Raw genomic sequence first — 57,310 nt, 5'->3', positions numbered from 1 at the left:
GCAACGCTTCCGTGGCGTCGTCGAGCAGCCGGAAGGCATCCCTGGATTCGCGGTCGTGGCGGCGAAACAGCAGCGACAGGATCAGCCGCGCCGACGAAGAGCCGACGGCGCTGGCCAAAAGCTGCTCGGAAAAGCGGATGACGTCCATGCTGGCTTGCTCATTGCCATGCAGGATGACGTTGGTGGTCTTTTCGAAGGACTGGAACGACCGCTCGGTGCGCTGCACGCCGAGATAGCGCGCGATGGTGTCCTTCAGGTCGTTGACGGTGACGGCGGTACGGAAACGGCGCAGGCTGGGCATCGGCCCGGCTTCGCGCGGCACGAAGATCGACGCCTGGATGCGCTCCAGCGGCACCGCGGCGCGCGACAGCGAGCCCAGCACGAAAAACAGTGCGTTGATCGACAGGCTCCACAGCACGCCGTGGTTCAACGGCTCCGCAACGGTGCCGAACAGCGCCTGCGGCCGCAGCGCTTCGAAGCCGAACAGACCATGCACCAATATGCCGGTTTCGGGCGCGACGAGCGATGGCAACAGCAGCGTGTAGCCCCAGATCAGGATGCCGGCGACCATGCCGAGGGCCGCGCCCCTGCCATTGGCGCCGCGCCAGATCAGCCCGCCGATCAGCGCCGGCGCGAATTGCGCGATCGCCGCGAACGACATCAGGCCGATCGACGACAGCCGCGCGCTGTCGGTGCTCTCGCGGTAGTAGAGGAAGGCGATGAAAAGCATGATGAAGATCGATGCCCGCCGCACGTTGAGGATGAGCGTAGACCAGTCCTCGTTTTCGGAAGACGTCGTCCTCAGCAGCCGCCGCACGAACAGCGGGATGATGAGGTCGTTGGAGATCATGATCGACAGCGCCACGCTCTCGACGATGACCATGGCGGTAGCCGCCGACAGGCCGCCGATGAAGGCAGCCATGGCCAGGAAATCGTGACCGCCGAACAAGGGCAGCGACAGCACATATAGGTCGCTGCTCGTCTTCGTGCCGACCAGCGACAGTCCGGCGAAGGCGATCGGCAGCACGAACAGGTTGATCGCCACCAGATAGAGCGGAAACACCCATGTCGCGGTGCGCAGTTCCGCCTCGCTGCGGTTCTCGACGATGGTGACGTAGAACTGCCGGGGCAGAAGGATGATAGCGAAGCCACTCAGGCAGGTCAGCACCAGCCAGGTGGCGAGTGACGTCGAATAGCCCATCGCCTGCCGCACCTGGCCGTTTTCGGCCAGCTTGCCGAACATGTCGCCGGGCCCGCCGAAGATCAGGAAAGTGACCATCAGGCCGATCGCCAGGAAGGCGGCAAGCTTGACCACGGTTTCGACCGCCACCGCCAGCACCAGCCCGTCCTGGTGCTCGGTGGCGTCGGCGTGGCGCGTGCCGAACAGCACCGCGAACAGCGCCAGCAGCATGGCGACCACCAGCGAGATGTCGCTGACGAAAGGATCGAACGAGGGCGGCGAGCCGGTGTAATGCTCGACCATCAGGCTGACGGAACCGGAGATCGCCTTCAGCTGCAGCGCGATGTAGGGCACCGCGCCGATGGTCGCGATCAGCGTGGCGATGGCGGCCACGGTGAAGCTCTTGCCATAGCGCGCGCCGAGGAAGTCGGCGATCGAGGTGATCTTCTCGGTCTTGGCCAGCCGCACGAGACGGTTGAGCAAGGGAAAACCGAACACGAACACCAGCACCGGGCCGGTGTAGATGCCGAGGAACTCCAGGCCGCGCTCGGAAGACAGGCCGACAGAACCGAAAAACGTCCAGGAGGTGCAATAGATGGCCAGGCTGAGCGCGTAGATGAACGGACGTGCGCGACCGGGCCCGGAGCTGGCCGAGCGGCGGTCGCCAAGGCTGGCGATGGCGAATAGAAGCGTCACATAAGCGATCGCGATGACAACGATGAACAAGCCCTGCACGGCTCGCGCTTCCTCCCTGGCCGGCTCGACGCCCGCTCACCGCACGCAACCACAGCTTGGAAGCTGAGTCCATCGGCGCATGGACGTCTGATGATGCGGGTAAAAACAAACCGGTGCCTTGGCCCTTTTTCCGGTTTTGCAACCGGAGGTTTTTGCTATTGTGGGCTTGGCCGGCGCTGGAGAACGCGGCCGATCATGGCAAGGAGGGTCGAAATGCTGAAAGAATTCCAGGAATTCATTTCCAAGGGCAATGTGATGGACCTGGCCGTCGGCGTCATCATCGGCGCTGCTTTCGGCAGGATCGTCGATTCCCTTGTCAACGACATCATCATGCCGATCGTGGGCGCGATTTTCGGCGGGTTGGACTTCAACAACTACTTCTTCGGACTGTCCTCGAACGTCCACTCGGGCACGCTGGCGGAGGCAAAGAAAGAGGGCGCCGTCTTCGCCTATGGCAGCTTCATCACCGTCGTGCTGAACTTCCTCATCCTCGCATTCATCATCTTCTTGATGGTCAAGGCGGTGAACAACCTGCGCAGGCGCCTGGAGGCCGAAAAGCCCGCGCCTGCCGCCGCGCCGCCGCCTGCCGATGTGCAGCTTCTGACCGAAATCCGCGATCTGCTCGCCAGGAAGTAGAGGCATCAGGTTCTTCTGGACCAAAACCCCGGTCGTTCACGGCCGGGGTTTTTTGCTTTCGCCCGTAGTAGAACAGCCGGCATGCTGTCGCTATTCGAACGGACCTGCCCATGACCCTGATCCAGAACCTGCGCCCCGAGGCCCTGGCTGCGCCTGAAAGCGGTATCGTCGCCGTCGTCAACTATGGCAGGCTGCGCGACGGCTTGATCCCGCTCTGGGCCGGCGAGGGCGATCTGCCGACGCCGTCCTTCATCACCGATGCCGCGTCGAAGGCGCTGGCCGGTGGCGAGACGTTCTACACCTGGCAGAGGGGCATCCCCGATCTCAGGCAGGCGCTTGCCCGCTATTACCAGAGGCATTTCGGCAAACACTTCGCCGAGGACGAATTCATCGTCACCGGCTCGGGCATGCATGCGATCCAGCTTGCGCTCGACGCGCTCGCCGGTGCCGGCGACGAGGTGATCTATCTGTCGCCCGCCTGGCCGAATTTCGACGCCGCCGCCGCCATCGCCGGTGCCGTGCCGGTGCCGGTCACGCTCGATCAATCCGGCAATGGCTGGTCGTGCGACGTCGAGAAGATCGCGGCCGCCATCACGCCCAGGACCAGGGCGCTGTTCATCAACACGCCGTCCAATCCGACCGGCTGGACCGCCGACCATGAGACTTTGCGCGCCATTCTCGATCTCGCCCGGGCAAATGGCCTTTGGATCATCGCCGACGAGATCTATTCGCTGTTCCACTATGGCCAAGGCCGCGCGCCGTCCTTCCTCGACATCGCGACCGCAGAGGACCGCATCCTGTTCGTGAACAGCTTCTCCAAGAACTGGGCGATGACCGGCTGGCGCGTCGGCTGGATCAAGACCCATCCGAGCTTGCAGCAGGTGTTCGAGAACCTGATCCAGTATTCGAATTCAGGTGTCGCCCAGTTCATGCAGCGCGGCGCGGTCGCGGCGCTCGATGAAGGCGATGTCTTCGTCGCCGGACAGGTGGAGAGGGCAAGAAAGGCGCGCGATCTGGTCTGCGGCATTCTCGGCGCCACCGACCGCGCCCGGTTCACTGTGCCGCAAGGTGCTTTCTATCTGTTCTTCAGGGTGGACGGCATCACCGATTCGCGCAGCGCCGCCTTCGAGATCGTCGACAAGGCCAATGTCGGCCTGGCGCCGGGCACGGCCTTCGGCCCGGGCGGCGAAGCCTTCCTCAGGCTGTGCTTCCACCGCCGCCTCGACCAGCTCGAGGAGGCGGCGCACCGGCTGGCGAAGTGGATGACGGCTGTTTGAGAGGTTGACGAAGCCCGAATTGAAAGTCGCTCCGGCGCGCCAGACGGCCGCCGGAGTGGAGTTTCAAACGGCTTCAGCCGCCTGACTTGGGCACCAGCAGGGGAATGATCCGGTCGGTCTTGGCCACGGAAGGTCGTCCTGCTGAACCATAGGAAATGCCGAGCGCGTCCCAGGTCTCGACCAGGGCGTCCTGCAGCTCGGCGATCAGCGCATCCGAATGGAACGGCGTCGGCGTGATGCGCAGCCGCTCCGTGCCGCGCGGCACGGTCGGATAGTTGATCGGCTGGATGTAGATGCCGTGCACGCCGAGCAGCCGGTCGCTTGCCATCTTGCAAAGCTCGGGGTCGCCAACCAGCACTGGCACGATGTGGGTCGCCGATTCCATCACCGGGAGGCCGGCGGCGGAGAGGATCTGCTTGGTCCGCGTCGCCTGCTGCTGCTGGGCGTCACGCTCGGCCTGCGAGCGCTTGAGATGACGGATCGAGGTAGTGGCAGCGGCGGCGATCGCCGGCGGCAGCGCGGTGGTGAAGATGAAGCCCGGCGCATAGGAGCGCACGGCGTCGATGACAGCGCTCGTGCCGGTGATGTAGCCGCCCAGCGTGCCGAAAGCCTTGGCGAGCGTGCCCTCGATGATGTCGATGCGGTCGGCGAGGCCTTCCCGCTCGGTGATGCCGCCGCCGCGCGGACCATACATGCCCACGGCGTGGACCTCGTCGATATAGGTCATGGCGTTATAGCGCTCGGCGAGGTCGACGATCTCTCTGATCGGCGCGATATCGCCATCCATCGAATAGACGCTCTCGAACACGATCAGCTTGGCGCGTTCGCGGCCCGCCGCCTGCAGCAGGCTTTCCAGGTGCGCGACATCGTTGTGGCGAAAAATCTTCTTTTCCGCGCCCGAGCGCCGCACGCCTTCGATCATCGAGGCATGGTTCAACTCGTCCGAGATGATCAGGCAGTTGGGCAAAAGCCGCGCGATGGTCGAGATCGAGGCCTCGTTGGAGACAAAACCGGAGGTGAAGACCAGCGCGGCTTCCTTGTCGTGCAGGTCGGCGAGCTCATGCTCGAGTTCGACCAGCGGATTGCTGGTGCCGGAGATGTTGCGGGTGCCGCCGGCGCCCGAACCCATCCGGCCCGCCGCGTTCTGAAACGCTGCGATGACATCCGGGTGCTGGCCCATGCCGAGATAGTCGTTGGAGCACCAGACGGTGATTTCCTCTGCGCGGCCGTTGGCGCGCCAGATGGCACGCGGAAATTTGCCCGCTATGCGCTCGAGGTCGGCAAAGACGCGGTAGCGTCGTTCCGCATGGAGCTGGTCGATCGCGTCCTCGAAGAACCGCTGATAATTCATGTCGGCTTCCCAGTTTTGCGCTGGATCATAATCATTGCCCGATTGGCCGTCCACCGGCCCGTTTTGGTCAAAATGCCACGCCCCGCACCTGTTCCTAACGAGGGGCGGATCATGGCCTATTTCCTGGCGATAACGGCCTGTAGGGCGCTTTTGTTTCGACATGATGCCATATGCCGGCCAAGTCGGTTACGCAGGGTTTTATTGGTCATGGGGCGGGCTTTCCAGTAGAGCGGTATTGAGACAGTTTCCGATAGATCTTGAATGCGAGGACGCGGAATGACGGTTTTGGTGACGGGCGGCGCCGGTTATATCGGCAGCCATATGGTCTGGGAATTGCTGGATGCGGGCGAAAGCGTGGTCGTTCTCGACCGGCTTTCGACCGGTTTCGAATGGGCGGTGGCACCGGAGGCAAAGCTGGTCGTCGGCGATGTCGCCGACAAGGAATTGGTCGGCTCCATCATCCGCGACAACAATGTCGATGCGATCATCCATTTTGCCGGCTCGATCGTCGTTCCCGAATCCGTCGCCGATCCGCTCGGCTACTACGAGAACAACACCTGCAAGACGCGCACGCTGATCGAAACGGCGGTGCGCGAGGGCGTGCCGAACTTCATCTTCTCCTCGACAGCCGCCGTCTATGGCGGCGCTGGGCTGGAACCGGTGCGCGAGGATGCCCGCCTGGCGCCGGAATCGCCCTACGGCCTCTCCAAGCTGATGAGCGAATGGATGCTGCGCGATGCGGCGATCGCGCATGGCCTGCGCTATACGGCGCTGCGCTATTTCAACGTCGCGGGCGCCGATCCCAGGGGGCGCACCGGCCAGTCGACGCCGGGCGCCACGCATCTGATCAAGGTCGCTTGCGAGACGGCGCTCGGCAAGCGGCCGTTCATGCAGGTGTACGGCACCGATTATCCGACGCCCGACGGCACCTGCATGCGCGATTATATCCATGTCAGCGACCTGGCCGCGGCGCATCGCCTGGCCCTTGAGCGGCTGCGCGCCGGGGGCGCGAGCCTCGTCGCCAATTGCGGCTACAGCCACGGCTACTCGGTGCTGGAGGTGATCGAGAGCGTGCGCCGCGCCTTCGGCCATGATTTCGAGGTCAGGACGGGCGAGCGCCGCCCCGGTGACGCCGCCGCGGTGGTTGCCAATTCCGATCTCGCCCGGACGGAACTCGGCTGGACTCCGCAACGCGACGATCTCGACCAGATCGTTGCAGATGCGCTCGCCTGGGAGCGTATCCTGACGGGGAAGAATTCCGCACGCGGTTGAGCGGGTTTTCCCAAGGGCTCGCAAGCCGCTCCGCGAAGCGCTATGGAAGCGTTCGCGGAGGGTGCGGAAGCGCGCTGCCCGGTTCGACCTTTTTTGGGGGGACGACATGAAGATAACGGTGCTCGGGGCCGGCGTCGTCGGCACGGCGGCCGCCTACTATCTGGCGAGCGACGGCCATGAGGTCACCGTCATCGAGCGTCATCCGGCGCCGGCGCGGGGCACCAGCCAGTCGAATGCCGGGCTGGTGTCGCCGGGCGATGCCACCGCCTGGGCTTCCCCGGCGGCGCTGAAGACCTTCCTGCGCGGGCTCTACAACCACGATCTCGGCATCAAGGTGCGACTGCGCTTCGATCCCTATTTTCTCGCCTGGAGCCTGCGCTTCCTGCGCCAGTGCACGGTGGCGCGCCTGCGCGCCAACACCGACATCAAGCTGCGGCTCGCGCTCTATTCGCGCGACTGCATCAATGCGCTGTCGGAGGCGACCGGCATCCACTATGACGAGCGCAAGAAGGGCATCCTCTACTTCTTCCGCTCGCAGAAGAGTCTCGACACCGGGACCGACAATTATCGCTATCTTGCCGAGCATGGCTTGCCGATCGAGATCGTCGGGCGCGACCGGCTGGTCGAACTGGAGCCGGGGCTTGCCGGGGTGAAGGACAAGATAGCCGGCGGGGTTTATTCGCCCACTGACCAGACTGGCGATTCCAAACTGTTTGTCGACAGGCTCGCCGCCTATGCGACCGAGAGGCTTGGCGCCGAGTTCCGGTTCGGCACCACGGTCGAAGGTTTCGATATCGAAGGCGACAGGGTGCGGGCCGTCATCACCTCGTCAGGCCCGGTGGCCGGCGATGCGGTTGTCATCGCAATGGGCCCGGAAAGCGGCCTACTCGGCCGCCGCTACGGCATCGACCTGCCGGTTTATCCGGTGAAAGGCTATACCGCGACGATCCCCCTGGAGGACGAAAGCAAGGGGCCGACTATGGGTGGCGCCGACGAGGACCGGCTGATCGGCTATTCCAGGCTGGGCAACCGCTTGCGGATGTCCTCGACGGCCGAGTTCACCGGCTTTGACCGAAGCTTCAAGCCCGCTGACTTCAACACCATCATCAGCACCGGCAAGGATCTTTTCCCTGGCGCCTTCGACGAGAAGAAGGCCATGTTCTGGGCGGGCCTGCGGCCGATGATGCCCAATTCCGTGCCGGTCATCGGCCGGGCCCGCTACAAAAATCTCTATCTCGACACCGGCCACGGCCATGTCGGATGGACCATGGCCTGCGGCTCGGGCAAATTCCTCGCCGACCTCGTCGCCGGCCGAAAGCCCGAAATCGATCCACAGGGGCTGGTCTATGAAGATTAGGCAAGCGGATCCGTAGTTAGCCCCGCCCTTCGACCGCCGCACGCCAGGTGCTTGCATAATCCGTCAAGGCGGGGTCGACCGGCGGTTCTTGTCTCAAGCCCTTGCCATGCGCCTCAGCCTTGTCCGATGCCAGCAACGCGGCGCCGATGCTGGTGCCGGTCGCGGCTTCGGAGGCGACGACGCTTCTGGCGGTCGCCGCCGCCAGCATGCCGACAAAGAGCCGGTTGCGGGCGAAAGGGCCTTCGACAATGGTCGGGCCGTCGGCGCCGATCAGATCGAGGCAGGTCGCCGACATCAGCGCCAGATAGAAAGAGATGGCGGCAAAGCGCTGGCCGCTATTCATGCCGTCAGCGTTGAGCCACGCCGCCGCATGATGCGGGAACGGTCCCGACCCCTGTTGTGTCGATGGCAGCAGCAGCGTCCTTTTTGCCAGCACGGCCCCGACATCGTCTTCGGTCGAGTTCTCCGGCTGATCATCCGTCAGCACGGAAAATTCGCGGCCGCCCATGAAGCGCGCCGATGGCACGGGATCGCCCAGCGCGTTGACGTTGACCAGCGTATCACGCGCCGGGTCGAGCGCCACCGATCTGCCGCTGACCGACATCGACACCACCCAGGTGCCGGTCGAGACGACGCTGAAAGGCGGCGCGTCGGCGAGAAGATGCGGCAGCAGCGAGGCGTTGGAATCGTGCAGGCCGCAGAACACGGGCGTCTGCGGATCGAGCCCCGTTCGCTCGGCAAGCGCCGGCAGGAGCGGGCCGAGCCGGTCCCTTGCCGGCCGCACCGGCGCCATCAACGCGCGCCAACCGAGGCGGTCGATCATTGCCGAAAAATCCGCTTTCCACGGGTTCCACAGATCGGTGTGGCAGCCGAGCGAGGTCACCTCGTTGGCGGCGATGCCGGTCAGCCGCAGCGCCCAATATTGGGGATACATCAACATCGCCGTTGCCCTGGCGAATTCCGTCGGAAAGCGCTTCTGCTGCCAGAAGAATTGCGCGCCGAGATTGAGGCCGAGCGGCAGCCGCGGCGTGCCGGTTTCAGCGAAGGGCGGACGGATCGCGTCATACTCGGCCGCGAGTTCCTCGGGGCCGTCGAATTCGTAGTCGAGCACGGGCAACACCAGTTCGCCGGAGGCCTCAACCAGAGCGCCCGTCGCGCCATGGGTAGTGATCGAAACGGCGTCGATGGTCTGTTCGCGGTTGAGATCGGCAAGACTGTCGAGGATGAAGGCCCACAGCGCCTCGACGTCGTGATGCGGGTAGCGGGCTTGCCGCACCGGCGCGTTCGCCACTCGGCGCAGCGAGACCTCGCGCAGCGTGGCGAGGTCGACCAGCGCCACCTTGGCGTTGGTCTTGCCGATGTCGATGACGGCGATGTGGCGCGGGGCACTCATGCCATGTGGAACATGGTTTCCAGGGGCACGGCCACCGGCTCATTGTCAGGCCTGGTCTCCATGAGGTCGGCCATGTCTGCCCACCAGCGCTGCATCACCGGATGCTTCGGCAGGTCGGCCATGCCATGGTCGTCCCGCCGCCACAGCACGCCGAACAGGATGTTGGTCTCCTCGTCGAGATGGATGGAATAGTCGGAAACCCCGGCCTGCTTCAACAGCGCGACCAGCGATGGCCATATCTCGTCGTGACGCTTCTTGTATTCCGCCTTCATGCCGGGCTTGAGCATCATCTTGAACGCGTATTTTTCGGCCATCAGTGTCCCCCGCGCAGCCGCCGCCAGACGATCGGCAGCGCGATGACGATGATCAGGAGCAGGCCGATGAAGATCGACATGACGATGCCGGGCACGTTGAGCAGGCCGAGCCCGAAGGTCACCAGCCCCATGATGAAGGCGGCGAGCACGACGCCGACAATGCTGCCTGCGCCGCCAAGGATGCTGACGCCGCCAAGCACCACCATGGTGATGACTTCCAGCTCATAGCCCTGCGCGATCGAGGGACGGGTCGAACCGAGCCGGGAGGTGATCAGCACAGAGGCGATGCCGGACATCAGCCCGGTCAGGCAGAACAGGATGAACTTGATGCGGCCGACACGCACGCCGGAAAACTGTGCCGCGACCGGATTGTTGCCGATGGCGAAGACGCGGCGGCCGAAACTCGTGCGGTGCAGCACGAACCAGTAGACGACGGCGGCGATGAGAAAGAGCACCAATTCGAACGACACCACCCACCGGACGTAACCCTGGCCGAAGAAGGCGAAGCTCTCGGGATAACCCTTGTAGGCCTGGTCGCCGAGGATGATGAAGGCGATGCCTCGAAACAGGCTCATCGTGCCGATGGTGACGACGATCGAGGGCAGGCCAAGCCTCGTGACCAGCAGGCCGTTGAAGGCGCCGCAGCCGAGCCCGACGACGATGCCGATCGCCACCAGCACCGGCGTTCCGGCGCCGGCCTGCACCGCCATGCCCATCATGGTCGAGGCCAGCGCGATGATGGCGGCGACCGACAGGTCGATCTCGCCCGAAATGATCAGCAGCGCCATGGCGAAGGCGATCAGGCCCTTCTCGGTGAAGTTGAAGGTCAGGTCCGACAGCGAATAGGGGTCGAGGAAATAGGGCGAGGCGAAGCTGTTGATGGCGAAGATGGCGAGGGCCACCACGACCAGCAGCGCTTCCCAGGAAAAGATCGCCGAACGAAACGGCTTGTCGAGCCGGTCCGGAATGTGGCGCGGGGCAGGGACGTCGCTCATGCCGCCTCCATTTTTCTCAGGATGATGCGGCCCTGCTGGCGTTCGCCGCGCGCGTTGAGCACGACGGCGAGGATGATGGCGCTGCCCGAAATCGCCATCTGCCAGAAGGGCGAGATGTTGATGACCGGCAGTGCGTTGGAGATGATGCCCAGGAACAGCGCCCCCAACACCGCGCCCCCGACCGAACCGATGCCGCCGGCAATCGAGATGCCGCCGATGACGCAAGCGGCGATGATGTTGAGCTCGTAGCCATTGGCGACCTCGACCGAGGCGATCACGTAGCGTGAGATCCAGAGATAGCCGGCGAGCCCGCCGATCATGCCGGAGATGCAGAAGACGATGAATTTCGTCCGCCCGACATCGATGCCGGCATAAACCGACGCCGTAGGATTGACGCCGATGGCATAGATCGAGCGGCCGAGCGCGGTGCGCGTCATCAGGATGAAGAACAGCGCGATGACCAGAATGGCGATCCAGGACAGCACCGGAATGCCGAGTAAGGCCGCGCGTTGGAAGCCGATGAACTCGGGGCTCATCTTGTCGGCATTGACCCAGGCGCCGCCGGAGATGACGAAGGTGGCGCCGCGATAGATGGTCAGCGTGCCCAATGTCACCACGATCGAGGGGATGTTCAGCCGCCACACCAGAAGGCCGTTGATGGCGCCGAGCACCAGGCCGACGACCAGGGCAATGACGATCAGCAGCGGGATCGGGATCGCCGGGTGAGCGGCGTTCAGCATCGCCACCACCATGCCGGTGAAGCAGAGGTTCGATGCCATCGACAGGTCGATCGAACGGGTCAGGATGACCACCATCTGCCCGAGCGCCAGGATCATCAGGATCGAGGTGTCGTTGAACACCTGGCGCAAATTGCCGGGGTCGGCGAAGGCGGGAAAACGCGTCGAGATCAGCCCGATCAGCACGACGATGGCCGCCAGCAACCAGATTTCGCGATATTTCAGCAAAGTTTTCATGCCGCGATCCCCGCCGCCGTCCGGACCAGCGTCTCGGCGTCCAGTCCGTTGTTGTCGTAGACGGCCGCGACAAGGCCCTCGCGCATGACGACGACGCGGTCGGACATGCCGAGGATTTCGGGCAGCTCCGACGACACCATGATAACCGACAGGCCTTGCGCCACCAGCTCGGCCATGAAGCCGTGCACGGCGGCTTTGGAGCCGATGTCGATGCCCTTGGTCGGCTCGTCCAGGATGATGACTTTGGGGGCGGTCGCCAGCCATTTGGCAATCACGACCTTCTGCTGGTTGCCGCCCGACAGCGTGCCGACATCCTGGCTGAGCGAGGAGGCCCTGAGGTCGAGCCGCTCGGTGTAGGAGCGGGCGAGCGAAAACTCCTCCGCCAGCCGCAGCACGCCGGATTTGGAGGTGCGTGCCAGCGACGGGAGAGAAACATTCTGGAAGATGGGCAGGCCGATCACCACGCCTTGCTTGCCGCGCTCCTCGGGCACGTAGACGATGCCGGCCTCGATCGAATCCGCCGCCGATTTCGGCGCGATCGTCTTGCCGTCCAGCGTGATCGTGCCGCCGGAGGTGCGGGTGATCCCTGAAATCGCCTGCATCACCTCGCTGCGGCCGGCGCCGACAAGGCCGTAGAAGCCGAGAATCTCGCCCTTGTGCAGCTCGAAACCGATGTCGTTGAATTCGGTGGGGTGCGACAGGCCGGAGACCGACAGCACCGGCGCGCCGATCTCGGCCTTGCGCTGTGGAAAGATGTGATCGACCGCACGGCCCACCATCATGCGCACGATCTGGCTCTGGGCGGCATCCTTGATCAGCCCTTCGCCGACCATCTCGCCGTCGCGGAACACGGTGTAGCGGTCGGCGATGCGGTAGATCTCGTCGAACTTGTGGCTGATGAACAGGATCGCCTTGCCTTCGCTCTTGAGGAACTCGATCAGCAAAAAGAGCTCTTCGATCTCCTTCATCGAAAGGGCGGCCGTCGGTTCGTCCATGATGACGATCCGCGCGTCGATCGACATGGCCCGCGCCACGGCAACGAGATGCTTGTTGGCAATGCCGAGGTCCTTCAGCCTTGCATCGGCGTCGATATGGCGGGCATGCATGGTGTCGAGCACTTCGCGCGCATTTCTGCGCATGGTGCGCCAGTCGATGGTGCCAAAGCGGGTGCGCGGCGCATGGCCGAGAAAGATGTTTTCGGCGACCGTCAGATCGTCGAACAGCACGGTTTCCTGATGGATGGCGGTAACGCCGTGGCCGAAGGCGGCGTGCGCGCTGGGCAGGGTGACGTCCTGCCCGTCTATGCTGATCGTGCCCGCATCGGGCTGGTAGATGCCGGTCATGATCTTGACCAGCGTCGACTTGCCGGCGCCGTTCTCGCCGATCAGCGCCGTCACCTGGCCCGGATAGAGCGAGAGGCTGACATTGTGCAGCGCGCGCACGCCGGGAAAGCTCTTCGAGATGCCGGACAGCGTCAGGCGTGGCGTGGAGGCCTGGGGCCCATCCTTCACCGTGCCGTGTTGGGCTGTCGTGTCCATGGTCGTATCAAGCCCTGAAACAAGGTGCGTTTGAAGTTGCGGCGGGGCGTGAACCCCGCCGCGTCAGCTTGAAGCTCCGGATCAGTAGATCTTGGAGAACTTCTCGATGTTGGTCTTGTCGAACTGGAAGGGCGGAGCCATCGCAGCCGAATTGGTGTCGTCGAGCGTGACCTTGCCGACGCGGCCGATCGACAGCGTCGCACCGGGCTTGGCCTCTTCCTTCTTCACCGCCAGATCGTGGGCGAGGTAGACGGCGGAGTAACCGAGATCGATCGGGTTCCAAAGAGCCACGGCCTGTGAAGCGCCGTTGTCGATGAACTTCTTGAACTCCGACGGCAGCGCGAGGCCGGTGACGTTGACCTTGCCGATCAGCTTCTCATCGGTGACGACCTGGGCAGCGGCGACGACGCCGACGGTGGTCGGCGCGATGATCGCCTTCAGGTTCGGATAGGACTTCAAGAGGCCCTTGGCTTCGTCGGTGCTCTTGGCCGAATCGTCGTCGCCATAGACGGTGGCGACGAGCTTGATCTTCGGGAATTTCTCCGGCAGCACCTTCTTGGCCGCGTCGATCCAGGCATTCTGGTTGGTCGCGGTCGAGGAGGCCGACAGGATGGCGACGTCGCCGCCCTCCGGCAAATAGTCGGCGGCGAGCTTGATGATGGTCTCGCCGATCAGGCCGGTGTCGGACGGGTTCAGGTGAAGCTGGCGGCCTTCCTTGGCGACGCCCGAATCCCAGGAGATGACGGTGATGCCGCGCTCCATGGCCTTCTTCAGCACCGGCACCAGCGCGTCGGCGTCATTGGCCGAGATGGCGATGGCGTTGACCTTTTGCGCGATCAGTGAATTGACCACCTCGATTTGCGCTTCGGCGGTCGCCTTGGTCGGGCCGGTGTAGATGATGTCGACATCGCCCAGTTCCTTGGCCGCCTCTTCGGCGCCCTTGTTGGCGGCATCGAAGAAGCCGTTGCCGAGCGACTTCACCACCAGCGCGATCTTGACGTTCTCGGCATAGGCGGCATTCACGACCATGGCGGCGGAAAAGGCCGCCGTAACCATCAGTTTCTTCAGAAAGCTCATCGAATATTCCTCCCTTGAGCGTTGCATTCCATCGCCGCTGCGGGCGTGAGGGTGTCTCAGGCTTGCAGCGAAGATTCTTCCTTTGCCGACTTGCGGGCGACGATCAGCGTTACCCCCGCTGTTTCGAGCATCTTTGCCTCGCGGTCCTCGATGCCGTCGTCGGTGATGACGGTGGCGATGCGCGACAGGCCGCACAGGATCAGGCTGGAGCGTTTGCGGAATTTCGAGGAATCGACCAGCACCACCAGCTCGTCGGCCTGGTCGATCAACTTCTGCTCCGCCTGGATCAACAGCGGATCGCCTTCCATCAGGCCGAGCGGCCCGAGCCCCTGGGCGCCCATGAACATGCGGCGCGCGTAGAAATTGCGCGTCACGTCATTGTCGAAGGGCGACAGGATGATGTTCTGCTCGCGGTAGATGGTGCCGCCGGACAGCATCACCGTGTTCTTGGAGTGCTTGAGCAGGCTTTCGGCGATCGGGAAGGAATTGGTGAAGATCGGCATGCGGCGGCCGGTCAGGAAATGCACCATCTGGAAGGTGGTGGTGCCGCCGTTGATGATGATCGGCTCGCCGTCCTTGCAGAGCTCCACCGCTTCCCGCGCTATCGCCCGCTCCTGCGCGGCGTTGAGCGTCTCGTTGACGGAAAAAGGCCGGCCGGCAAGGCCGATGAACTGTGGCGGCGTGATCGCCTCGGCGCCGCCGCGCACCCGGCGCAGTCGCTTTTGCACGTGCAGGGCCGCGATATCGCGCCGGATCGTCGCCTCGGACGACTCCGTCAGGTCGACCATTTCCTGCACCGTCACCACAGGCTTTTCCTGGACGGCGGACAGAATGATCCTGTGGCGCTCTTTTTCGTGCATGGTTCCTCCCTGCATGGCCATCTGGCATTAGAAATCGCGCAGTGTCAATCATTTCCGATCATATAATTTCATTGTGCAGTGCAATATGATTGATGTTGATCGTTTGTGATTGACAAAGCCCCGCCTTGCGTAGACATTCCCGACGAAAAGAGGAGCGCACCGTCCGCGCTTCAAGGGAGGATTACCCATGCTCGACAAGCGCTCCGGCTCGCGCCTCGCCAATCTTTGGGATGATGCGAAGGTAAGGGGGATGAGCGATCCCGAGCTTCTGGTCTATCGTTCGAACACGCTCGGCTCCGACAAGCGTGTCACCAATTACGGCGGCGGCAACACATCGTCGAAAATCCGGCAACAGGATCCGCTCACCGGACAGGACGTGGAAGTGCTGTGGGTGAAGGGCTCCGGCGGCGACAGCGCTTCGATCAAGCTTGATGGTTTTGCCACGCTCTACATGGACAAATTGCGAGCCCTCAAAGGCCTTTATCGCGGCGTCGAGCATGAAGACGAGATGGTGGGTTATCTGCCCCACTGCACCTTCAATCTCAATCCGCGCGCGGCCTCGATCGACACGCCGCTGCATGCCTACGTGCCGAAGCCCTATGTCGATCACATGCATCCCGACGCCATCATCGCCATCGCTGCCGCCAAAGATTCCAAGGCCCTGACGAAGGAAATCTTCGGCGACGCCATAGGCTGGCTGCCGTGGAAGCGGCCGGGCTTCGAACTTGGCCTGTGGCTGGAGAAATTCTGCCTCGACCATCCAGCCGCCAAGGGCGTCATCCTGGAAAGCCACGGCCTGTTCACATGGGGCGACAGCCCGAAGGAATGCTACGAAACGACGATCTCGGTGATCAACCAGGCGATCGAGTGGTTCGAGCGGCGTTCCGAGGGTGTCGCCATTTTCGGTGGCGAAGCGGTCAAGTCGCTCGACCCCGCCGAACGCCGCGCCATCGCCGCGAAGCTGATGCCGAGGATCCGCGGCCTGATCTCGGAAAAGAGCCATAAGCTCGGCCATTTCGACGATTCCGCCGCCGTGCTCGAATTCGTCAATTCCAGGGATCTGCGCCCGCTGGCGGCACTCGGCACCTCATGCCCGGACCATTTCCTGCGCACCAAGATCCGGCCGCTGGTCATCGAGTTCGATCCGGCCAAGCCCGATGTCGATGCCGTCATCGCGCGGCTGGCCGACGACATTGCCGAATACCGCGTAGGCTACCAGGCCTATTATGACAGCTGCAAGCATGCGGACTCGCCCGCCATCCGCGATCCCAATGCCGTGGTCTATCTGATGCCCGGCGTCGGCATGTTCACCTTCGCCGGCGACAAGGCCACGGCGCGCATTTCGGGGGAGTTCTACGTCAACGCCATCAACGTCATGCGTGGCGCCTCGACCGTCTCCTCCTATGTCGGCCTGCCTGCGCAGGAAGCCTTCGACATCGAATACTGGCTGCTCGAGGATCTGAAGCTGCAGCGCATGCCGAAGCCCAAGGCTCTTGCCGGCAAGATCGCGCTCGTCACTGGCGGCGCGGGCGGCATCGGCCGCGCGACGGCGAGCCGGCTGCTGCGCGAAGGCACCTGCGTGGTGCTCGCCGACATCGACGAGACAGCACTTGCCAGCGCCAACGACGAACTGGCCAAGGCCTATGGCAAGGATTTTGTCCGCCCCGTGGTCATCAACGTCACGTCGGAGGATCAGGTCGTCGCCGGCTTTGCCGAAACGGCGGTCGAGTTCGGCGGCATTGATATTCTGGTCTCCAACGCGGGCCTCGCCTCCTCGGCGCCGATCGAGGACACGACGCTGGCGCTGTGGAACAAGAACATGGACATCCTGTCGACGGGATATTTCCTGGTCTCGCGGGAAGCGTTCCGGCTGTTCAGGGTGCAGAAGATCGGCGGCAACGTCGTTTTCGTCGCCTCCAAGAACGGCCTTGCCGCCTCGCCGAACGCTGCCGCCTATTGCACCGCCAAGGCCGCCGAGATTCATCTCGCCCGCTGCTTGGCGCTTGAGGGCGCGGAGGCGCAGATCAGGGTCAACGTCGTCAATCCGGACGCCGTACTGCGCGGTTCCAAGATCTGGTCCGGCGAGTGGAAGGAACAGCGCGCCGCCGCCTACAAGATGTCGACCGACGACCTCGAGGAACATTACCGCTCGCGCTCGATGCTGAAGCGCTCGGTGTTTCCCGAGGACATCGCCGAAGCGATCTATTTCTTCGCCTCCGACATGTCGGCCAAGTCGACCGGCAACATCGTCAATGTCGACGCCGGTAACGCGCAAAGCTTTACGCGCTAGGCCTTCCTTCTCCCCGTTCACGGGGAGAAGGTGCCGGCAGGCGGATGAGGGGCAGCGCCAGCCGAACGAAATCTGGGAGGAACAGCAGTGTCCGAAACCATCATCTCGGCTGACGTCGTCGAAAAAAACAACGCCGCGCGCAAGGCCGACCTCGAGCGTGACTACGCCTCGCTCGGCGAACGGCTCGACCGTCGCGGCATCGCCATCGACGCGATCCGAGACAAGGTCGAGAAATTCGCGGTGGCGATCCCCTCCTGGGGTGTCGGTACCGGCGGCACGCGCTTTGCCCGTTTCCCCGGCGCCGGCGAACCGCGCGACATCTTCGACAAGATCGAGGATTGCGCCGTCATCAAGCAATTGACGCAGGCGACACCGACGGTGTCGCTGCACATTCCCTGGGACAAGGCCGACCCGAACCGGCTGAAGCAGGCGGCCTCGCGTTTCGGCCTCGGCTTCGACGCCATGAACTCCAATACGTTCTCCGACGCCAGGGACCAAAAGCTGTCCTACAAATTCGGCTCGCTCTCGCATGCCGATGCCGGAACGCGCCGGCAAGCGGTCGAGCACAATCTTGAATGCATCGAGATCGGCAAGACGCTTGGGTCGAAGGCGCTGACGGTGTGGATCGGCGACGGCTCGAACTTCCCCGGCCAGGTCAACTTCGCCAAGGCGTTCGAGCGCTATCTCGATGCCATGAAAGAGGTCTATGTCGGGCTGCCCGCTGACTGGAAGCTGTTTACCGAACACAAGATATACGAGCCTGCCTTCTATTCCACCGTCGTGCAGGATTGGGGCACCAATTACATTATTGCCAAGGAACTCGGCGACAAGGCGTTCTGCCTGGTCGACCTCGGCCACCACGCGCCCAACGTCAACATCGAGATGATCGTGTCGCGGCTGATCCAGTTCAGGAAACTCGGCGGCTTCCACTTCAACGATTCGAAATATGGCGACGACGACCTCGATGCCGGTTCGATCGACCCCTACCGGCTGTTCCTGGTCTTCAACGAACTGGTCGACGCCGAACTGTCCGGCGCCGACGGCTTCGATCCGGCCCATATGCTCGACCAGAGCCACAACGTCACCGATCCGATCGAGAGCCTGATGCTGTCCGCGGTCGAGGTGCAGCGCGCCTACGCGCAGGCGCTGCTGGTCGACCGCAAGGCGCTTGAAGCTTTTCAGGACGGCAATGACGCGCTGATGGCAACGCAGACGCTAAAATCAGCCTACCGCACCGATGTCGAGCCGATCTTGGCCATGGCGCGGCTGAACACCGGCGGCGCCATCGATCCGGTCGCCGCTTACCGGGCGGCAGGCTACCGCGCCAAGGTCGCGGCGGAACGCCCGGCCGTTGCCGGCGGCAGCGGTGGCATTGTCTGAGGCCGAGCCCGCCCCTCATCCGGTCGCTTCGCGGCCACCTTCTCCCCGCTGGGGAGAAGAGACTGGCGCGAGCGCTGACAGCCTCCTCTCCACTAGACTAGGGAAGAGGTCGGATGGCAATCCGGGTGGGGCTCTTTCTCGTGCTCCCTCAATTGTTAGTGGACTCGATCACCCCAACACGGTTTCCTAGGCGTCCCCCGCCAGGAGCCTCGCCATGCATATCACTCGCCGCACGCTGATCGCCGTCAGCCTCTCCTTCACAATCGCTTTCGCGCCATGGGCGGCCGCCTTCGCCGCCTCGCCAGCGCCTGCCAAAGGCGAGAACGGCATGGTTGTCACCGCGCAGCATCTGGCGTCGGAGGTGGGCGTCGAAGTCCTGAAGAAGGGCGGCAACGCCGTCGATGCGGCGGTCGCCGTTGGTTATGCGCTCGCCGTCGTCTATCCCAATGCCGGCAATATCGGCGGCGGCGGCTTCATGACTGTCCGCTTCAAGGACGGCAAGTCGACCTTCCTCGATTTCCGCGAACGTGCGCCGCTGGCCGCGACCAAGACCATGTATCTCGACAAGGACGGCAAACCGGTGAAAGGCGCCAGCCTCGACGGCTACCTCGCCGTCGGCGTGCCGGGCTCCGTCGCCGGTTTCGAGATGGCGCGCGAAAAATACGGCACCTTGTCCCGGCAGGACCTCATGGCGCCGGCCATTCGCTATGCCAAGGACGGGTTCATCCTCAATCAGGGTGACGCCGCCTCGTTTGCCGGAGGTGCCGACAGGCTGGCGAAGGATCCCGCCGCGGCGGCCATATTCCTGAAGCCGGATGGCAAGCCCTATGGCATCGGCGAGCGGCTGGTCCAACCCGACCTAGCCGCGTCGCTCTCGGCGATTTCCGAAAAAGGCCCCGACGCCTTCTACAAGGGCGCCATCGCCGATGCCATCGTCAAGGCAAGCGGCGCCAAGGGCGGTATCCTGGCCAAGGGCGATTTCGAACAATATGCGGTGCGCGAGCTCAAGCCGGTGACCTGTTCCTATCGCGGCTACGAGATCATTTCCTCGCCGCCGCCCAGCTCCGGCGGCGTCATCATCTGTGAAATCCTCAACGTGCTGGAAGGCTATCCGCTGTCCTATCTTGGCGCCGGTTCGGCCGAGACCGTGCATGTCATGGTCGAGGCCATGCGCCACGCCTATGTCGACCGCAATTCGGCGCTCGGAGATCCCGATTTCGTCGACAATCCGGTCTCGAAACTGCTGGACAAGGCCTACGCCAAGGACATCCGCGACAAGATCGATCCGTTCCGGGCCGGCGTGTCTCAGGACCTGATGCCGAAGGGGTTCGGCGAGAGCAAGGAGACGACGCATTATTCGATCATCGACAAGGACGGCAACGCGGTCGCGGTCACCTACACGCTCAACGGCTCGTTTGGCGCCGGCGTCGTCGCCGACGGAACCGGTATCCTGCTCAACAACGAGATGGACGATTTCACCCAGAAGCCCGGCGTGCCCAACCTCTACGGCCTGGTCCAGGGCGAGGCCAACGCCATCCAGCCGAAGAAGACGCCGCTGTCGTCGATGAGCCCGACCGTGGTGGCCAAGGACGGCAAGCCGTTCATGGTCATCGGCAGCCCCGGCGGTTCGCGCATCATCACCATTACGCTGGAAGCCATCGTCAACGTCATCGACCACGGCATGAACATCCAGGAGGCGATCGACGCGCCGCGCATCCATCATCAATGGCTGCCCGACACGGTCTACATCGAGCCGTTCGGCCTGTCGCCGGACACCGAAAGGTTGCTGGCCGGCATGGGTTATCACCTCGATCTCAGCGACAAGACCTGGGGCCAGGCGGCGGGCATCCTGGTCGGCGGCAAGAGCCTTGCGGAAATCGGGAAGGGTGGCGGCGCGCGCTACAATGGCGCCATCGACAGCCGCGCCGCTTCCGGCGAGGCGCTCGGCTACTGATGGGACTGGCGCACTCCGCAAGCGCGTGAACCCGCGTCCGCAATCGCACCGAAAACGAAAAGACAGGGCGACCTGAGTTTCCGTGAAACGACCGCTCTAATTGACGATCAAGCCGTCACGAAATCAGCGTGACGGTGGATGCGATCAGCATCAGGGCCGCGATGCCGACGAACAGTGCGTAGATGCGCGGCCGGTCGAGCAGAAGCGCGTTTCCCGATATCCAGGCCGATGTGGCGCCGCCGAGCGCGAACAGGAAACCGTTGCGGTGGCCGAAGGTCATCGACGCGGCCATCAGCCCGCCTATGATCAGGGCGCCGAACACGATTATGACGGCGACCGCGTATCTCTCGAAGTCATTGCCGCTGCCCATCGCCGGACCGATCGCATTCAAATTCGGCAGGTCATCCGGATCGAAGGGGCTGGTCGACCCGTATTCGTCTTGACCGATGGATTCTCGCATCACTCGTTCTCCGCTGACCGGCAACAAACCATCAACACATGCCGAGCGCAACCCGATCGCGTGTTTCTCCCTACGTGTTGACCGCGATATCAAACCGTCCGGCAGGGCGCGCCATCCGTTTTGGCGGGTTCGGATCACCGCCGCAACGCCAGCGGTGTCTGCCCGAATGGCAACGGCCCGCCAACCTGCTTTTATATGGGCGTTTCTTCTGGAGAAAACATGATGGCGGAGTTGATTCGAGCTTCGACAGAAGCATTTTTACGCGACCGGAGCCGCGGCGCCAGGCGCGGCCGCGTAAAATTTTCAGCTCCGGGCGTCCGCTTGATGTTGAGCCAGGTGCGTTCCGCACTTGGGCGAGCGTCATGCTGGCGCTCGCGGGCTCATGATGAACCAGCTCGACCAAAGCGGCCGGGCTGATCGCATGGACAAAGCTCGGCCGGGGATCGATTTTCGGCGACGGCCTGCGATATCCTAAGCTGGTATCAGGGCGGCGATACGATGGATGCTGATCTCCTTGCGTGCCTTGGACGCCTCGTTGGTCAGCCTCATGTCGAACCTCTGTACTGGACAGCCTCAATCCATAGTGCGAGCGCGGTGGCAGGCGACCGTCCCTTTACTTTCAAATCGCGGCCTCGATAGCCGCCGGCCGCGATCCATACCGTTTTTGAACGCTGATAGATCGTTACGCCTCGTGCATTCGCCCAAGCGCATGATTCCGCGAACTTTGGAGCCATTGCCGAGCCCGTTCCCGAGAATGCTGTCTCTATGTGACAAAGCTGCGTGGCCATATCAGGTCCCCTAATTTTGACGGTCCCGGCCGACGATCCCCGACCCTCGCCCAAAATCACCGAATGAATGATAGGACCGCTTCCGTTACGGTAATGTGTCGCCACCAGCGCGGTCAGGTATCTCCCGATGCAAAAGCCGCCAGCTTTCGGCAGGGACAGGTCTGGAGTGGCCAGGGATTAAACCCAGCTTAGGTCAACGAGCGGGCGGAGAGCCGGGATCGGCCGCCATTCAAACCTGATCAGGAGATCGGGCTGGAGACGATGATGCGCAAGGCGCACCTGTTCGACGCACAGCGCGGCGCCAGGATAAATTAGGGGGAATGGCTGACGCGCGCTGGCGACTGTCAGCTCATCCTGTCTATCAAGGTTTGGCGTTGGCTTTCCGCCAAGCCTCGTACTCGTCGTTCGCGCTTGGGTGCAGTGGATAGTAGCGTTGCAACGGCGCGCCCCCCATGAGTTTCATTCGTGAGAATTCCTCCCAATCGTGATGCTTCTGGGATTCTTCGATGACCTTCGGGGCCATTGCGACGGGAAGCACCACCACCCCGTCGTCATCGGCGACGATGATGTCGCCGGGGATCACCGTGACACCGCCGCAGGCAATCGGAACGTTGACCGCATTGGGATAGATGCTGGTCTGCACATGATAATTTGGCGTCCAGCCGCGCAGCCAAAGAGGCAGGTCGAGCTTTTCGACATTGGGCCGGTCGCGCATGCACCCATCGATGACGATGCCCGCACCGCCTCTGCCCTTGAAATAGGTCGACATCATATCGCCGAAGACACCGGAGCTCATGTCGCCGCGCGCGTCGACGACGACCACGTCGCCCTCCTGCGCATGGTAGAGCACATGTCTGTGAAGTTGCGTCTCCGGATCGGCATATTCTCCCTCGGTGAAGAGGTCCGGTCTCTGCGGCATGAACTGCAATGTCAGTGCCGGCCCGACGATCGACTTCCCATGGTTCTGCGGCACCGGGCCGACCATGTGCGGATTGCGAAAGCCCATATGGCCAAGTGTGCCCGCGACCGTGGCGGCGCCGATCTCCCTTAGCGCGTCGATCAGGTCCTTGGGCGGCCGCGTGATATCGGGAGTATGCGTCATTTTCGGACTCCGGTTGAAATTGAATTACCAGTTGGTGACAGAGCCGTCGCGGCGCTTGAGATGTGGTGCTTCCCAGAAACGGAAACTCTGCGCCTGGACCGCCGCTTCATTGACCTCGACGCCGAGGCCCGGCAGGTCGCTGACCGGATAATCGGTCCCGTCGAGCCTTGGCTGTACGGGGAAAAAGTCGGAATTGTCGAAACCCAGCTTCCTTTCGGGGATCCTGGTTTCTAGCCACGCAAAGTTGGGCACCGCGGCGGCGAGATGCACGGTTGCGGCCGTGCACACCGGGCCAAGGGGATTGTGCGGCATCAGGTCTACATAGTGCGCCTCGCTCCAGCCAGCGACTTTCATCGCCTCGGTGAGCCCGCCGACATTGCAGACATCGAGCCGGTTGAACTGGTGGATGCCGCGCTCGATGTAAGGCAGGAACTGCCACTTGCTGGCAAATTCCTCGCCGATGGCAAAGGGGATGTCGGTCATCGTACGAAGGGACTCGTACGCCTCTGGTGTCTCGGCCCGTATCGGCTCCTCGAGGAAATCAAGCACGCCGCGGCCAAGCTTGTTGCAGAAGCTCGCCGCCTCGGCCACCGACAGCCGGTGATGATAATCGACGCCGAGCACCACCTCATCGCCCAGCGCCTCGCGCGCTTTGTTCAGCATGCTCGCCGTAGGGCCGATCGATTCACGCGGCTCGAAGACGTCCTTGCTGCTTTGTCCGATGGGGAAGAAGCGGATTGCCTGCCAGCCCTGCGCGCGCAGTTCGCGGGCGCGTTCGATCGCAACATCGCCCTCGGCCTCGTCTCCGGTCGAGGCGAAGGTGGGCACGCGGTCGCGCTGCTTGCCGCCAAGCAGCTCGTAGACGGGCACCCCCAGCGCCTTGCCTTTGATGTCATGAAGGGCGATGTCGATGGCGGAAATCGCCGCCTGCAGGACCCGGCCTCCTTCGAAGTACTGACTGCGGTAAACCTCCTGCCAGATCAGGCCGATCTGCATCGGGTCGCGGCCGATGAGAAACTCGCGATAGTGCTCGACCGCGCCCGCCACGGCTTTCTCGCGACCGCTCAAGCCGCTCTCGCCCCAGCCGAAGATACCCTGGTCGGTCTCGACCTTGACGAGCATCTGGTTGCGCGTTCCCACCCATACCGGGTAGGGCTTGATCGCGGTGATCTTCAGGTTCTTGGTCATACACGCCCGCGTTCCACGCGCATCCCCTGTCTCAATCGGCCTTGAGGGCCATTTCAGTTTCGCCGTCGAACAGATGCATCCGCTCCTGGTCGAACTCGAGCCAGATCCGCTCATCAGGTTTGACGGCGACGTTGGGCGACACGCTGATGTTGACGATGGCGCCCGACAGGAATGCTTGCACGAAGGTGACGTCTCCGGTCGGCTCCACCGTATAGGCCTTGGCCGGAATGGCGCCCGGGACCGCGCTTTTGTGCAGCTTGATCGTCGAGTGCCGCGCGCCGAGCACGACCTTCTTGGTGGTCGCTCCCTGGACCTTGCGCGCGTTGAGTTGCGACAGCTCAAGCGTCCAGCCTTCCGCGCTGGTCAGCGCGGTGCTGCCGTTTGCCGTCGAAGCCTCCAGCGGAATGAGACTCATCGCCGGGCTGCCGATAAAGCTGGCGACGAACATGTTGACTGGATGGGCAAAGACCTGCGCCGGTGAATCGTATTGCTGTAGATAGCCGCCATTCATCACCGCCATCTTGTCGGCCATGGTCACGGCTTCGAGCTGGTCGTGCGTCACGTAGATGATCGTTGCCTTGAGGTCCTGGTGGAAGCGCTTGATCTCGGATCGCATCTGCACGCGCAGTTTGGCGTCGAGGTTGGAGAGCGGCTCGTCCATGAGGAACACAGCGGGGTCGCGGACGAGGGCACGGCCAAGGGCGACGCGCTGCTGCTGCCCGCCCGAAAGTTCCCGCGGTTTGCGCTCGAGCAGGTGCGTCATGTCGAGAACGCGCGCCGCTTCCCTGACCTTCTTGTCGATCTCGTCCCTGGAGAGTTTGCGCATCTGCAGCGGGAACGCCAGGTTCTTGTAGACCGATTTCTGCGGGTACAGCGCGTAGTTCTGGAACACCATTGCGATGTCCCGGTCCTTGGGGTCGAGATCATTGACCACCCGGTCTCCGATGACGATGTCGCCCGATGTGATCGAGGTCAGCCCCGCGACGAGATTGAGCGTGGTTGTCTTGCCGCAGCCTGACGGGCCGACCAGCGCAACGAACTCGCCGTCATTGACCGTCAGCGAAACATCGTTGACAGCTTTGAAGCCGCCATAGGTCTTGACGAGATCTTTGAGGACCACGTGGGCCATTGGCAACTCCCTAATGCTTGACCGCGCCTTCTGTAAGGGCGCGTACGAAGTATCGTTGCAGGACGAGGAACAGCACCACGACGGGCACGCTCATCATGAAGCTGGCCGCCATCAGGCCCGGAAAGTCCGTCGTGTTTTCCGAGAAGAAGCGCTGGATGCCGACCGGCAGCGTCAATTGCTCGTTCTTGGAAAGGAAGGTGTAGGCGTAGATGTATTCGTTCCAGGCGCCGATGAAGGAATAGATCGCGGTGGCGATGATCCCAGGCGTCGAGAGCGGCATCACGATCAGGATGAAGGCCTGGAACCGCGTTGCGCCGTCGATGCGCGCCGCCTGCTCGAGTTGCACCGGGATGTTGTCGTAGAAGCCCTTGAGCAGCCAGATCGCCAGCGGCAGCCCGAAGGTCAGATAGGTGAGAATGAGCGAGCCGTGCGTGTTCACCAGGCCGATCGCGCGCATCAGGATGAAGAGCGGCACGAGAAAGATCACTGCCGGAAACATGTTGCGCAGCAAAACGGCGAAGAACAGGAAGTTCCGTCCGGGGAAACTGAAGCGCGAAAAAGCGTAGGCCGCGGGGACAGCCACGATTACGGAAAGGATTGTCGTGACGGTCGACACGAACAGGCTGTTCCAGAAGAAGCGGAGGAAGTCCTGGCCGACGCTGTTCTGCGGATCGAGCAATTTCTGATAGCTGGCGAGGGTCGGCTCGTCCGGCCACCATTGCGGCGGGAATTGCGTCGCCGCGAACCCGGATTTGATCGAGGTGATCAGCATCCAGATCATCGGCAACGCCGTATAAAGCAGCATGAAAACGAGGAAGATGCGCCCGGCCCACCGCCACCCGTCGACGCGCATACGGCGACGGGTCTGGCCTCGGGAGACCGTCTCGGCAATCGCGCTCATGCACCGCCCTCCTTCCGCTCGTTGCCGCTCAGCGCACGGACATAGAAGTAGCCCAGCGTCATCAGGATGATGAACAGGAGCACCGAATAGGCCGATGCCACGCCCCAGCGCTGCCGGCCGAAGGCGAGTTCGTAAATATGGGTGATCCAGATATGCGACGCGTTCGACGGCCCGCCGCCGGTCATGATCCAGGGGATGATGAAGGAATTGAAGTTGGCCACTGCCAGCAGCAGGATCGTCACCACCGAGACGTTTCGAAGGTGCGGGAAGGTGACGTGCCAGAAGCGCTGCCAGGCATTGGCTCCGTCAACTTTCGCGGCGAGCAGCAATTGCTCGGGGACTGTCTGCAGGCCCGCCATCATCATGATCATAGCGAACGGAAACTCGCGCCAGATGTTGACGACGATCAGGGAGGGGAGAACCGTGCTGACATTGTCGATGAAATTCGGCGGTCGGTCGGCCAATCCGAGGCCGACCAGCACTGCGCCGATGATGCCGAAATCCGAATGGTAGATCCACTTCCAGATATAGGAGGCGGCGACCGCGCTGATGACCCAGGGAATGATCAGGATAGCGCGCAGCACACCGCGTCCGATAAAGTCGCGGTGGAGCGCCAGCGCAGTGGCAAACCCCAGGACAAAGGAGATGAAGGTGGACCCGAATGTCCAGACCAGCGTGTTCCAGGTGACTTTCCAGAACACCTCGCTGGTGAGGATGGCCGTGTAGTTGTCGAAGCCGATAAAGGTCTTGTCACGGAGCTGCAGGCCGGGCGGCGTTTTATAGAACGACAGCTCGATCGTGTAGTAGATCGGATAGGCGATGACGATGAGCATCACGGCGATCGCGGGCAGCACGTACGCGTAGTCGGCGCGATGCTCCCAGATATTCCGCAGCGCACCGGACCTGCCGGGTTGCAATTTTCGGCGCGCCTCGGCCTTGCCGGTCACGATCGTCACGATGGTATGCCCTTGTTTCTTCGGAACGAACCGGCTGCGCTGTCAGCGCAGCCGGTCAGGTCGTGGGTCAGGCGCAGGCTAGAGCCCGCCCATCAGGTCTTTCACCTTCTGGGCCGCGTCGTCCGCCGCCTGGTCGACGGTCATCGCTCCGGTCAGAGCATTCTGCAGCATGTCCGGGACGATGATGTTCATGATCTCCGGGGCCTGCGGCAGCGCCGGGAACGGGATGCCGTATGGCAGCATCGAGGTCGTGACATCGAGGAATTTGATGTTGTCCAGACGTTCCTTCATCCATTTGGTCTTGAAGCCGTTCAGGTTGCCGGGATTCGATCCGGCATAGGCCATCTTCAGCGACCATTCAGGGCTCGTCCACATGCAGATGATAGCCTTCGCCGCCGGCTCGTCTACCTTGCCGCCTTCGACATATTCGGGCTTCAGGATGTGGATGTTCGAGCCGCCGAACACGACCGCGCGCTTGCCGTCGGGCCCGGCCGGGATCAGGCCGTAGCGCATGTTGTCGATGACGGTCTGCGCCTTGTCCTTGTCGGTGCCCGTCGCCTTCTTCTGCAGGTCGAGCATGACATTGTAGTCGGACGGGTGCGAGATCATCATGCCGAGTTGGCCGGCGACGAACAGGGGCTGGTTATCGGCCTGCTGGTTGGTGAGTGCCGAAACCGGAACCGACTTGTCGCGAACATACATGTCGTAGGAAGCCTGCAGCGCCGCCTTGCTCTGCAGGCTGTCCAGCTCGACCTGCTCATAGGTCGGGTTTGCCGCCGCTTCGTCGAAGACGCCGCCACCATAGGCCCATAGCTGCGGCATGAAGCGATACGGCGTATTGCCGGCATTCTTGCGAGCCACGAGGCCATACCCGGCAATGCCGAGCTTGTCGTGGATCTGCTTGGAATACTTGATGACGTCGTCCCAGGTTGCCGGTGGCTTGTCCGGATCGAGGCCGGCGCGTTTGAAGATGTCGGCGTTCCAGATGAACGCCATCGTTTCGTTGTTGGTTGGAATGCCGTAGGTCACCCCGTCCCAGGTCACGGCCTTCATGGCGCCGGGCCAGAAGTCCTCGGTCGAATAGCCCACGTCCTCGGGCTTCAGCGGCTGCAGATAGCCTTTTGAAGCGAATTCGGTACCACCCAGGATTTGCAAGCGGACCGCCATCGGCGCGGCATTGCCGAGGAGCGCGGTGCGGAACTTGTCGAGAAGATCGTTATAGGTGAGGGCTTGTTCCTCGAGCTGGATGTTTGGATAGGTCTTGCGGAAGGTTTCGAAGAATTCCTTGTAGTATTGGCGCAGGAGGTCGGGGTCGCCCTCGAACACGCCCTGATACCAGAAGGTCAGTCGCCCCTTGTAGTCCAGCGGGGTGACCTTGGCACAATCGGCCGCCGTGTCGAAATCCTGTGTGCCCGCAATGGCGCGAACATATTCCGGCGACCACTTGCTGAGGTCGACCGGCGGTGCGCCCAGCGCCGATGTGGACATCAGTGATGCCGCCAAAACGCTGACGACAGTGCCGCGCAGGACCGCACTGCCGAGTATAATCCTCGTCATAGGTATCCTCCCTGGTTCTCCCATGCCGCTTTGCGGCGAGGCAAAGCGGTCTTGCTCGTTTGATCGCAGGACGTCTTTGTATCTGTGTACCCGTTCGGGAGCCTTGTACGTTTTCAGATCATGAATTGCCTGTCAACGCGTTAGATCGTACATTGTTTATCGAAACTTTGCGTGTTAATCGGAAAGGGTGTGTATTAATCCAGGGGAGCCGGCCTTGGCCGAACCAAACGATTTCAAAGCCAAGCCACCGGTGGGGATTGACCCCATAGGGGCGTCCAGCGAGGGCGCCTCGCTTTATGAGCTGATCAGGGAAGACATCATCGAGGGACGGCTTGCCGCCAACGAACGGCTCGTGGTCACTGATCTCGCCCGGCGCCACGGCACCTCGACCAACCCCGTGCGCGAAGCCTTGCAGCTGTTGCGCGGCGAAGGCTTTGTCACCTTTCTCCCCAACCGCGGGGCGCGCGTCCGGCCTATCGATCAAGAGTTTGTCCGCGACATTTATGAGATCGGCGTTCTGATCGAGCCGGCCCTGACGCGATGGTTTGTGAATATGGCCACCGGCGAGGACATCGCCGAACTCCAACGTCTCCAGGACCTGATTGAAGAGAACAACTTCGCCGATACGTTCAGGCACAGCGAGCTGGATACCGCCTTCCACACCGTGATGTACCAGCGGCATTACAACCGCCATGCCGCCGAGCTTTGGTGGAAGCATCGTGAAGTGCTGCGAGCCGTGAGCCGGCGTTTCAATTTCACGCTTGCCCGGCGTGCCGCGATCATTCGCGAGCACCGCGAACTCATCGCGTTCGTAAAGGCGGGAGATGCCGACAAGGCGGCCGAACTCGTTGCCCGCCATGTCGAGGGCTCCGGCCGGCACATCCTCGAACATATGCGTGCGCGCAACGCCGCTCGGGCCGGATAGAATGCCCGTTCCAGAACATCGCTAGCCCGACGATCAGACAGAGGGAGCTGACATGAAAATTACGAGCATTCGGCCGTGGCTGATCAAGTCCGATGCGTCCTATTGGGGAGAGTACCTGTTCGTCGAAGTGACGACCGACGAGGGGGTGAGCGGCTGGGGAGAGATCACGACCACCACCAAGCTCGCCAACCGCGCGCTCTGCACGATCCTGCGGCAGATCGGCGCCGCCGTGACCGGCGAGGACCCGGCCCGGATCGAGCATCTCTGGCACAAGATTTTCCGCAGCTTCACCTATATGGGCAGCCGCGGCGCCGCGGTCGAATGCGTGAGCGCCATCGACATAGCTCTCTGGGACATCCGGGGCAAAGTTTTGGGCAAGCCGATCTACGAGCTGCTGGGCGGGCCGGTGCGCGATGAAATCGCGCTCTACACCCATCCCAACCAGTCCAAATTTACCAGCAAGGAGGCGGTGGTCCGCGAAATTCGGGACATCGTCGAGTCCGGACACACTGCGCTCAAGTTTGATCCTTTCCCGCATCAGGGACGTGGCGCCGATGGCGTGTCGCGCGAACAGCGGGACGGCTACCTCGATGGCAGCATGACTCGCAAGGACGAGCGCGAAGCGGCCGAACTCACGGCTCTGATCCGCGAAACGGCGGGCCCTGATGTCGATATCCTCATCGATGCGCACGGCCGTTTCGACGTTCCGACCGCCATTCGCCTCTGCCGAAGCCTCGAGGAAGCCGGCCAGATCGACTGGTTCGAGGAGCCTTGCCCGCCCGAGAGCCTCAATGCCCTCAAGCAGGTGCGTGAGAAGGTCAGCGCCGCCATCTCGTGGGGCGAACGCGGCCACACCAAGTGGGACTTCGTGCCGGTGCTCGAAAACAAGCTCGCTGACTACATCATGCCTGACGTCACCTGGACCGGCGGCATTACCGAACTCAAGAAGATCTCTGCCCTGTGCGAAGCCTACTACGTCCCGGTCTCGCCGCATGACGCCGCGGGGCCGATCAACGTGGTGGCGGGGGCGCAGGTGATGATGACAGTTCCTAACTTCTACAAGCTCGAGACGTCGGAGTGGAACCTGGGTAAATACGATCATCTCATCGACACACCGCTCGACGTTTCGAACGGCAGCCTGAAACTGACGTCGAAGCCCGGTCTCGGCATCGAGATGGACCGCGAGTACCTGCAAGCCCACGAGATTGAGCTGGGCTGACGCATGTCGCCTCATGTCGGGGCTGCATGCCGCCGAAAAGCCCGCCTACCAAAACGAGGATAAGTGATGCCCAAGACCGGTGGAGCCGACGAAGCCCTTGATCGGGTGAACATGAACTCCAAGCCGTCCGATCTTCGCATCACCGACATGCGGGTGGCTGAAATCGTCGGCGCACCGTTCACAACGGCGCTGCTCAAGATCTACACCAACCAGGGCATCGTCGGGCTTGGCGAGGTGCGCGACGGGGCCAGCGCCACCTACGCGCTGATGCTGAAGAGCCGGTTGCTTGGCGAGAATCCCTGCAACATCGATCGCCTGTTTCGCCGGATCAAGCAGTTCGGCGGGCACGGCCGGCAAGGCGGCGGCGTCTCGGCGGTCGAAATCGCGCTGTGGGATCTCGCCGGCAAGGCCTATGGCGTTCCGATCTACCAGATGCTCGGCGGCCGGTTTCGGGAGAAGGTGCGCCTCTATTGCGATACCGATGCAACCGTGCCGAGCGGCACAGAGACCGGCAAACGTCTCAAGCAGCGCATGGAGCTCGGCTTCACCTTCCTCAAGATGGATCTGGGGCTGATGCAGATCGCGGATGTGCCCGGCGCGGTCGTGTCTCCTGCCGGCTCACTGGAAGGCTATCGCGTTCATCCCGCCCGCGGCCCACTCAAGACCGTTGATGAGCGGCGCGCCCGCAACGCGGCCTACGACCTGCATAATGTCGCCCACCCGTTTACCGGCCTCCATTTTTCCGACAAGGGCCTCGACCTGCTCGAGCAGTACATTGCCGAAGTTCGCGAGGTCATCGGCATGGAGATCCCGCTCGCTATCGACCACGTCGGCCACATCTCACTCCAGAACGGCATTCGGCTCGCCAGGCGAATTGAAAAATACGTGCCGGCCTGGCTCGAGGATGTAATCCCCTGGCAGTACACCGAGCAGTACCGGCAGTTGCAGGACGCCACCACGGTGCCCATCTGCACCGGCGAGGACATTTACCTCAAGGAGGGGTTCGAACCGCTGCTCAAGAGCGGGGGCCTCTCCATTATCCACCCGGACCTGCTCACCAGCGGGGGCATCCTGGAGACCAAGAAGATCGGCGACATGGCGCAGGATCACGGCGTCGCCATGGCCATCCACATGGCCGAAAGTCCAATCGCTGCGATGGCCGCGGCCCATGTCGCGACCGCGACCGAGAATTTCATGGCGCTCGAATACCACTCCGCCGATGTCGACTGGTGGGACGATATCGTCACCGGCCTTCCCAAGCCGCTCGTGCAGGACGGGTTCATCACTGTTCCGGACAAGCCGGGTCTGGGGATCGACGACGTCGTAGACGAGGTGATCTCGCAGCATCTGCAGCCGGGTGTCACCGGCATCTGGCAATCCACCGAGCATTGGGACAATGAATATAGCTGGGACCGGACCTGGAGTTAGCCCAGACGCCCAGCCCTCATTCCTCAAGCTCACAGGGCCAACGACCGACCATTCGTGTCGCCCTCTCCGTGGGGAGAGGCGAAGAAAGAAACGGACGAAACCATGATCTACGAACTGCGTATCTATGACTGCCTGCCGGGCAGGCTGCCGGCTTTGCTCAAGCGCTTTTCCGACCAGACGCTGGCCATCTGGGAGAGGCATGGCATCCGCCAAGCCGGGTTTTTCACCACGGCGATCGGCGAAAACAGCAATCGCCTTACCTATTTCCTCGCCTGGGAATCGCTGGCCGAGCGTGAGGCGAAATGGGCGGCTTTCGTCACCGATCCGGCATGGCACAGGGCCCGGGACGAGTCTGAGCGTGACGGGCAGATCGTTGCCAATATCGCCAGCCAGCTGCTCACACCGACAGCTTTCTCGTCTGTGAAATAGGACTGTGCCATGAAGATCACCGACCTGCGCTGCGCCGTCATCGGGCGGCATCCCATCGTTCGCGTCGTCACTGACGAGGGCCTCCATGGCCTTGGCGAGGTCGAGTTCACAAAGACCTATCTCAAGCCCTTTGTGCTGCATTTCCGCGAGGCGCTGATCGGCGAGGATCCGACCGACGTCGAGCGGGTGATGCTGAAGATCCGCCAGCGAGGTTCGTTCAAGCCCTATGGCGCCGCCGTCTCCGCGATCGAGCATGCGCTGTGGGACATTGCCGGCAAGGCCGCTGGCGTGCCGGCCTACAAACTGCTCGGCGGCAAGGTGCGCGACAAGGTGCGCGTCTATAACGGCTCGATCCGCCGGAAACGCGCGGGCGACCGGCCGGAGGATTATGCGGCCGACGTCAAATGGATGATGGAGCAGCCGCAGAACTTCTTCATGGTCAAGCAAGGAATCTCGTTCCACTCGAACATGAAGGACAGCATCGAGGACTTCCATTATGGCGTGACGCAGAAGAAGGCCGGCTATCACGGTGCCATGGATCAGGGCGTGATCAGCGAGCGCGGTTTCAACCACATGCTCGACTGCGTGATCGCCATGAAGGAAGTGCTGGGCGACAAGGTCAGCCTGGCGCTCGACTGCGGCCCGGGCTGGATGCTGCCCGATGCGATCAAGTTCGCTCGCGCGGTGGAGAAGTACAATTTGATGTGGCTCGAGGACATGCTGACCGGCGACTATGTGCCGTGGGTCAATCCGCAGGCCTATCGGGAGCTGACCACCTCCACCTCGACGCCGATCCATACCGGCGAGCAGATTTACCTGCGGCACAATTTCAAGGAGCTGATCGAGACGCAGGCCGTGCGCGTCATCGGCCCAGATCCTGCCGATATCGGCGGCATTGCCGAGCTCAAATGGGTCGCCGAGCATGCCTACATGCACTCGATCCTGATGGCGCCGCACGGCACCGCGAACGGCCTGCTGGGCCTCGGCGCCCTGATCAACGTTTGCGCCACCTTGCCCGCCAACTACATCGCCTTCGAATATCCCAGCGCCTCCGACCCCTGGTGGGAGGATCTCGTGATCGGCCTGCCGTCGCAGATCGTGAAGGACAGCATGGTGGACCTGCTGGAAGCGCCGGGCCTGGGCCTCGATATCGACGCCGAAGCAGCCAGGAAGTATCTCAGGGAAGAGGATACGGGCTTCTTTGATTGAAGCCCTCTTCTTTCGCTACCGGAACCACGCCGACGGCGCCGCCTACATTCTCATCGGTATCCGTCGTCAGATGCCTGTTGATGTGATCCACAGCTTGGGTCAAAATTGGTTGGTCTGAACTGGACCGTCAGAGGCGGTGGTGTTGAAGCGGACTGGCAAAAACATCGTTGTCTGCTGCGATGGAACGGGAAACCAGATCGAGCGCAATCTCTCGAACGTCTTGAAGTTGTTCCGCATCCTGAAGAAGAATGAGGAGCAGCGCGTCTATTACGACGCCGGCATAGGAACCATCGGTGCCAGCGATGCCTGGACGCGATGGCGCCAGAACGCGAAATCCGTGTTCGAGCTCGCAACTGGATATGGTCTCGACGCCGAAATCGCCGGCGCCTACGCCTTCATCTGCAGGCACTACGTCGAAGGGGACGCAATCTTCCTCTTTGGCTTCAGCCGCGGAGCCTATACAGCCCGCGCCGTTGCGGGCTTGATCCACATGATCGGCCTGCTGCATCCGGACCAACTCAACATCGTCGAGTATGCCGTAAGCTCTTACAAGCAAGCCAGCGATGAGCACGACCTTAGCGTTGCCTGGCACTTTTCCAAGATTTCAGGAGCCCGGGACGCGCGCATCAGATTTCTTGGTGTTTGGGACACCGTGGCGTCGATCATCGTGCCGCGAAGCGACCGGCTTCTGCCACAGCTCCTCACACTGCCGCATACGAGGACCAACCCGAGCGTCGAAGTCTTTCGACATGCAATTGCGATCGATGAGCATCGTCGCATGTTCCGGCTGAACCGGTGGGTCGAGCCGCAGCCATTCGTCGAAAATCCTTTCGACAAGATTTCGCCGGCAAAAGAGCAGGATATCAAACAAGTCTGGTTCGCCGGATCTCATTCCGATGTCGGCGGTGGCTATCCTGAAGAGGAAAGCGCCATATCCAAATTTCCGCTCGACTGGATGGTTGATCAGGCCAAAGCATTTGGATTGCAGACCAATTCCCGCATGCTGGAGCGGCTTGTCTTCGGGGAAGGGAAGGGCGAGGGGACGATGACGTTCGTCAGCCCCGATCCGTTGGGGATCGTGCATGATTCAATGACCGTGGGCTGGAAGCCGCTCGAGTGGATTCCAAAATCGGTTAAATGGCGTGAATGGAAGCGAAAATCGGTCCTCGGCTTCTACCTACCGCAAGCCGAGCCGCGCATGATCGAGCGACAGGAACGGCGGCCGCTGGTCCATCAGTCGGTTCTGGATCGGAAGGCGGCGATCCCGGCCTATAAGCCCGAGAATTTTCCAACCGCATTCAATGTTGAACCCTATGGTGACCTCATGAAGGATCACCTGGCCAACGAAGCTGGCTAGCGCAGGCGCCGAGCGGGCCGTGTAGCCGGTGGAGAAATTTCAGGTGGGCGCGGCGCGATTTCATCAGTCAACGCGTGGAACGCGCGCGTTTCGTCGGGTCATGGAACTCTGCTGCTTTCAACGCCGGTTCAACGAGACGGCAATGATGATGATAGCGCCCTTGATCACCTCCTGGATGCTGGTCGAAAGACCGAGCACGAGAAGACCGAATCCGAGAATCCCTATGAAGATTGCGCCGACGACAGAACCGACGATCGATCCATAGCCGCCGAAGAGACTTGTCCCGCCTATGATCACGGCCGCGATGACGTCGAGTTCGAGACCCGCTCCCAGACTGGGATTGCCGGCGGTGGAGCGGGCCGCGAGCATCATGCCTGCAAGGGATGCCATCATGCCGGACAGCACAAAGGCGAAGATCTTGACGCTGTCCGTCCGCACCCCGGAAAAGCGGGCGGCTACAGGGTTTCCACCAGTCGCATAAACACGCCTGCCGAAGGGCATCTGGTGCAGAAGATAATAGCCGACGGAAGTTAGGACGATTGTCCACCAGATTGGCGCCTGCACGCCCAGAAAACTGCCGTTCCAGAACAGGTTCGAGAAATCATCGTCGACGATCGACACTGGCCGGGTGCCGGTGATCGTCAGCGCCAGCCCGGAAAAAATCGACAGCATGCCAAGGGTCACAAGAAACGATGGAATGCGTATTTTTGTAACAAGGATGCCCGAGGTAGCCCCGATCGCTGCGCCGGCTGCCAGCACCAGAAGAGCTGCGACGTAGGTGGGAACATCCTGGCCGAGCAGCAGCGCTCCGATCATCCCTGAAAAACTTGCAACCGATCCTACCGACAGGTCGATTTCGCCGCAGATGATGACGAATGTCATGCCGATCGCCATTGCCGAAACGATGGCTGTGATGCGCAGAACCGCGCTTGCGGTCGAGACAGACGCAAAGTGGGGAGCAAACAGGACGAAGTAGAGGGTTATCGCCAGGAAGATCACATAGGTGATGTGATCGCGGAAAAAATTTATCGCATTTGCGTGCGAGGGCATAGGGGACGGTTTCATGCTGCAACTCCCTGGGCACGCGCACTGGCTTGTCTGGCCGCCTCGGCCTGCAGCAACGCGCGAAGTTTTGTCTCGTCGTCCGCGCGATCGATGCTGCGCGTAATCCGCCCTTGCGCCATCACCAGAATGCGATCGGACAAATCCAGGAGTTCTTCGAGTTCCGAAGAAATGAGCAGCACGGCGACGCCTTCGCCGGCCGTGCGGCGCACAAGTTCGCGCATATCGCGCTTGGCATTGATATCGACGCCGGAGGTTGGTTCGTCGAGGATCAACAGCTTCGGCTTCATGGCCAGCCATTTGGCGAAGACGATCTTCTGCTGATTGCCGCCCGAAAGCTCCTGGGCTTTCTGTAAGGGACCGCGGCACAGGATACTGAGATCGTCCCGGTATTGTCTGAACAGAGCCGTTATCCGGGCCTTCGCCATCGGCCCGAACGGACCCGCCAGCGAGAAATCGGAAAGGCGCGGAAGCGCGAGGTTCTCCTCGATCGAGCGCCCACCCACAAGACCTTCGAGCCGACGGTCTTCGGGAACAAGCGCGATACCGGCAGCGATGGCCCTGCTCACACTGCCCGGCTGGACGAGGTCGCTCCCGACGGCGATGTGGCCGGTTACATCCGGAAGGATGCCGAACAAGGCCTTGCCCAGGGTCGAGCGGCCACTGCCGACAAGCCCAGCAAGGCCGACGATCTCGCCCGGGCCGATCGAGAACGACACGCCGGACAGTTTGCGCGAGGTGGCAAGGTCACGGACCTCAAGAGCCGGCGTCCCGGCGGGCGTTGCAGGCTGCCGATTTGCTGGCGCGGCTGCGGCGGGGGAAGGCGTTTGGACCTTGGGCCGGGACATCAACGCCGCGATATCCTCGATGGACGTCTTCTCCGGATGGAGCGGGCCGACCAGTCGTCCATCCTTGATAATCGAGATGCGATCCGAAAGCTGCAGCACATCGGCCATGCGATGGCTGATGTAGACGATACCGATTCCGTTCTGCTTGAGCTGACCGATTGTCCGAAAAAGCGTTTCCTCCTCATGGATGGTCAGGGACGAAGTCGGCTCGTCCATTACGAGCAGCTTGGCGCCCCGCGAGATCGCTTTGAGAATCTCGACCATCTGGCGCTGAGCGAACGCCAGGTCGCCCACACGTGCCGAAGCATCGAGCGAGAAGGCAAATCGCTCGATCAGAGCCCGGGCCTCGCGCAGCATTTTTCTGGCATCGACACGTCGGCCGAAGGCGAGCGGCTCGCGAAGGATAAACAGGTTTTCGGCAACCGAACGGTTCGGCAAGACGCTCAGCTCCTGGAAGATCATTGCGATTCCGCGATCGATCCTCTCTCGAAGCGACAGGGCGGTGACGTCCTCGCCGTCGAACAGAATCCGGCCTTCGTCCGTCCGATACGCGCCCATGAGGATCTTCATGAGCGTCGACTTGCCCGCACCGTTTTCGCCGAGCAGTGCATGCGTTTCGCCGGCCTTGACCTCGAACGAAATGTCCGACAGCACGCGGTTCGCGCCAAACGACTTGCCGATGCGTTGCATCGTTACGATAGGGCGCTGGGACGTTGAAGTTTTCGCTTCGGCCATGACGATTTCTCGATCGCTCGGGGAGCGCCGGCGGACTGCTGCGGCCCGCCGGCGAAAGAAGGAGCCAGAGCAATTCCAGGAAAAGTGTGTACGGTTTTCCGTCTGGAATTGCGCAAAAACAAAGAGATAGAGCGGTTCGCCGTTTCCGTGAAACGGTGAACTGCTCTAGAAGCACTCGCCGTTGCAGATTTTCACCACCGAAGCCGGCGCATCTTCCTTGGTGACCTGCTTGAGGGCACTGAGAAGGTCGAGCTTCTTGACGCGCAACGTCGGTACCGAAATGTACGGCGGGACGTCATGTCCAAGCAGAGCAAGCGCGGCCGCCTTGGCCTCCGCGACACCCTGGTCATAGGGGCGTTGCGCACCCACGGCCAGAAACTCGCCACGTGCAACGTTCAGCGCGCTGTCTGCGGCAATGTCATTCGTGGTGATGACGATGTCGCGGCCGAGTGTCTTGGCCGCGGCCACGACCTGCTGCGCGGGCGTGTCCCAGGCAACGAAAATGCCCTTCATGTCGGGATGCGCCGTCAACATGGCGGTGGCGACCTCGTAGGCCTTCTCAGGCGCGGTGAAGGTACCGACGTCCGCGACCTTGATGTCGGGGTGTTCGCCGAATGCCTTGAGTGCGCCGACCTTGCGGGCCGCGACAGAGTAGTAATAGTCATAGACCAGCGTGATGATGCCGACCTCGCCCTTGCCACCAATGGCCCCGACAAGTTCCTGTGCGGCGAAATAGGCGTTCTTCTCATTGTCGGAAGCGACAACGGACACATAATCCTTGCCCGGCGCCATATCGACCGGAACGTTGTCCATGAAAACAAGCTTGATGCCGGCTGCCGCCGCCTTCTTGTAGGCTTCGGATTCGGACTTCGGATCGATCGGGATCGAGAAGATCACATCCGGCTTGCGTGCGATCATCTGCTCGAGATCGCTGATCTGCTGGCCGGGCTGGAACTTGGCGTCGGTGGTTCCGACAACCTCGATGCCAAGGTCCTTGAGCGTGTTCGAGATCCCGGCCACCTGCAATTGAGGCCAGCCGGCATCCATCGTGTGCATCACCAGCCCGGCGGTGAACTTTCCGGCCTTCAGCTTTGCAAGGTCGGCATCGGAGAATTTCAGCACGTCTGGCGACACCGCCGGTGGACCGTCAGGGAAGCCCGGAACGGGTTGGCCTCTCGGCGACAGGGGCAACGGCTCAAGCAATGCCTTTGCTTCCGGTGGAATGGTGTCGTCGGCGATCGCCGAAGATGCGGCCAGTCCTGATAGTGCCACGGCCAAAGCCGCCGCCATGAATCCACGATAGTGCATTTTATTCCTCCCGATGAGATGAAACGGCCATTGCGGCCGGGTAGCGACCTGGCTGGTCGTACTGGCTGGGCGCTGTTCAGCGCCCGTAAGGCATCAATGCCGCCGTGGCGGCACCCGAGTAATTCACGTAGACCGTCTTCTTGCGCATGTAGCTCTCGAGCCCGTGTACGCCGTCATCACCGCCCAATCCGCTCTCGCGGAAGCCGACATGGAAGCCCTGCAGCATTTCTGGCCCGATCCGGTTCACATAGATTTCGCCAAACGAAACCTCGTTGACGGCGTTCATGACGCGACCAAGATCGTTGGTGAAAAGATAGGCCGACAGGCCATAGCGACTGGCATTGGTGATGCTGACTGCCTCCTCGAAGGTGTCGAAGGGCATGATCGGCACGACCGGGCCGAAGATTTCCCGCGTCATGATCGGCATGTCGGGCGTCACGTCGGTCAATACGGTCGGATTGAGCCAGTAGCCGCCGTCGATCGGCGCCTTGGCCGGGCGTCCGCCGGCCAGCGCCAGCTTCGCGCCGCCCGCGACGGCTTCCGCCAGGACCACCTCGACCTTTTCCAATTCCTCACGGCTGACTTTGGGACCGATATCGGTATTCGCCTGCATCGGATCACCGACGACCAGCGACTTCGAGAACTCCACGAAGCGCGTGACGAACTGATCGTAAATCGAACGGTGGACGAGCGTGCGTTCGTTGCATATGCAGACCTGCCCGCAATTCATGTAGCGCGAGGTGGCCGCCGACCGCACCGCCAGGTCGAGATCGGCATCGGCCAGGACGATGAAGGGCGCCTTGCCGCCAAGCTCCAGCGAAACGGGCGTCAGGTTGCGCGAAGCATTCGCCATGATGCGCTTGCCGGTCGGCACGCTTCCGGTCATGGTGATGAGGTCGACGCCGGGTTCCGTGCACAGCACCTCGCCTATGGTTTCGCCTCGTCCTGTTATGATGTTGACGACGCCGTCCGGCACGCCCGCTTCCACAAAGATGCGAGCCATTTCGAGCGCCGAAAGCGGCGTGTCTTCATGCGGTTTGAGGACGATGGTGTCGCCGGCGATCATGGCGGGCGCCACCTTTCGGCTGACCAGGGCGCTCGGATAATTCCAGGGAATGATGGCGGCGACGACGCCTACGGGTACGCGCTGGATCCAGACCTGCTCTCCCGCGTAGTCGGATGGCAGGATCTCACCTTGAATGCGGCGGGCAAACTCGGCGTAGTAGTCGAAGAACTCGGCCGCACCGTCGACTTCACCCATGGCCTCATTGATCGGCTTGCCTTGTTCCCTGACGACCACCTCGGCCAGATGTCGGGCGTTCTGCCGGATCAAGACCGCGATCCGCTTCATGATCGCCGCACGAGCGAGGGGTGATTTGAGCCCCCAGGCTTTCTGCGCCTTACGGGCTGCCTCTATCGCCTGGCGAGCCTGATCCGGACTTGCCTCGGGCACGTCGACAAAAGCCTTGCCGTTGGCCGGGTTGATCACCGGGCGCGTGCCGGCTTCGCCGGTGACAAATCTGCCGTCGATCAGCATGAGATGGGACTTCTCTACAGCCATGGTTCGATCCGCTTCTTCGTGCGTTGCAGGCGTGCCGGCGCCTAAGGTTTGGATTTTGCCGCGGCCATCTGGACGGCGAACTCGATCGCCTCGACCAGGCTGTCCTCGTTGGCGATGCCCTTGCCGGCGATATCGAAGGCCGTGCCGTGGTCGACGGAGGTGCGGATGATCGGAAGGCCGAGCGTCACATTGACACCGGAGAGCGCTTTCCACTCACCGGTCGCGGGATCGACATTGAAGCCGAGCAGTTTCACCGGAACATGGCCCTGATCGTGATACATCGCGACCACCGCGTCATACTGGCGGGCACGTAGCTTGACGAAGACCGTGTCGCCCGGAACAGGTCCAATCACGGTGAAATCGGGCGATGTGTAAGAGGCGACGACCGGGGTCGTGATGTCGATATCCTCACGACCGAAAATGCCGCCTTCGCCGGCGTGCGGGTTGAGCGCGGCAATCGCAATGCGCGGATGCGCAATGCCGAGGCCCTGCAATGCCTCGACAGTCAACTTGATAACTCGGCGCAAACGAGGTCCGGTCAGTTTCGAGGGAACTTGAGCCAGCGCCACATGGGTCGAGACATGGCTGACGCGAAAATCGCCATGGGCAAGCATCATCACGGAATCGCGTGCGCCTGTCAGCTCTGCCAGCATGTCGGTATGGCCGGCATAGTGATAGCCGGCCAGGTTGAGTGCTTCCTTGTTGAGAGGGGCCGTAACGATGCCTGCTATCGAGCCGGCCTGGGCCAGGCGAACAGCCTTTTCGATGGCCAGGTAGGCAAGGCGCCCGCCTTCGGCCGACATGACGCCTGTCTCTATGGGGGTCCGCTCTGGTCCGGCCTCAAGAATGGCCACGGGCGGAAAAGGTCTGGCGGCCGAAGCCGACGGCTCTTCCCGCTCGATACGTCCTGAAATGGACTCCATCGCGCGCATCGCGGTGGCGCTGCCGATGATGAGAAGCGACAGTGACCCGTCGGCCAGGCGCGGTTTCAGCCGTGCGCATGCCTTCGCGATGATCTCGGGGCCGATGCCCGCGGGATCACCCATTGTGATGCCGAGCCTTGGACCAGACATAAACACCCCATATCGGTCAATTGTGATCATCTTCTAATCCTTCTGGGCAGATATGCGCAATAGTTTTCTTTCACGATCATTCGCAATCAAATTTCACGGCTGATCGGACTGCGCCTCTCCCTCTGCGGGCTGAAATCTCGACCGCGCTCGGCTTCGCAGTGTTTTTTGACGCTATTTGACCGGCAAGGCGGATGTGCCGCGTCTTCGCCGGCGATCGTCCTGATCAGGAACGCGCGAGAGCGGCAAGCCTGCAGAGCAGGGCGCTGTCGCCGAACGCGCCCGATTTCGAAATCGTGGCCAGCCCCTCGAAAACGCCGCCTTTGATGACGGAAACCGGCAGCCCCGGCTCGATCTCGCTTTCGACCGTGAGTTCGACGGCGCCTAGGCTGTCGCACACCGACCGCAATGTTTCGCCGCCAGTGACGAGCAACGTGCCGGGCTTCGGCAAATCTTCGAGAAGCGAGGCAAACACCTTGCCGATATGATCCGCCACCGCGTGGCGATCACCCGATGCAGCGACGCTGACAATTGATGGCGCGCCTTGCATCATCCGCTCCGCCAAGCGCTTTCTCGCTTTGTCGATGTCGCGTTCGATAACGATATGCGCATCCGCATGCCGGGCGGCAAAGAGGGCCACCTGTCCCGCTGTGACCTCGTGATTTGTGCCGACAAGGCCAAGGAACGGCCCGGATAACGCAAGAGCAGGCTTCTGCTGTGCTTTCATGTGCCGGGCGAGTGCCGCCGCCAAGCCGCCTGTACCGACCCACAAGATCCGTGCCTCCGGCATTCCGGCCGTTGCGACGATCTTGTCCAGGTCCGTGTCCGTTTCGGCGTCGTAGAGGGTGATGAAATGAGCCGACCGTGCCCCCGGTGTTGAACGCCCGGCCGAAAAGCGCTGGCCGAGGTCGGCGAGGAGGTCGGGACCTACCATTTCGGGGCGATCGAGCCGCCATTGGCGTCCGACGCGCGTAACGCGCCCCTGAAACGGGAAAGCAGGCGCCAGCACAACGCGCTGGTACGTCCCCTCGACGATGCAGGCTTCTATTTCGGCGATGACGTGACCGCGCAAAAGGCTGTCGATCTTCTTGAAACTCAGCTGTCCGGCGGCGAGCCATGGCGCGAGCGCCTGGTGCCTGGCGACGGCCGTGGCCTCGGCGCCCTCTCGTGTGGCGACATCGACAGCCATGCGCTCCGAAAACGGACCGTCCAGTCGCCAGCTCACCCCGATGCCGTAGCCAGGCGAGGCGAAGGAAACCGCGCTATCCAGGGCGCCGGTCAGGTCGTCGGCTACGACCCGAATATCCGCAATCTCAAGAGCGCTCAACTGAAGAACCTGGACGGCTGACGCGCACGACGCGGACGTTCACATCGAGCGTCCGAAGATTGGTGAGGTGAGCCTGATCGATGCCCTCGTCGGTAATGATCTGGTGGATATCGGCCAGACGGCAGATGGTGCAGAAATTGGGGGCAGTGAACTTCGAATTGTCCGCAAGCACGACGACACGGCGCGCCGCCGCGATCATCGCCTGCTTCATCGCCGCAACCTCTAGCGAGGTCTCCGTGAGCATGTCTCCGGTGATGGCATGGGTCCCAAGAATGGCCACATCGGCGTGGATGGTTCGCAGGAAATTCTCGCCGGGCTGGCCGACCAGGGTCAGTGAGCCCGGCTTGCAGGTGCCGCCAAGCATGACGAGACGTACTTCCGGCACGGCTGCAAGTATCTGCGCGATCGCAAGACTGTTGGTAACGGCGGTAAGCGGAATAGGCGTCGCGGCGATGGCGCGGGCGACTTCCAGCACGGTCGTGCTTGCGTCGAAAATGACGCTTTGGCCGGCGCGGAGTTCCGACATCATGGCGGCACCGATGGCCTCTTTCTCTGCCCTGGCGAAATGCGCCGCGGTGGCGAGATCCGGCTCGAAGGTGGCGAGTTCCGTGCGCTGAAGCATCGCCCCGCCATGCGTTCGCTCCAGTGCTCCCTGCCGTTCAAGCGTCTCGAGATCGCGCCGGATCGTCGAAGGCGATGCGCCGATGAGATCGATGAGCTCCTGAACGCCTACGGCTCCTTGCCGTTTAAGGCATTCGAGGATGAAGGCATGACGCTTGGCCGGAATCAAGTCGACCCGTCCGCGCCCGCCATCGTCTTCCCATGACCCGGCGGACGCCGAGGGCGCCATGTCCTCCACCGCTGATTTTCGGACATTCCTTGCCACGTTTGTATCTCCGCACGGTGCCGCAAACGCGCTCGCCTGAATCACGCGAGCGATCTGCCGCAAATATCATGAATCCATCCAGCAAGCCCAATCGTTTGTCATCTTGGTGGGCGAATTCCCACCGTTTTGGCTTGGTTAGAATTATTTTGACTGGTTTTTGACCGAATATGCTGATCAAACGTGGTCAACCTTGGTCGGAAGAGGTTGAAAAACGAGCAGTTTTCGTCAAAAAACTTTCTGCGGCGGCGGTAACGGCGCGGCAGATGGGGGGTGTAGACGATGAAGCGGCACTTCGTGATGCCGTTCTGCTGACGCGACCTGGAGACGACGTCGGTCCCGCCGGCCGAATTGGCTTGGCGCTGGCTGGCAACTCGGCCCGCGGAGGATCTTCTGACGAGGCGAGCGTCGTCGGAGTTCTCGATGCCCTGGGGCTTGCCCGGGATGACGAGACGGCGGCCGACTTGGCAGACGAGCTTACGCATCTTGCTGCGACCCACGGCACTGTCGGAACGACGATCGGCACCTTCGCGGCCGTCGAGCGCCGAGGCCTTCCACGCACTGGCGGGTCCTGGTTCGCCGACGCGCTGTTGGTACAGCGGCTGGGTTGGCCCCACGCGGGTCCCGCTGTTCGGTGGCGAAACCGCCAATGATCTTCATTTGAAATGCTTGCGGTCGATATGATCTCGATATAACATTTACGCAATCCAGGCATGACCCCACCGCTCCACTCGATCATTTCCAGGCTCCACCTGAAACAGCTGCGGCTCCTGGTCGCGCTGGGCGAGCACGGCTCGCTCCTGAAGGCCTCGCAGCAGGTCGCGTTGACGCAACCGGGCGCGAGCAAGGCATTGCAGGAAATCGAGACGACCTTCGGCACGCCGCTGTTCGTTCGCACCAACCGGGGCCTGGAGCCCAATGCCGTCGGCCATTGCGTGATCCGCTATGCGCGCCTGATCCAGACGGATCTCGCGCACCTGCGCGACGAGATCGTCGGAATCATGCGTGGCCAGGGCGGGCGGGTGGCGGCCGGCGTCATCATGGGCGCGGTGCCGCTGCTCACCGATGCCATCTCCGCGCTCGTTGCGCGGCAGGCCGACTTGTCCGTCGAGATCGTCGAGGACACCAGCGCCGCCCTGCTGGCCCAGCTCGAAGCCGGCCGGCTCGACCTGGCGATCTGCCGCACGACCATCAGCCAGGCGCCGCAGGTCTACGACAGCGTGAAGCTCCAGGATGAAACGCTCGCGGTGATCGCGAACGTCGGCCATCCGCTCCGGCACGCGAAGAAGCTCACCCTGCAGGAGCTGGCGCCATACCGATGGGTGGTATACCGCGCGAACATGCCGATGCGGCTCTTGCTCGAACGCGAATACCGCGATTGCGGGATCCGGTTCCCGCAGCACCTGCTCGAGACGACCTCCGCTTTTGCGACGCTGGCGCTGCTGCAGGCCAACCCGTCCTTCGTGGCCCTGGTGTCGATCGAAGTCGCGCAGTTCTTCGCGCACCGGCAGATGACGCGCATCCTGCCGCTGGCCCTGGCGTCGCGAAGCGAGGCCTATGAGCTCGTCACCCGCAAGGGGGCGTGGGTTCCGCCCGCCGCCAAACTGCTGATCGACGAATTGGTCCATCGCCAGTCCTGAGCATCAGGTCGGCGCGACCGCGCCGGTCAGCGCTGTATCCGCCAGGGTGCCGCATGGGCAAGGCGATGGACCTGGCCAGCGGGGCCGAGGGGGGCCGTCCGTGCGCGCCATGACCGAGCGGCTCGGCTTGCCGACGGGCTTGGCCCAACTGGGCGTGGCGCGCGATGTTCCCCGACATCGTCCGGGCGCCTTGAAGGACCACAGTCACCTGACCAACCCGCGCGTGGCATCCGACACCGGTTACGAAGCGATGCTCGAAGCCAGCCTTTAGGAAGCAAGCACACTATGTTCAACAACCTGATCGGCGGCGAGTGGGTCGAAGGCCCTCGCGTCTCGCGCAACATCAACCCCTCGGACACGCGCGACGTCATTGGCGAGTTCGCGCAAGCCGAGGCGGCCCAAGCCAGGCAGGCCATCGCCGCAGCCACCCAGGCCCAGTCCGCCTGGGGCCTGTCCACCCCGCAGCAGCGCTTCGACATCCTCGACGCCGCCGGCGCCGGGATCCTGGCGCGCAAGGCCGAACTGGGCGACCTGCTCGCCCGCGAGGGAGGCAAGACCCTGCCCGAGGCCATCGGCGAGGTGGCACGGGCCGGCAACATCTTCAAGTTCTTTGCCGGCGAAGCGCTGCGTGTCGGCGGCGACGTGGTGCCTTCCGTACGCCCGGCGTCGGCGTGGAAGTCACCCGCGAGCCCGTAGGCGTCGTGGGCCTGATCACGCCCTGGAACTTCCCCATCGCGATCCCCGCCTGGAAGATCGCCCCGGCCTTGGCCTGCGGCAACGCCGTGGTGCTCAAGCCCGCCGATCTCGTATACGGCAGCGCCTGGGCCATCGCCGACATCCTGCACCGCGCGGGCCTGCCAGCGGGGTGTTCAACCTGGTGATGGGCCGCGGCTCCGAAGTGGGCCAGGTGCTGCTGGACGACAAACGCGTCAACGCGATCAGCTTCACCGGCCCGGTGGCCACCGGCCAGCGCATCGCGCAGGCCTGTGTCGCGCGCATGGCCAAGTTCTTCATGCCGCCGGTGCTGGAATCACTGGCCTCGGGTCCGAGGAACAGGTAGTCCCGCCGGACCGAGAGGCCTGGCGGGACTATTGTTGAGAGCTGTAGTCCTGCTAATACGAACTGGAGGCTGCGTGCCTTCCTGCGATGATGCCCTGAGAGAGAGCTCGACCGTTCCCGTGCTGACTGAATCCGCCAGCAGCTTCGCCGGCGGCGTAGAGGCCGGGAATCACCTGAGAGGCATAGTCGAGGACCTGGCTTGAGCCGTTGATGCGCAGGCCGGACCGGGCGTCGTGGATCACCGGCGTCGACCAGGCGGCATAGAAGGGGCCCCGTTGGATCTTGTATTGGGGTGTCGGTTTGCCGAAGTCGGCGTCGGCACCCGCGTCAACAAAGCTGTTGTACCGCGTCACCGTTTCGACCAGGTTGCTTGCCGGCATCGGAACCCGCTGATGCGGCATGACGATCTTCTGTGCGAGTTCCTCCAGCGTGTTTGCCTGGAAGAAGAATCCATCGGGATCGACGAAGGGCGGCGCCACATTCCATCTCTGGCGGGCCACGGCATCTGCATCGAAGATGGCCCAGATCGGGCCACCGCCGTTGTGGCCGTCGCCGATTCCAGCCAGAGCGGCGTTGATCCAGTTTTGCGGGTTGTATGTGATGTTCTTGGCGTTCAGGTAGCTGCCCTGAGTGTACGGGTTGACCGAGCCAGCGCTGTTCGTCCCGAATTGACCTCCCGTTTCGTCGTAGAACCGCCTCCCGATCATGTTTACATGGATAACGTTCTGGTTGTTGACGTTGGCTAGTCCCGAAGCTTTCGCAAGGTGGAAGACAGGGCTATTGGGCCCCCACTGCAGGAACGAGTAGTTGTACCGCGTTCCGATGGCGGTTGGCTTGGTGATGTTAGTGCCGAACTCTCCAGTCTGGTTGTACGTGCCCGCGAGCGACGCGCCGACATTCAGCCCTGCGAGTATGCCGCTGGCGTCCTGGAAGGAATAGGGCTCGCCAGCGACGCCGCAGTACTCCGCGGTGAGCCGTGGGTCGAACTGTCGGCGGTATTCCACATTGCCGTTTCCGCCGCCACTCGCAATCACTACGCCCTTGCGTGCCTGAATGTTAACGAGGCGGCCCTGATTGGAGGCTACGACCCCGACCACGCCCGCTTTCGTCCGCAGCAGTGACTCCAAACGGTAATTCAGCAGGATCTTCACGCCACGCGCCTTTGCCGCGGCCTCCAGCGGATATATGAAGCCGGGCCCTTGAGACGTCGTCCGCTGTTGGCTCGCGGCTACCGGCAAGCCGGTCCGGACCGAGACGTAGTTCATGATCGCCGTATGCATCATACGGTTCACCGAGTTGCCGACCTCATTGCCGCCGACATTGTCGGGCCTGGATGTCGTCCACACGACGCCATGGCGGACCAGAAAGTTGTAAAGGTCGACGTTGACGTCGGCAAATGCCCGGATCAGCTCGCGATCGTTATAGCGGTAGCTCGGAAAGCCGTTCGCCTGGACGATGGACCAGTCGGTAAGGTCGCGATACAGGAGGTCTGGCGAGTCCGCGATGCCGGCCGCCATCTGGGCAGGGGTTCCGCCTCCCAGGGGAATGTTGCCTGAGCTGACGATGCCACGTCCCCCGATGTGCGGTTGCGCCTCGAGGACAATAACCGACGCGCCCGCCTCTGCGGCGGCGACTGCGGCCCCGAGGCCCGCCGAGCCGCAACCCACAACGACGATATCGGCTACGCGCGGGTCCGCGGCATTGGCAATGCTCGGCTGCAATATGCTGCTGGCCACCCCTGCGGCGGCGATTCCGGCGCCGGCCTTCAACAATGAGCGTCGGCTGACTGTCATTACGTTCTCCTCCTGATATTTTTAGACCAGCGCATTCGGGCCAGCGCATTCGGGATTGTTTGGATCTGGGCCTGAACAGCGAAACTCATTAATCGTGATCGCCGCAGAGACTTGGCCGGCCGGAGTATTGCAGCATTCGCTCGCGCGACAACTGAGAAGATGTGATCTCGGTATAACGTTTACTCAACCCAGGCATGGCCCCACCGCTCCACTCGATCGTTTCCAGGATCCACCTGAAACAGTTGCGGCTCCTACTCGCGCTGGGCGAGCATGGCTCGCTCCTCAAAGCCTCGCAGCAGGTCGCGTTGACGCAACCGGGCGAGCAAGGCATTGCAGGAAATCGAGACGACCTTCGGTCGCCGCTGGGTTACGGCAGGCCGGAACGCATTGTCATCGACGGCAGCCAAACCAACCGCGAGGCGGTCATTTCCTGCGATGCTGAAAGCCGTCTGCGGGACCGCCCGCGACGTTCACCGAAGCCGATTCACATCCGCAACAGCAAGTACCTCAATAATTGGATCGAACAGAACCATCGACGCGTCAAGCGCCGCATCCACTCCATGTTCGGCTTCAAGTGAATGCGACCGCCGAGGTTATTCTCACTGGCATGGAGATGGTTCACATGATGCGCAGACAGCAGGCGAGGTTTGCCTACAATCCATCTCCCTCGATCGCCGAGCAGTTCGAGATCCTGGCAGCCTGATCAGCGACGCGAAAACAAAAGAACGATTTGCGACAGAGCCCGCGAATGTCGATAGCCAGCGGCAGCCTTGCGCCGTCTGCATGCCACACTGTTTTGCAAGCCTGTTATCGGCGCCAATCGTACAGCCCTGCGGAGTTCAGAAGCCGATGCCGTAGCGCTGCAGACACGGCGCGAGCGCTTCGGCCGCGCCGCAACGCGCGGGCAGCTCGACGCGTAACCGCGCATAGGCCCATTGCCGCCAGGGACGCGGAGAACTGCCGGATATCTCGATACGGACGAGTGACGGCATGCGGTTGGTGCTTGTCCATTCGGGGCTGAGCGCGCCGTCCGGCCCGGCATAGCTGAACGAAAGCTTCAGATCGCCTCGCACCAGCGGAAGATCCTCCCCGCCCTCGCCCATCCTGTGATCGCGGCGGGTACGAATGAGGGCCTCGTCGGCTCCGGCCCGACCCATCGAATAGGTGATGTCATCAAGTCCCGCACGCGGCTCGTAGCCGAGCGCCGGGCGCTCGAAGGTGACCTCGTCGGCATGGCCGGTGAAGCGGATCGCAGCGGCTCCCTCCGGGTTGGAATAGCCGGGCTGCGCCGCCTCCAGATCCTCGACCATCCGGTCGAGAATCACCGCCACCGTGTCCTCCTGCCCGCCTCTGGCGATTATCCCCTGCCATTGGCGCAGCCAGGTTCCGGTGTAGAGTGCCAGCCCGCCAAACAGCATCGTCGCAAGCACCAGCGAAGCCAATGCCTCGATCAGCGTGAAGCCGGCGCGAGCGCTGCGTTTCCTTGTCATTGCTGCTTGCCGAGGCGCACGGTCTGCATCGCGTCGTCATCCGATCCGCCGGTGCTGCGAACGGTGACGAAGTAAAGCTGCCATCCGGCGCGAGCCAGGGCAGTGCCGCGTTCGAAGCGGTACGGTTCCACGATGACCGTGAAGTCTCCGATCACGCGCCGGCCCGTTCGCAACGGGTTAAGGGTCATCGCCGCCGCCATGGCAGCCTGCATGCCGACACGGCGTTCGGTCGATCGTTCCAGACCCGCGAACGCACCTGCGGTGCCCGTGATCATGCGCGCGATCGGAACGATCAGCAGCACGGCGACGGCAAGCGAGGCCAGAACCTCGATCAGCGTGAAGCCGCGTCTGCGCCGTCCTGTCATTTCGGCCTCATTTCCACGCGGCCGGTCAACCAGTCGACGCGCAGTTCGATCTCCCGGCCGCTGGCGGACAGTGTCATGACGCCCCCACACGACCGTCCGTCGGCAAGGAAGCGCAAGGCTCTGCTTCCGCCTCGTATGGGACACCGGTCCGACGTGACCCAGTTCATGGCCACCCCATCCCTGATCGAGATCGGATTGGCGCCATCCACCTGGATGCGTTTGTTTCCCGGATCGACCCTCACGTCGGCGACGCTGCCCGTGGTCAGCGCCTTCGCTCTGCCCTTGCGGAACTCCCCGCTGACGCGAACCGCCTCGCCAGAAAGCTCGGCAGCCCCGATGCTGGAACGCGGGCGCGGCATCAGCACGAAGGCCGCGAGAGCGACGATCGCAAGCGCCGCGACCACGTCGAGCAGCACGACACCGCGTTGCGTCCTTTTGCGGTTGCTGTTGCCCTTAGGGCTGGGCGGACACATTGGAGCCGCGCCCACCGGGCCCGTCGGTGGTGATGTTGAACGTCTTTCCGTCGCTTGCGTATCTGTATTCATGACCCCACGGATCGAGCGGAACGGTCTCGCCGCGAACGTATGGCCCGTTCCAGACCTGGATGGTCGAGGGCTTGCGCACCAGCGCTCCCAGCCCCTCTGCCTGCACCGGATAACGGCCGACATCGATGTAGAAGATGTCGAGCGCGCTGGAAAACGCCTCGATCTGAAGCTTCGCCGCACGCACGCGCGAGTCGGACAACTGCGCGAGAACACGAGGACCGACGAGCGCCGAGATCAGGCCGATGATGGCCAGCACGACCAGCATCTCGATCAGCGTAAAGCCTGCCTCGCGGCGCCGGGCACGCTTGCGCTGCATGAGATTGGGACCAACTGCGAAATGAACGCTCATGCAAACAGCCTCCTAGCGGACCATGTCGTTGAATGACATGAGGGTGGACATGATCGACACGATCATACCACCGATCAAGATACTGATGGTTGCCACTGCCGCAGGGCCGACAAGCCCGACGATACGGGACAGCGAACGCTCCAGCCGCACTTCATAGAAGTCGGCGACACGATAGGCCAGCCCTGCGAGTTCGCCACTTTGCTCGCCGAGCCTCAACATGCGCACCGCCAGCGGGGGAAGCTGAAGAATCTCAAGCGCATGGCCAAGCCTATTCCCCTGCCTCAGCGCGTCGGACGCCTGCTGCGCGCGTGCCCGCGCGGCCTCGCCGTGGTCGACGGTATCGCTGATGAGCTTGAAAGCCACAGGAACCGCCACGCCAGTCTCGACCATGATGCCCAGGAGACGGGCGAAGCGCCCCGTCCGATAGCTCCCCGGTATCTCCGACAAAAGCGGAAGTTTCTTGGCGAAACCCCAAAGCCATGCCCAGAGAAGGCCCCGCCGCGCCGCCACGAACCCCAGCAATACGAGTATCGAAGCCGCAAGCAAAAGGACCAGCCCATAAGCGCGCAGGAAATTCGAGACCGCGAACATCACCACCATCAGCGTGTCCTTCTTGCCGCTCTGCATGAGCATCGGTTCGAACTGAGGAACGACCCCCACCAGGAAGAAGACCAGTACGCAGATCGTGCCGGCAAACAGGACTGCCGGATACCGCAGCGCCTCGCTGACTTTGGCCCGCAATGCCTCGAAATGCTGGCGCTCCTGCACGATGCGCGACAGGAGGGTGGGTAACTTGCCGGAGGTCTCCGCGACACGAACCATGGCGACCTGGAACGCCGGGAACAGAGCGGGCCAGGCTTCCAGCGCTCTGGAGAACGAGGTGCCCGACGCCAGGTCGGTGCGAATGCCGGCAACCACGGGCTGAAGCCTGCCGCTGTCGAATTCCTTTTCCATGATCGCCAGCGCTTCGTCGATCCGGATCCCCGCATTCAGCATGATCGACAGGTCGGAGAGCAGCCGCGTGACCTGCGACGCCGGTATTCGGGTCGAAAACAGCGGTGCGCGCGATGCAGACTGCCTCGGTTCGACACTTACCGGGATCAGCCCGCGCGCCCCGAGCTTCTGGACGGCATCGTCGGAATCGGACGCATCGATCCGCCCGAGTTCGAGACGACCCTCGCCATTCAAAGCCTTGTATGCGAATGCCGTGGAGACCATGGAGGCCAAATTTCCTAACTGTACGCCTCTACTGGAGACGTTCGTTCCTGATAGCTGTCTGTGAAAGAAACTCGCTCCATTAATCCCTGCCGGAGGCTCGGAATGTGCAACCACTCCATTTGGATCAACCCCCTGAAGGCGTGGGCACCGGCTCCTCCGGTGGCAACATTTGTTCACCGCTTGCCTCATCCGAAAACCGCAGCGAGGCGCGTCCTCCCGCTCCATCGAGCTTGACTTCGAACTGGCCGACTTCCTTCAGGGTCCAACCTTCCCGGCTTTCCCCCGTGCGCAGCGTGAAGGCCGCCATTTCGGCCGGGGTGGTGAAGGTCGCGCTGTTGAGCCTTTCCGACCGCACGATGCCAACCAATTGCCACTCGGGCGCCGCGGCAGGCGGGGGCTCGGGTTCCGGCTCGGGCTGCACGACAATAAGTTCCGGCTCGGGGGCACCGAACGCGATCGGGGCAGTCCGGTCCGGCGAGAACAGGGGCCGATCCCGAAGCGCCGCATAGTCGCTCACCTGGCGTTCCCTGACCGATAGCTTTTCTGCGCCGAAGGACAGGCTCGAAGAGGCCGCGATGGCGGCGAGCATCATTGTCGCGCCCAGCATGGTCATCATGACTGGGGTCCCTTCTCCCGGAAGGCCGACAGCGTGACGTTCAGCGACAGCGGCCGATCCATGGAACCCGAGGTCTGATTCCCCCCCAGATCGACGTTTCGGTTCAACCGAAGCCTGAAGCTATCAACGACCATGACGGGCGAGCTTGCCTCGATGGCGTACATGAGATCGGGCAGCGATTGCTCCATAACCTCGATATCGGCAGTTAAACGAATGCGTTCCAAAGACTCCAACTGAGGATCGCTTATATCGGCGACCTCACCGTCTGTGGGAACATCGACGCGCCGGATAACGGCACCCACGCGTTCAACGCGGTTGGAGAGCAGACTCTGGAATTCGGCCGAGACGAGCCCACTGGTTTGGGCATCGAGAAGAATCTTGCCCTCGCCGGGATCCAGAGCCTGGTTCGCGCCTTGGGGAACCGGGGAAGTGGACGCCTTGCTTTCGAGCAAGGCGGTACGTTCCTCATAGAGCGCCAGCGCGCCCGCCTCCGCGCGCCAGGACAGCAGCGTATCGGCGACGAGTACAAGAGCTCCGACGACCAGCAGGGCCATGACGACCAGGGATTGAAGCCGCGTGTCGAGCCACAGGGGTGTCGTCCTCATCGCAGCGAACCTCCCGTGCGGATGAGCGGGCGGGTATCGACCTCGAACTCCGAGGTAACGCCATCCTCGCCGCGCAGGGCCGATCCGACCAGCTTGCTGTCTTCGAAGCGACCCGATGATTCCAGCGCGGTCAGTACTTCGGGTAGGTCCTTGGTCCGGCCCGAGAGACGCATGCGGCCATTGGCGAAGGACACCTCAATGGCATAGGAATGCGTCGGCAAAACCTGAGCCAGGTCGTCCAATGCTCCCAGCGCGCTTATCGCGTCGTCCTTGATATTCCGCGCCTCCTGCTCAGGCGCTGTTTCAGCCTTGTCCGGAGTCGCCGCCAGCGCGATTGCCTGGCGCGCCTTCTCGGCCCGGATCTCGACGGCGGCGCGGCGCTCGGCATAGTTGTTCTGGATCATCGGCCGCACCGCCGGAGCCGTGACTGCAGCGACTAGGCTTACGCCCAGAACTCCGGCAAGGACAAACTTTATCCGGCCACGCGTGCCGGTGACCCGTTGCCGCTGTGTCAATACTTCCACGGCATCGCCTTCCGGAAACGGCGCCGAGATCACGACCTGGCGGGCCTCGGCCACATTCAGGCAGGCCAAGGCAGCAGCGACACGCGACCTCGGAACGATTGCGACGGCGACGGTGATCTGCCGCGCCTCACGGCTGATCCCGAGGACCCTGTGGCCGAAATAGATATCGGAAGCAGGCAATGGCGAAAGCGCGCCCATCCGCGACGTAACGATGCCTTCGACGTGGCTGGCAGCCTCCATCGGCAGTTCGATCCGGCGCGCGATCACCCAGCTCGCCGGGATGCCGAGATGGACCGCCTTTCCATTCACCGCGGCGCGCAATGCGGCCGGCGCCTGCGTGTCTGGAGAAATCAGTATCAACAGGGGTGCTGACGGCTTTCGGCTGGTCGCCGGCTCGATTTCAAACGCGCTCCCATCGTCCGCGACCCGCGCGACCACGCGGCTGCTGGATTTGACGCGCGCAAGTTCATCCAGCAGGGAGGCCGGTCCCGCGATCCAGTCATCCAAGCCGCGGATCGCCGCGGTGAAAGGATAAGCCATTCCGGTCAAACCCCAGAGCAGAAGCCGGCACCGGATCCGGAGTTCCGTCGCCCGCGTGAATACAAATCATAGCGCATCTTCAGGTCCTAATTCCAGATCAGTCACAGTTCTTCGCCAATCGAGCACCGATCTTGAACGCAGGCCCAAGTAGGAACTGTCCTAATGATTGTCGCGCGGCAGGCCGCTGGTGACGGCGATGTTCTGGTACTTCACCGCCGGCTTCAGAACCATTCCCTCGGACAACTGGTCAACCATTGACCGCTGGATCTCCTGCCAGGGTGTCTGATGCTTCGGATATGCATAGCCGCCCTCGTTTTGCAGGTCGACGCGACGGCGCTTAATCTCGTCGTCCGACACGAGGATGTCGGCGGTCCCCTTGCGCAGGTCGATGCGTACCCGGTCACCCGTACGCAGCAGCGCAAGGCCACCACCGACGGCCGCCTCGGGCGAGGCGTTGAGGATCGATGGAGAGCCGGAAGTGCCGGACTGACGGCCATCGCCGATGCAGGGAAGCGAGTGGATGCCCGCCTTCAGCAGGTAGGCTGGCGGCTGCATGTTCACGACTTCGGCGCCGCCCGGATAACCGACTGGGCCGGCTCCGCGCATGAACAGGATGGTATTCTCGTTCAGGCCGAGTGACGGATCCTCAATGCGACGGTGGTAGTCTTCCGGACCGTCGAAGACGACGGCGACGCCCTCGAAGGCATCGGGGTCTCGCGGATTTGACAGATAGCGGTCGCGAAACTCCGGCGAGATGACCGACGTCTTCATGATTGCGGAATCGAACAGATTGCCTTTCAGGTTGATGAAGCCGGCATCCTTCCTGAGCGGATTGGCCACGGTACGGATGACCTTGCCGTCGAGATTCTCTGCCGCGGCGCAATTGTCGCCGATCGTGCGGCCGTTGACGGTCATGGCTCCAGGATGCGGCAGCAAGCCGGCCTTCATCAGCTCTGCCACCACGACCGGCACACCGCCCGCATGATGATAGTCCTCGCCGAGATATTCACCGGCCGGCTGGAGATTTACGATTAGCGGAACGTGGTGACCGACCTTCTGCCAGTCATCGACGGTCAGCGACACGCCGAGATGCCGCGCGATGGCGTTGAGGTGGATCGGCGCATTGGTCGAGCCGCCGATGGCAGAATTGACGACGATGGCGTTCTCGAAGGCTTGCCGCGTCATGATGTCGGAGGGTTTCAAGTCCTCGCGCACCATGTCGACGATGCGCTTGCCGGTTTGGTAGGCGATCTGGCCGCGCTCGCGATAGGGTGCTGGAATGGCGGCGGAGCCCGGCAACTGCATGCCGAGCGCCTCGGCCAGCGAGTTCATCGTCGTCGCCGTGCCCATCGTGTTGCAGTAGCCGACGGACGGCGCCGATGAAGCGACGATGTCCATGAACTGGTCGTAGTCGATCTCTCCTGCCGCCAGCCTTTCGCGTGACTTCCACACGACCGTGCCGGAGCCGGTGCGTTCGCCCTTGTGCCAGCCGTTCAGCATCGGGCCGACGGACAGCGCTATGGCTGGAATGTTGACGGTGGCCGCGGCCATCAGCAGCGCCGGGGTGGTCTTGTCGCAGCCGATGGTCAGCACGACGCCATCCAGCGGATAGCCATAAAGCAACTCGACGAGAGCGAGATAGGCGAGGTTGCGGTCGAGCGCGGCGGTGGGCCGCTTGCCTGTCTCCTGGATCGGGTGGACCGGGAATTCCAACGGCACCCCGCCGGCGGCCACAATGCCGTCGCGCACGCGCTTGGCGAGCTCGATATGATGCCGGTTGCAAGGTGACAGGTCCGAGCCCGTCTGGGCGATGCCGATAAGCGGCTTTCCGGACTGCAGTTCTTCGCGGGTCAGCCCATAGTTCAGATAGCGTTCGAGGTAGAGCGCCGTCATGCCGGGATTGTCCGGATTGTCGAACCACTCGCGCGAGCGTAGCCGCTTCGCACCATTGATCTTGGACATTTACACCTCCAGAACCGCCGTTTGGCCATCGATATGGCATCGGCAACTGGCGGACAAGTACCCTCAATCAGATATGTGGACAAATTGCCCATTTTGTGGATTGTAGTAAGATGTGAACGATACGGCAGGCGCGCAGATGCGCCGCGTGCCGGGGAGGGGTAGCCAAGCGTGAGCCAGATCATCTTCATTCCCGCCGAGGGCGGCTCGGGCGAACCCCGTGTCGCGGCGTCGCCCGATACGGTGAAGCGCATAGCCGCCCTTGGCTTCGACGTGGTGGTTGAGAGCGGAGCGGGCACACTGTCCCGCATCGCCGACGAAGACTACGCGAAGGCCGGTGCCACCATTGGTTCCGCATCCGATGCGGCCCGTGCGGATGTGATTCTGAAGGTGCGCCGGCCGACTGATGCGGAGCTGAAAAGCTACAAGTCAGGCGCTGCGGTCATCGCCATCATGGATCCGTATGGCAACGATGCCGCCGTCGCGGCGCTGGCCAAGGCCGGGCTGACGGCCTTTGCGATGGAATTCATGCCGCGCATCACGCGCGCCCAGTCGATGGACGTCTTGTCCTCGCAGGCTAAC

50 protein-coding genes and 3 pseudogenes (1 of these 53 cut by a window edge) are annotated in these 57,310 nt (G+C 62.6%); 20 read left to right on the top strand and 33 right to left on the bottom strand.

Features of this window, described 5'->3' with window-relative positions; all coding sequences use genetic code 11:
- Window positions 1-1,915: the 5' portion of a PAS domain-containing hybrid sensor histidine kinase/response regulator gene (locus FJ428_RS20415; RefSeq protein ID WP_140880020.1), read on the bottom strand. 1,592 nt of this gene lie to the left of the window's left edge; 1,915 of the gene's 3,507 nt are visible here — the first part of the coding sequence; its start codon is at window positions 1,913-1,915; its stop codon lies beyond the left edge, outside the window.
- A 213-nt stretch (window positions 1,916-2,128) separates the two neighbouring features.
- On the opposite strand from FJ428_RS20415, the gene mscL reads away from it, so the two are divergent.
- Window positions 2,129-2,551, top strand: coding sequence for a large conductance mechanosensitive channel protein MscL (gene mscL, locus FJ428_RS20410; protein WP_140658092.1), 423 nt, complete (start codon window positions 2,129-2,131; stop codon window positions 2,549-2,551).
- 110 nt (window positions 2,552-2,661) lie between these two features.
- On the top strand, window positions 2,662-3,828 hold the full coding sequence (locus FJ428_RS20405) for a pyridoxal phosphate-dependent aminotransferase (protein ID WP_140523994.1): 1,167 nt from the start codon (window positions 2,662-2,664) through the stop codon (window positions 3,826-3,828).
- A gap of 73 nt (window positions 3,829-3,901) precedes the next feature.
- Here FJ428_RS20405 and hemA read toward each other — a convergent pair whose 3' ends face one another.
- A complete protein-coding gene (gene hemA / locus FJ428_RS20400) occupies window positions 3,902-5,179 on the bottom strand; it encodes a 5-aminolevulinate synthase (RefSeq protein ID WP_140513285.1) in 1,278 nt (425 codons plus the stop codon).
- Window positions 5,180-5,455: 276 nt separating this feature from the next.
- Here hemA and galE point away from each other — a divergent pair, with 276 nt between their 5' ends.
- Window positions 5,456-6,451 carry a UDP-glucose 4-epimerase GalE gene (gene galE, locus FJ428_RS20395; RefSeq protein ID WP_140496575.1) on the top strand — a complete coding sequence of 332 codons (996 nt, stop codon included), beginning with the start codon at window positions 5,456-5,458 and terminating at the stop codon, window positions 6,449-6,451.
- Between the two features lie 106 nt (window positions 6,452-6,557).
- Complete coding sequence (locus tag FJ428_RS20390) at window positions 6,558-7,808, top strand: D-amino acid dehydrogenase (RefSeq protein ID WP_140496573.1); 1,251 nt, start codon at window positions 6,558-6,560, stop codon at window positions 7,806-7,808.
- Window positions 7,809-7,824: 16 nt separating this feature from the next.
- Here FJ428_RS20390 and FJ428_RS20385 read toward each other — a convergent pair whose 3' ends face one another.
- From FJ428_RS20385 to FJ428_RS20355, 7 genes are all read right to left on the bottom strand, one after another.
- The gene (locus FJ428_RS20385) at window positions 7,825-9,201 is read right to left on the bottom strand and encodes an FGGY-family carbohydrate kinase (protein WP_140880019.1); all 1,377 of its coding nucleotides are present in this window, start codon (window positions 9,199-9,201) and stop codon (window positions 7,825-7,827) included.
- On the bottom strand, window positions 9,198-9,515 hold the full coding sequence (gene rhaM / locus FJ428_RS20380; protein ID WP_140496569.1) for an L-rhamnose mutarotase: 318 nt from the start codon (window positions 9,513-9,515) through the stop codon (window positions 9,198-9,200). Before rhaM ends, FJ428_RS20385 begins: the two co-directional genes overlap by 4 nt.
- The gene (locus tag FJ428_RS20375; RefSeq protein ID WP_140557654.1) at window positions 9,515-10,510 is read right to left on the bottom strand and encodes an ABC transporter permease; all 996 of its coding nucleotides are present in this window, start codon (window positions 10,508-10,510) and stop codon (window positions 9,515-9,517) included. Before FJ428_RS20375 ends, rhaM begins: the two co-directional genes overlap by 1 nt.
- Window positions 10,507-11,484, bottom strand: a complete 978-nt coding sequence (locus tag FJ428_RS20370) for an ABC transporter permease (RefSeq protein ID WP_140564780.1) — start codon at window positions 11,482-11,484, stop codon at window positions 10,507-10,509. Before FJ428_RS20370 ends, FJ428_RS20375 begins: the two co-directional genes overlap by 4 nt.
- Window positions 11,481-13,022 carry a sugar ABC transporter ATP-binding protein gene (locus FJ428_RS20365; protein ID WP_140564778.1) on the bottom strand — a complete coding sequence of 514 codons (1,542 nt, stop codon included), beginning with the start codon at window positions 13,020-13,022 and terminating at the stop codon, window positions 11,481-11,483. Before FJ428_RS20365 ends, FJ428_RS20370 begins: the two co-directional genes overlap by 4 nt.
- An 81-nt stretch (window positions 13,023-13,103) precedes the next feature.
- The gene (rhaS, locus tag FJ428_RS20360; RefSeq protein WP_140496561.1) at window positions 13,104-14,099 is read right to left on the bottom strand and encodes a rhamnose ABC transporter substrate-binding protein; all 996 of its coding nucleotides are present in this window, start codon (window positions 14,097-14,099) and stop codon (window positions 13,104-13,106) included.
- 56 nt (window positions 14,100-14,155) lie between these two features.
- Complete coding sequence (locus FJ428_RS20355; RefSeq protein ID WP_140880018.1) at window positions 14,156-14,959, bottom strand: DeoR/GlpR family DNA-binding transcription regulator; 804 nt, start codon at window positions 14,957-14,959, stop codon at window positions 14,156-14,158.
- 187 nt (window positions 14,960-15,146) lie between these two features.
- Between FJ428_RS20355 and FJ428_RS20350 the strand changes: the two genes are divergently transcribed.
- From FJ428_RS20350 to ggt, 3 genes are all read left to right on the top strand, one after another.
- A complete protein-coding gene (locus FJ428_RS20350) occupies window positions 15,147-17,249 on the top strand; it encodes a bifunctional rhamnulose-1-phosphate aldolase/short-chain dehydrogenase (protein WP_140880017.1) in 2,103 nt (700 codons plus the stop codon).
- 87 nt (window positions 17,250-17,336) lie between these two features.
- Window positions 17,337-18,629: an L-rhamnose catabolism isomerase gene (rhaI, locus tag FJ428_RS20345; protein ID WP_140564775.1), complete on the top strand. Its 1,293-nt coding sequence runs from the start codon at window positions 17,337-17,339 to the stop codon at window positions 18,627-18,629.
- Window positions 18,630-18,843: 214 nt separating this feature from the next.
- A complete protein-coding gene (ggt, locus tag FJ428_RS20340; protein ID WP_140496553.1) occupies window positions 18,844-20,583 on the top strand; it encodes a gamma-glutamyltransferase in 1,740 nt (579 codons plus the stop codon).
- A gap of 115 nt (window positions 20,584-20,698) precedes the next feature.
- Here the strand turns inward: ggt and FJ428_RS20335 are convergent, their stop codons facing one another.
- The 7 genes from FJ428_RS20335 to FJ428_RS20305 all read right to left on the bottom strand — a co-directional run bounded on the left by FJ428_RS20335 (window position 20,699) and on the right by FJ428_RS20305 (window position 28,664).
- Window positions 20,699-21,043 (bottom strand): hypothetical protein, encoded by a 345-nt coding sequence (locus FJ428_RS20335; protein ID WP_140496551.1) that lies wholly within the window; start codon window positions 21,041-21,043, stop codon window positions 20,699-20,701.
- 1,149 nt (window positions 21,044-22,192) lie between these two features.
- Window positions 22,193-22,933, bottom strand: coding sequence for a ribonuclease activity regulator RraA (locus tag FJ428_RS20330; protein ID WP_140496549.1), 741 nt, complete (start codon window positions 22,931-22,933; stop codon window positions 22,193-22,195).
- A gap of 24 nt (window positions 22,934-22,957) precedes the next feature.
- Window positions 22,958-24,121, bottom strand: coding sequence for a mandelate racemase/muconate lactonizing enzyme family protein (locus FJ428_RS20325; RefSeq protein WP_140524021.1), 1,164 nt, complete (start codon window positions 24,119-24,121; stop codon window positions 22,958-22,960).
- A gap of 31 nt (window positions 24,122-24,152) precedes the next feature.
- The gene (locus tag FJ428_RS20320) at window positions 24,153-25,250 is read right to left on the bottom strand and encodes an ABC transporter ATP-binding protein (protein WP_140496545.1); all 1,098 of its coding nucleotides are present in this window, start codon (window positions 25,248-25,250) and stop codon (window positions 24,153-24,155) included.
- Window positions 25,251-25,260: 10 nt separating this feature from the next.
- Window positions 25,261-26,151 (bottom strand): carbohydrate ABC transporter permease, encoded by an 891-nt coding sequence (locus FJ428_RS20315; RefSeq protein WP_140496543.1) that lies wholly within the window; start codon window positions 26,149-26,151, stop codon window positions 25,261-25,263.
- Window positions 26,148-27,107, bottom strand: coding sequence for a sugar ABC transporter permease (locus FJ428_RS20310; protein WP_140666520.1), 960 nt, complete (start codon window positions 27,105-27,107; stop codon window positions 26,148-26,150). The genes FJ428_RS20315 and FJ428_RS20310 overlap by 4 nt, the downstream gene beginning before the upstream one ends.
- Before the next feature lie 78 nt (window positions 27,108-27,185).
- Window positions 27,186-28,664, bottom strand: a complete 1,479-nt coding sequence (locus FJ428_RS20305; RefSeq protein ID WP_140880016.1) for a sugar ABC transporter substrate-binding protein — start codon at window positions 28,662-28,664, stop codon at window positions 27,186-27,188.
- A gap of 214 nt (window positions 28,665-28,878) precedes the next feature.
- On the opposite strand from FJ428_RS20305, the gene FJ428_RS20300 reads away from it, so the two are divergent.
- From FJ428_RS20300 to FJ428_RS20275, 6 genes are all read left to right on the top strand, one after another.
- Window positions 28,879-29,589 (top strand): GntR family transcriptional regulator, encoded by a 711-nt coding sequence (locus FJ428_RS20300; protein ID WP_140496537.1) that lies wholly within the window; start codon window positions 28,879-28,881, stop codon window positions 29,587-29,589.
- Window positions 29,590-29,641: 52 nt separating this feature from the next.
- Window positions 29,642-30,808: a mandelate racemase/muconate lactonizing enzyme family protein gene (locus tag FJ428_RS20295; protein ID WP_140513313.1), complete on the top strand. Its 1,167-nt coding sequence runs from the start codon at window positions 29,642-29,644 to the stop codon at window positions 30,806-30,808.
- Window positions 30,809-30,874: 66 nt separating this feature from the next.
- Window positions 30,875-32,236, top strand: a complete 1,362-nt coding sequence (locus FJ428_RS20290; RefSeq protein ID WP_140580357.1) for a mandelate racemase/muconate lactonizing enzyme family protein — start codon at window positions 30,875-30,877, stop codon at window positions 32,234-32,236.
- Between the two features lie 102 nt (window positions 32,237-32,338).
- Window positions 32,339-32,665 (top strand): NIPSNAP family protein, encoded by a 327-nt coding sequence (locus tag FJ428_RS20285; protein ID WP_140496531.1) that lies wholly within the window; start codon window positions 32,339-32,341, stop codon window positions 32,663-32,665.
- Window positions 32,666-32,674: 9 nt separating this feature from the next.
- Window positions 32,675-33,874, top strand: coding sequence for a mandelate racemase/muconate lactonizing enzyme family protein (locus tag FJ428_RS20280; RefSeq protein WP_140496529.1), 1,200 nt, complete (start codon window positions 32,675-32,677; stop codon window positions 33,872-33,874).
- A gap of 142 nt (window positions 33,875-34,016) precedes the next feature.
- The gene (locus FJ428_RS20275; RefSeq protein ID WP_140880015.1) at window positions 34,017-35,231 is read left to right on the top strand and encodes a DUF2235 domain-containing protein; all 1,215 of its coding nucleotides are present in this window, start codon (window positions 34,017-34,019) and stop codon (window positions 35,229-35,231) included.
- Window positions 35,232-35,348: 117 nt separating this feature from the next.
- Here the strand turns inward: FJ428_RS20275 and FJ428_RS20270 are convergent, their stop codons facing one another.
- From FJ428_RS20270 to FJ428_RS30730, 6 genes are all read right to left on the bottom strand, one after another.
- Complete coding sequence (locus FJ428_RS20270) at window positions 35,349-36,296, bottom strand: ABC transporter permease (protein ID WP_181167353.1); 948 nt, start codon at window positions 36,294-36,296, stop codon at window positions 35,349-35,351.
- The gene (locus FJ428_RS20265; RefSeq protein ID WP_140880014.1) at window positions 36,293-37,876 is read right to left on the bottom strand and encodes a sugar ABC transporter ATP-binding protein; all 1,584 of its coding nucleotides are present in this window, start codon (window positions 37,874-37,876) and stop codon (window positions 36,293-36,295) included. Before FJ428_RS20265 ends, FJ428_RS20270 begins: the two co-directional genes overlap by 4 nt.
- A gap of 165 nt (window positions 37,877-38,041) precedes the next feature.
- Window positions 38,042-39,184, bottom strand: a complete 1,143-nt coding sequence (locus FJ428_RS20260; protein ID WP_140496521.1) for a substrate-binding domain-containing protein — start codon at window positions 39,182-39,184, stop codon at window positions 38,042-38,044.
- 76 nt (window positions 39,185-39,260) lie between these two features.
- On the bottom strand, window positions 39,261-40,745 hold the full coding sequence (aldA, locus tag FJ428_RS20255; protein WP_140880013.1) for an aldehyde dehydrogenase: 1,485 nt from the start codon (window positions 40,743-40,745) through the stop codon (window positions 39,261-39,263).
- Window positions 40,746-40,786: 41 nt separating this feature from the next.
- Window positions 40,787-41,818 carry a 4-hydroxythreonine-4-phosphate dehydrogenase PdxA gene (gene pdxA, locus FJ428_RS20250; RefSeq protein WP_140670956.1) on the bottom strand — a complete coding sequence of 344 codons (1,032 nt, stop codon included), beginning with the start codon at window positions 41,816-41,818 and terminating at the stop codon, window positions 40,787-40,789.
- 223 nt (window positions 41,819-42,041) lie between these two features.
- Complete coding sequence (locus FJ428_RS30730; protein WP_224518989.1) at window positions 42,042-42,566, bottom strand: nucleotide-binding domain containing protein; 525 nt, start codon at window positions 42,564-42,566, stop codon at window positions 42,042-42,044.
- 204 nt (window positions 42,567-42,770) lie between these two features.
- On the opposite strand from FJ428_RS30730, the gene FJ428_RS30725 reads away from it, so the two are divergent.
- Window positions 42,771-43,163 carry a hypothetical protein gene (locus tag FJ428_RS30725; RefSeq protein WP_246675787.1) on the top strand — a complete coding sequence of 131 codons (393 nt, stop codon included), beginning with the start codon at window positions 42,771-42,773 and terminating at the stop codon, window positions 43,161-43,163.
- Here the strand turns inward: FJ428_RS30725 and FJ428_RS20240 are convergent.
- Window positions 43,129-44,028 carry a DeoR/GlpR family DNA-binding transcription regulator gene (locus FJ428_RS20240; protein WP_318012478.1) on the bottom strand — a complete coding sequence of 300 codons (900 nt, stop codon included), beginning with the start codon at window positions 44,026-44,028 and terminating at the stop codon, window positions 43,129-43,131. The two genes, FJ428_RS30725 and FJ428_RS20240, sit on opposite strands and share 35 nt — an antisense overlap.
- A gap of 167 nt (window positions 44,029-44,195) precedes the next feature.
- Here FJ428_RS20240 and FJ428_RS20235 point away from each other — a divergent pair, with 167 nt between their 5' ends.
- From FJ428_RS20235 to FJ428_RS20220, 4 genes and pseudogenes are all read left to right on the top strand, one after another.
- Window positions 44,196-44,678 carry a DUF1403 family protein gene (locus FJ428_RS20235; protein ID WP_140670960.1) on the top strand — a complete coding sequence of 161 codons (483 nt, stop codon included), beginning with the start codon at window positions 44,196-44,198 and terminating at the stop codon, window positions 44,676-44,678.
- Between the two features lie 60 nt (window positions 44,679-44,738).
- Window positions 44,739-45,665: a LysR family transcriptional regulator gene (locus tag FJ428_RS20230; RefSeq protein WP_140496511.1), complete on the top strand. Its 927-nt coding sequence runs from the start codon at window positions 44,739-44,741 to the stop codon at window positions 45,663-45,665.
- Window positions 45,666-45,765: 100 nt separating this feature from the next.
- Entirely contained in the window at window positions 45,766-45,936 is a 171-nt protein-coding gene (locus FJ428_RS20225; protein WP_140557690.1) for an iron-containing alcohol dehydrogenase, read from the top strand.
- A gap of 14 nt (window positions 45,937-45,950) precedes the next feature.
- A pseudogene (locus tag FJ428_RS20220) lies at window positions 45,951-46,656 on the top strand (aldehyde dehydrogenase family protein); the annotation flags it as partial.
- Window positions 46,657-46,777: 121 nt separating this feature from the next.
- Here FJ428_RS20220 and FJ428_RS20215 read toward each other — a convergent pair.
- Window positions 46,778-48,517 (bottom strand): FAD-dependent oxidoreductase, encoded by a 1,740-nt coding sequence (locus FJ428_RS20215; RefSeq protein WP_140557692.1) that lies wholly within the window; start codon window positions 48,515-48,517, stop codon window positions 46,778-46,780.
- A 368-nt stretch (window positions 48,518-48,885) separates the two neighbouring features.
- On the opposite strand from FJ428_RS20215, the pseudogene FJ428_RS30720 reads away from it, so the two are divergent.
- Window positions 48,886-49,220: pseudogene (locus FJ428_RS30720) on the top strand (DDE-type integrase/transposase/recombinase); the annotation flags it as partial.
- Window positions 49,221-49,356: 136 nt separating this feature from the next.
- On the opposite strand, the gene FJ428_RS20205 reads toward FJ428_RS30720, so the two are convergent.
- The 9 genes from FJ428_RS20205 to FJ428_RS20165 all read right to left on the bottom strand — a co-directional run bounded on the left by FJ428_RS20205 (window position 49,357) and on the right by FJ428_RS20165 (window position 56,731).
- Complete coding sequence (locus FJ428_RS20205) at window positions 49,357-50,007, bottom strand: prepilin-type N-terminal cleavage/methylation domain-containing protein (RefSeq protein WP_140880011.1); 651 nt, start codon at window positions 50,005-50,007, stop codon at window positions 49,357-49,359.
- Window positions 50,004-50,372, bottom strand: coding sequence for a prepilin-type N-terminal cleavage/methylation domain-containing protein (locus FJ428_RS20200; RefSeq protein WP_140880010.1), 369 nt, complete (start codon window positions 50,370-50,372; stop codon window positions 50,004-50,006). The genes FJ428_RS20205 and FJ428_RS20200 overlap by 4 nt, the downstream gene beginning before the upstream one ends.
- Window positions 50,369-50,845 (bottom strand): hypothetical protein, encoded by a 477-nt coding sequence (locus FJ428_RS20195; protein WP_140624775.1) that lies wholly within the window; start codon window positions 50,843-50,845, stop codon window positions 50,369-50,371. Before FJ428_RS20195 ends, FJ428_RS20200 begins: the two co-directional genes overlap by 4 nt.
- Window positions 50,826-51,266, bottom strand: coding sequence for a type II secretion system major pseudopilin GspG (gene gspG, locus FJ428_RS20190; RefSeq protein WP_140496499.1), 441 nt, complete (start codon window positions 51,264-51,266; stop codon window positions 50,826-50,828). The genes FJ428_RS20195 and gspG overlap by 20 nt, the downstream gene beginning before the upstream one ends.
- 12 nt (window positions 51,267-51,278) lie before the next feature.
- Window positions 51,279-52,598: a type II secretion system F family protein gene (locus tag FJ428_RS20185; protein ID WP_181165436.1), complete on the bottom strand. Its 1,320-nt coding sequence runs from the start codon at window positions 52,596-52,598 to the stop codon at window positions 51,279-51,281.
- Window positions 52,599-52,608: 10 nt separating this feature from the next.
- Window positions 52,609-53,100: a hypothetical protein gene (locus FJ428_RS20180; RefSeq protein ID WP_140629482.1), complete on the bottom strand. Its 492-nt coding sequence runs from the start codon at window positions 53,098-53,100 to the stop codon at window positions 52,609-52,611.
- On the bottom strand, window positions 53,097-53,705 hold the full coding sequence (gene gspM, locus FJ428_RS20175; protein WP_140880009.1) for a type II secretion system protein GspM: 609 nt from the start codon (window positions 53,703-53,705) through the stop codon (window positions 53,097-53,099). The genes FJ428_RS20180 and gspM overlap by 4 nt, the downstream gene beginning before the upstream one ends.
- Complete coding sequence (locus tag FJ428_RS20170; RefSeq protein WP_140670962.1) at window positions 53,702-54,736, bottom strand: PilN domain-containing protein; 1,035 nt, start codon at window positions 54,734-54,736, stop codon at window positions 53,702-53,704. The genes gspM and FJ428_RS20170 overlap by 4 nt, the downstream gene beginning before the upstream one ends.
- 192 nt (window positions 54,737-54,928) lie before the next feature.
- The gene (locus FJ428_RS20165; protein WP_140496487.1) at window positions 54,929-56,731 is read right to left on the bottom strand and encodes an IlvD/Edd family dehydratase; all 1,803 of its coding nucleotides are present in this window, start codon (window positions 56,729-56,731) and stop codon (window positions 54,929-54,931) included.
- 168 nt (window positions 56,732-56,899) lie between these two features.
- Between FJ428_RS20165 and FJ428_RS20160 the strand changes: the two are divergent.
- A pseudogene (locus FJ428_RS20160) lies at window positions 56,900-57,310 on the top strand (NAD(P)(+) transhydrogenase (Re/Si-specific) subunit alpha); the annotation flags it as partial.

This window comes from Mesorhizobium sp. B2-8-1 (assembly GCF_006440955.1).
Taxonomy (GTDB): Bacteria; Pseudomonadota; Alphaproteobacteria; order Rhizobiales; family Rhizobiaceae; genus Mesorhizobium.
This window is presented reverse-complemented; position numbering and strand designations above follow the sequence as displayed.

What these genes read in the sequence shown, in the direction of transcription:
- FJ428_RS20270 (WP_181167353.1), bottom strand. Translation starts at nt 36,296, where the DNA reads ATGAAACCGTCCCCTATGCCCTCGCACGCAAATGCGATAAATTTTTTC.
- gspM (WP_140880009.1), bottom strand. Translation starts at nt 53,705, where the DNA reads ATGAGGACGACACCCCTGTGGCTCGACACGCGGCTTCAATCCCTGGTC.
- FJ428_RS20290 (WP_140580357.1), top strand. Translation starts at nt 30,875, where the DNA reads ATGCCCAAGACCGGTGGAGCCGACGAAGCCCTTGATCGGGTGAACATG.
- pdxA (WP_140670956.1), bottom strand. Translation starts at nt 41,818, where the DNA reads ATGTCTGGTCCAAGGCTCGGCATCACAATGGGTGATCCCGCGGGCATC.
- FJ428_RS20280 (WP_140496529.1), top strand. Translation starts at nt 32,675, where the DNA reads ATGAAGATCACCGACCTGCGCTGCGCCGTCATCGGGCGGCATCCCATC.
- ggt (WP_140496553.1), top strand. Translation starts at nt 18,844, where the DNA reads ATGCATATCACTCGCCGCACGCTGATCGCCGTCAGCCTCTCCTTCACA.
- FJ428_RS20265 (WP_140880014.1), bottom strand. Translation starts at nt 37,876, where the DNA reads ATGGCCGAAGCGAAAACTTCAACGTCCCAGCGCCCTATCGTAACGATG.
- FJ428_RS20295 (WP_140513313.1), top strand. Translation starts at nt 29,642, where the DNA reads ATGAAAATTACGAGCATTCGGCCGTGGCTGATCAAGTCCGATGCGTCC.
- galE (WP_140496575.1), top strand. Translation starts at nt 5,456, where the DNA reads ATGACGGTTTTGGTGACGGGCGGCGCCGGTTATATCGGCAGCCATATG.
- FJ428_RS20385 (WP_140880019.1), bottom strand. Translation starts at nt 9,201, where the DNA reads ATGAGTGCCCCGCGCCACATCGCCGTCATCGACATCGGCAAGACCAAC.
- FJ428_RS20390 (WP_140496573.1), top strand. Translation starts at nt 6,558, where the DNA reads ATGAAGATAACGGTGCTCGGGGCCGGCGTCGTCGGCACGGCGGCCGCC.
- FJ428_RS20235 (WP_140670960.1), top strand. Translation starts at nt 44,196, where the DNA reads ATGCTGATCAAACGTGGTCAACCTTGGTCGGAAGAGGTTGAAAAACGA.
- FJ428_RS20320 (WP_140496545.1), bottom strand. Translation starts at nt 25,250, where the DNA reads ATGGCCCACGTGGTCCTCAAAGATCTCGTCAAGACCTATGGCGGCTTC.
- FJ428_RS20195 (WP_140624775.1), bottom strand. Translation starts at nt 50,845, where the DNA reads ATGTGTCCGCCCAGCCCTAAGGGCAACAGCAACCGCAAAAGGACGCAA.
- FJ428_RS20260 (WP_140496521.1), bottom strand. Translation starts at nt 39,184, where the DNA reads ATGCACTATCGTGGATTCATGGCGGCGGCTTTGGCCGTGGCACTATCA.
- FJ428_RS20370 (WP_140564780.1), bottom strand. Translation starts at nt 11,484, where the DNA reads ATGAAAACTTTGCTGAAATATCGCGAAATCTGGTTGCTGGCGGCCATC.
- FJ428_RS20315 (WP_140496543.1), bottom strand. Translation starts at nt 26,151, where the DNA reads ATGAGCGCGATTGCCGAGACGGTCTCCCGAGGCCAGACCCGTCGCCGT.
- gspG (WP_140496499.1), bottom strand. Translation starts at nt 51,266, where the DNA reads ATGAGCGTTCATTTCGCAGTTGGTCCCAATCTCATGCAGCGCAAGCGT.
- FJ428_RS20330 (WP_140496549.1), bottom strand. Translation starts at nt 22,933, where the DNA reads ATGACGCATACTCCCGATATCACGCGGCCGCCCAAGGACCTGATCGAC.
- FJ428_RS20200 (WP_140880010.1), bottom strand. Translation starts at nt 50,372, where the DNA reads ATGACAGGACGGCGCAGACGCGGCTTCACGCTGATCGAGGTTCTGGCC.
- FJ428_RS20355 (WP_140880018.1), bottom strand. Translation starts at nt 14,959, where the DNA reads ATGCACGAAAAAGAGCGCCACAGGATCATTCTGTCCGCCGTCCAGGAA.
- FJ428_RS20215 (WP_140557692.1), bottom strand. Translation starts at nt 48,517, where the DNA reads ATGACAGTCAGCCGACGCTCATTGTTGAAGGCCGGCGCCGGAATCGCC.
- FJ428_RS20365 (WP_140564778.1), bottom strand. Translation starts at nt 13,022, where the DNA reads ATGGACACGACAGCCCAACACGGCACGGTGAAGGATGGGCCCCAGGCC.
- FJ428_RS20305 (WP_140880016.1), bottom strand. Translation starts at nt 28,664, where the DNA reads ATGACGAGGATTATACTCGGCAGTGCGGTCCTGCGCGGCACTGTCGTC.
- mscL (WP_140658092.1), top strand. Translation starts at nt 2,129, where the DNA reads ATGCTGAAAGAATTCCAGGAATTCATTTCCAAGGGCAATGTGATGGAC.
- FJ428_RS20405 (WP_140523994.1), top strand. Translation starts at nt 2,662, where the DNA reads ATGACCCTGATCCAGAACCTGCGCCCCGAGGCCCTGGCTGCGCCTGAA.
- FJ428_RS20165 (WP_140496487.1), bottom strand. Translation starts at nt 56,731, where the DNA reads ATGTCCAAGATCAATGGTGCGAAGCGGCTACGCTCGCGCGAGTGGTTC.
- FJ428_RS20205 (WP_140880011.1), bottom strand. Translation starts at nt 50,007, where the DNA reads ATGACAAGGAAACGCAGCGCTCGCGCCGGCTTCACGCTGATCGAGGCA.
- rhaS (WP_140496561.1), bottom strand. Translation starts at nt 14,099, where the DNA reads ATGAGCTTTCTGAAGAAACTGATGGTTACGGCGGCCTTTTCCGCCGCC.
- rhaM (WP_140496569.1), bottom strand. Translation starts at nt 9,515, where the DNA reads ATGGCCGAAAAATACGCGTTCAAGATGATGCTCAAGCCCGGCATGAAG.
- FJ428_RS20180 (WP_140629482.1), bottom strand. Translation starts at nt 53,100, where the DNA reads ATGATGACCATGCTGGGCGCGACAATGATGCTCGCCGCCATCGCGGCC.
- aldA (WP_140880013.1), bottom strand. Translation starts at nt 40,745, where the DNA reads ATGGCTGTAGAGAAGTCCCATCTCATGCTGATCGACGGCAGATTTGTC.
- FJ428_RS20335 (WP_140496551.1), bottom strand. Translation starts at nt 21,043, where the DNA reads ATGCGAGAATCCATCGGTCAAGACGAATACGGGTCGACCAGCCCCTTC.
- FJ428_RS20350 (WP_140880017.1), top strand. Translation starts at nt 15,147, where the DNA reads ATGCTCGACAAGCGCTCCGGCTCGCGCCTCGCCAATCTTTGGGATGAT.
- FJ428_RS20325 (WP_140524021.1), bottom strand. Translation starts at nt 24,121, where the DNA reads ATGACCAAGAACCTGAAGATCACCGCGATCAAGCCCTACCCGGTATGG.
- FJ428_RS20375 (WP_140557654.1), bottom strand. Translation starts at nt 10,510, where the DNA reads ATGAGCGACGTCCCTGCCCCGCGCCACATTCCGGACCGGCTCGACAAG.
- FJ428_RS20230 (WP_140496511.1), top strand. Translation starts at nt 44,739, where the DNA reads ATGACCCCACCGCTCCACTCGATCATTTCCAGGCTCCACCTGAAACAG.
- FJ428_RS20285 (WP_140496531.1), top strand. Translation starts at nt 32,339, where the DNA reads ATGATCTACGAACTGCGTATCTATGACTGCCTGCCGGGCAGGCTGCCG.
- hemA (WP_140513285.1), bottom strand. Translation starts at nt 5,179, where the DNA reads ATGAATTATCAGCGGTTCTTCGAGGACGCGATCGACCAGCTCCATGCG.